General features: G+C 48.7%; 44 protein-coding genes (2 of these 44 running past the window's edge). 27 read left to right on the top strand and 17 right to left on the bottom strand.

What is annotated here, in order from left to right; genetic code table 11:
- The 4 genes from Enr17x_RS22170 to Enr17x_RS22155 form a co-directional block, all read right to left on the bottom strand.
- Positions 1 to 481, bottom strand: partial view of a hypothetical protein gene (locus tag Enr17x_RS22170; RefSeq protein WP_145311878.1) — the 5' end (the start) only. It extends 848 nt beyond the left edge of the window; 481 of the gene's 1,329 nt are visible here — the first part of the coding sequence; it begins with the start codon at positions 479 to 481; its stop codon lies beyond the left edge, outside the window.
- A complete protein-coding gene (locus tag Enr17x_RS22165; RefSeq protein ID WP_145311877.1) occupies positions 478 to 2,016 on the bottom strand; it encodes an ABC transporter permease in 1,539 nt (512 codons plus the stop codon). The genes Enr17x_RS22170 and Enr17x_RS22165 overlap by 4 nt, the downstream gene beginning before the upstream one ends.
- Before the next feature lie 174 nt (positions 2,017 to 2,190).
- Complete coding sequence (locus Enr17x_RS22160; protein WP_145311876.1) at positions 2,191 to 3,096, bottom strand: ABC transporter ATP-binding protein; 906 nt, start codon at positions 3,094 to 3,096, stop codon at positions 2,191 to 2,193.
- Positions 3,097 to 3,531: 435 nt separating this feature from the next.
- Positions 3,532 to 4,428 (bottom strand): DUF58 domain-containing protein, encoded by an 897-nt coding sequence (locus tag Enr17x_RS22155; protein WP_145311875.1) that lies wholly within the window; start codon positions 4,426 to 4,428, stop codon positions 3,532 to 3,534.
- A gap of 528 nt (positions 4,429 to 4,956) precedes the next feature.
- Between Enr17x_RS22155 and Enr17x_RS22150 the strand changes: the two genes are divergently transcribed.
- From Enr17x_RS22150 to Enr17x_RS22135, 5 genes are all read left to right on the top strand, one after another.
- A complete protein-coding gene (locus Enr17x_RS22150) occupies positions 4,957 to 6,594 on the top strand; it encodes a hypothetical protein (RefSeq protein WP_145311874.1) in 1,638 nt (545 codons plus the stop codon).
- A 455-nt stretch (positions 6,595 to 7,049) separates the two neighbouring features.
- On the top strand, positions 7,050 to 8,969 hold the full coding sequence (gene dnaG, locus Enr17x_RS22145) for a DNA primase (RefSeq protein WP_198000737.1): 1,920 nt from the start codon (positions 7,050 to 7,052) through the stop codon (positions 8,967 to 8,969).
- A 23-nt stretch (positions 8,970 to 8,992) separates the two neighbouring features.
- Entirely contained in the window at positions 8,993 to 10,681 is a 1,689-nt protein-coding gene (gene rpoD / locus Enr17x_RS30325) for an RNA polymerase sigma factor RpoD (protein WP_145311872.1), read from the top strand.
- Positions 10,656 to 10,820 (top strand): hypothetical protein, encoded by a 165-nt coding sequence (locus Enr17x_RS29735; RefSeq protein ID WP_198000736.1) that lies wholly within the window; start codon positions 10,656 to 10,658, stop codon positions 10,818 to 10,820. Before rpoD ends, Enr17x_RS29735 begins: the two co-directional genes overlap by 26 nt.
- A gap of 68 nt (positions 10,821 to 10,888) precedes the next feature.
- The gene (locus tag Enr17x_RS22135; RefSeq protein ID WP_145311871.1) at positions 10,889 to 11,599 is read left to right on the top strand and encodes a zinc ribbon domain-containing protein; all 711 of its coding nucleotides are present in this window, start codon (positions 10,889 to 10,891) and stop codon (positions 11,597 to 11,599) included.
- Between the two features lie 6 nt (positions 11,600 to 11,605).
- Here Enr17x_RS22135 and Enr17x_RS22130 read toward each other — a convergent pair whose 3' ends face one another.
- Positions 11,606 to 12,550 (bottom strand): prenyltransferase/squalene oxidase repeat-containing protein, encoded by a 945-nt coding sequence (locus tag Enr17x_RS22130; protein WP_145311870.1) that lies wholly within the window; start codon positions 12,548 to 12,550, stop codon positions 11,606 to 11,608.
- A gap of 821 nt (positions 12,551 to 13,371) precedes the next feature.
- On the opposite strand from Enr17x_RS22130, the gene Enr17x_RS22125 reads away from it, so the two are divergent.
- Together Enr17x_RS22125 and Enr17x_RS22120 are read left to right on the top strand one after the other, a co-directional pair.
- Positions 13,372 to 17,208, top strand: coding sequence for a beta strand repeat-containing protein (locus Enr17x_RS22125; RefSeq protein WP_198000735.1), 3,837 nt, complete (start codon positions 13,372 to 13,374; stop codon positions 17,206 to 17,208).
- A gap of 73 nt (positions 17,209 to 17,281) precedes the next feature.
- A complete protein-coding gene (locus tag Enr17x_RS22120) occupies positions 17,282 to 18,589 on the top strand; it encodes a BBP7 family outer membrane beta-barrel protein (protein WP_145311868.1) in 1,308 nt (435 codons plus the stop codon).
- Between the two features lie 14 nt (positions 18,590 to 18,603).
- Here Enr17x_RS22120 and Enr17x_RS22115 read toward each other — a convergent pair whose 3' ends face one another.
- Both Enr17x_RS22115 and Enr17x_RS22110 read right to left on the bottom strand, forming a co-directional pair.
- The gene (locus Enr17x_RS22115) at positions 18,604 to 19,533 is read right to left on the bottom strand and encodes a DUF6807 domain-containing protein (RefSeq protein WP_145311867.1); all 930 of its coding nucleotides are present in this window, start codon (positions 19,531 to 19,533) and stop codon (positions 18,604 to 18,606) included.
- Positions 19,534 to 19,637: 104 nt separating this feature from the next.
- Positions 19,638 to 21,032 (bottom strand): GntP family permease, encoded by a 1,395-nt coding sequence (locus tag Enr17x_RS22110; protein ID WP_145311866.1) that lies wholly within the window; start codon positions 21,030 to 21,032, stop codon positions 19,638 to 19,640.
- A 216-nt stretch (positions 21,033 to 21,248) separates the two neighbouring features.
- On the opposite strand from Enr17x_RS22110, the gene Enr17x_RS22105 reads away from it, so the two are divergent.
- The gene (locus tag Enr17x_RS22105; protein WP_145311865.1) at positions 21,249 to 22,706 is read left to right on the top strand and encodes a pectate lyase; all 1,458 of its coding nucleotides are present in this window, start codon (positions 21,249 to 21,251) and stop codon (positions 22,704 to 22,706) included.
- Between the two features lie 9 nt (positions 22,707 to 22,715).
- Here the strand turns inward: Enr17x_RS22105 and Enr17x_RS22100 are convergent, their stop codons facing one another.
- Positions 22,716 to 23,531, bottom strand: a complete 816-nt coding sequence (locus tag Enr17x_RS22100; protein ID WP_145311864.1) for a sugar phosphate isomerase/epimerase family protein — start codon at positions 23,529 to 23,531, stop codon at positions 22,716 to 22,718.
- Positions 23,532 to 23,826: 295 nt separating this feature from the next.
- Between Enr17x_RS22100 and Enr17x_RS22095 the strand changes: the two genes are divergently transcribed.
- The 4 genes from Enr17x_RS22095 to Enr17x_RS22080 all read left to right on the top strand — a co-directional run bounded on the left by Enr17x_RS22095 (position 23,827) and on the right by Enr17x_RS22080 (position 28,862).
- Positions 23,827 to 25,383 (top strand): hypothetical protein, encoded by a 1,557-nt coding sequence (locus tag Enr17x_RS22095; RefSeq protein WP_145311863.1) that lies wholly within the window; start codon positions 23,827 to 23,829, stop codon positions 25,381 to 25,383.
- 92 nt (positions 25,384 to 25,475) lie between these two features.
- Complete coding sequence (locus Enr17x_RS22090) at positions 25,476 to 26,381, top strand: sugar phosphate isomerase/epimerase family protein (protein ID WP_145311862.1); 906 nt, start codon at positions 25,476 to 25,478, stop codon at positions 26,379 to 26,381.
- A 147-nt stretch (positions 26,382 to 26,528) separates the two neighbouring features.
- Positions 26,529 to 27,830, top strand: a complete 1,302-nt coding sequence (locus Enr17x_RS22085) for a Gfo/Idh/MocA family protein (protein WP_145311861.1) — start codon at positions 26,529 to 26,531, stop codon at positions 27,828 to 27,830.
- 135 nt (positions 27,831 to 27,965) lie between these two features.
- Positions 27,966 to 28,862 carry a hypothetical protein gene (locus Enr17x_RS22080; protein WP_145311860.1) on the top strand — a complete coding sequence of 299 codons (897 nt, stop codon included), beginning with the start codon at positions 27,966 to 27,968 and terminating at the stop codon, positions 28,860 to 28,862.
- A gap of 20 nt (positions 28,863 to 28,882) precedes the next feature.
- On the opposite strand, the gene Enr17x_RS22075 is transcribed toward Enr17x_RS22080, so the two are convergent.
- Positions 28,883 to 30,331 (bottom strand): COG1361 family protein, encoded by a 1,449-nt coding sequence (locus tag Enr17x_RS22075; protein WP_145311859.1) that lies wholly within the window; start codon positions 30,329 to 30,331, stop codon positions 28,883 to 28,885.
- Positions 30,332 to 30,790: 459 nt separating this feature from the next.
- Here Enr17x_RS22075 and Enr17x_RS22070 point away from each other — a divergent pair, with 459 nt between their 5' ends.
- From Enr17x_RS22070 to Enr17x_RS22050, 5 genes are all read left to right on the top strand, one after another.
- Positions 30,791 to 31,870 (top strand): ATP-grasp domain-containing protein, encoded by a 1,080-nt coding sequence (locus Enr17x_RS22070; RefSeq protein WP_145311858.1) that lies wholly within the window; start codon positions 30,791 to 30,793, stop codon positions 31,868 to 31,870.
- Between the two features lie 2 nt (positions 31,871 to 31,872).
- Complete coding sequence (locus Enr17x_RS22065) at positions 31,873 to 32,892, top strand: hydantoinase/oxoprolinase family protein (protein WP_145311857.1); 1,020 nt, start codon at positions 31,873 to 31,875, stop codon at positions 32,890 to 32,892.
- A 348-nt stretch (positions 32,893 to 33,240) separates the two neighbouring features.
- A complete protein-coding gene (glmS, locus tag Enr17x_RS22060; protein ID WP_145311856.1) occupies positions 33,241 to 35,103 on the top strand; it encodes a glutamine--fructose-6-phosphate transaminase (isomerizing) in 1,863 nt (620 codons plus the stop codon).
- A 330-nt stretch (positions 35,104 to 35,433) separates the two neighbouring features.
- Positions 35,434 to 36,369: a 4-hydroxy-3-methylbut-2-enyl diphosphate reductase gene (ispH, locus tag Enr17x_RS22055; protein WP_145311855.1), complete on the top strand. Its 936-nt coding sequence runs from the start codon at positions 35,434 to 35,436 to the stop codon at positions 36,367 to 36,369.
- A gap of 142 nt (positions 36,370 to 36,511) precedes the next feature.
- The gene (locus tag Enr17x_RS22050) at positions 36,512 to 37,348 is read left to right on the top strand and encodes a DUF3467 domain-containing protein (RefSeq protein WP_198000734.1); all 837 of its coding nucleotides are present in this window, start codon (positions 36,512 to 36,514) and stop codon (positions 37,346 to 37,348) included.
- 13 nt (positions 37,349 to 37,361) lie between these two features.
- Here the strand turns inward: Enr17x_RS22050 and Enr17x_RS22045 are convergent, their stop codons facing one another.
- Both Enr17x_RS22045 and Enr17x_RS22040 read right to left on the bottom strand, forming a co-directional pair.
- A complete protein-coding gene (locus tag Enr17x_RS22045) occupies positions 37,362 to 37,874 on the bottom strand; it encodes a DinB family protein (protein WP_145311854.1) in 513 nt (170 codons plus the stop codon).
- Positions 37,875 to 38,061: 187 nt separating this feature from the next.
- A complete protein-coding gene (locus Enr17x_RS22040; protein WP_145311853.1) occupies positions 38,062 to 39,165 on the bottom strand; it encodes a glycosyltransferase in 1,104 nt (367 codons plus the stop codon).
- A 449-nt stretch (positions 39,166 to 39,614) separates the two neighbouring features.
- Here Enr17x_RS22040 and Enr17x_RS22035 point away from each other — a divergent pair, with 449 nt between their 5' ends.
- The 6 genes from Enr17x_RS22035 to deoC all read left to right on the top strand — a co-directional run bounded on the left by Enr17x_RS22035 (position 39,615) and on the right by deoC (position 45,727).
- Entirely contained in the window at positions 39,615 to 40,922 is a 1,308-nt protein-coding gene (locus Enr17x_RS22035) for a CpaF family protein (protein WP_145311852.1), read from the top strand.
- 68 nt (positions 40,923 to 40,990) lie between these two features.
- The gene (locus Enr17x_RS22030) at positions 40,991 to 41,962 is read left to right on the top strand and encodes a type II secretion system F family protein (RefSeq protein ID WP_145311851.1); all 972 of its coding nucleotides are present in this window, start codon (positions 40,991 to 40,993) and stop codon (positions 41,960 to 41,962) included.
- A gap of 88 nt (positions 41,963 to 42,050) precedes the next feature.
- The gene (locus Enr17x_RS22025; protein ID WP_145311850.1) at positions 42,051 to 42,977 is read left to right on the top strand and encodes a type II secretion system F family protein; all 927 of its coding nucleotides are present in this window, start codon (positions 42,051 to 42,053) and stop codon (positions 42,975 to 42,977) included.
- A gap of 551 nt (positions 42,978 to 43,528) precedes the next feature.
- Positions 43,529 to 43,921 (top strand): hypothetical protein, encoded by a 393-nt coding sequence (locus Enr17x_RS22020; RefSeq protein ID WP_145311849.1) that lies wholly within the window; start codon positions 43,529 to 43,531, stop codon positions 43,919 to 43,921.
- A 175-nt stretch (positions 43,922 to 44,096) separates the two neighbouring features.
- Positions 44,097 to 45,020, top strand: a complete 924-nt coding sequence (locus Enr17x_RS22015; protein WP_145314098.1) for a sugar phosphate isomerase/epimerase family protein — start codon at positions 44,097 to 44,099, stop codon at positions 45,018 to 45,020.
- Between the two features lie 5 nt (positions 45,021 to 45,025).
- Positions 45,026 to 45,727: a deoxyribose-phosphate aldolase gene (gene deoC, locus Enr17x_RS22010; protein ID WP_145311848.1), complete on the top strand. Its 702-nt coding sequence runs from the start codon at positions 45,026 to 45,028 to the stop codon at positions 45,725 to 45,727.
- Positions 45,728 to 45,754: 27 nt separating this feature from the next.
- Here deoC and Enr17x_RS29730 read toward each other — a convergent pair whose 3' ends face one another.
- From Enr17x_RS29730 to Enr17x_RS22000, 4 genes are all read right to left on the bottom strand, one after another.
- Entirely contained in the window at positions 45,755 to 45,913 is a 159-nt protein-coding gene (locus tag Enr17x_RS29730; RefSeq protein ID WP_198000733.1) for a hypothetical protein, read from the bottom strand.
- Positions 45,914 to 46,062: 149 nt separating this feature from the next.
- Entirely contained in the window at positions 46,063 to 47,025 is a 963-nt protein-coding gene (locus tag Enr17x_RS22005) for a DUF1559 family PulG-like putative transporter (protein ID WP_145311847.1), read from the bottom strand.
- A gap of 551 nt (positions 47,026 to 47,576) precedes the next feature.
- Positions 47,577 to 47,747, bottom strand: coding sequence for a hypothetical protein (locus Enr17x_RS29725; protein WP_198000732.1), 171 nt, complete (start codon positions 47,745 to 47,747; stop codon positions 47,577 to 47,579).
- Between the two features lie 170 nt (positions 47,748 to 47,917).
- The gene (locus tag Enr17x_RS22000; protein WP_145311846.1) at positions 47,918 to 48,883 is read right to left on the bottom strand and encodes a DUF1559 family PulG-like putative transporter; all 966 of its coding nucleotides are present in this window, start codon (positions 48,881 to 48,883) and stop codon (positions 47,918 to 47,920) included.
- Between the two features lie 682 nt (positions 48,884 to 49,565).
- On the opposite strand from Enr17x_RS22000, the gene Enr17x_RS21995 reads away from it, so the two are divergent.
- The 4 genes from Enr17x_RS21995 to Enr17x_RS21980 all read left to right on the top strand — a co-directional run bounded on the left by Enr17x_RS21995 (position 49,566) and on the right by Enr17x_RS21980 (position 54,074).
- Positions 49,566 to 49,790: a FeoA family protein gene (locus tag Enr17x_RS21995; RefSeq protein ID WP_145311845.1), complete on the top strand. Its 225-nt coding sequence runs from the start codon at positions 49,566 to 49,568 to the stop codon at positions 49,788 to 49,790.
- Between the two features lie 78 nt (positions 49,791 to 49,868).
- Positions 49,869 to 52,169: a ferrous iron transport protein B gene (feoB, locus tag Enr17x_RS21990; RefSeq protein ID WP_145311844.1), complete on the top strand. Its 2,301-nt coding sequence runs from the start codon at positions 49,869 to 49,871 to the stop codon at positions 52,167 to 52,169.
- Positions 52,170 to 52,244: 75 nt separating this feature from the next.
- A complete protein-coding gene (locus tag Enr17x_RS21985) occupies positions 52,245 to 52,433 on the top strand; it encodes a hypothetical protein (protein WP_145311843.1) in 189 nt (62 codons plus the stop codon).
- 702 nt (positions 52,434 to 53,135) lie between these two features.
- Positions 53,136 to 54,074: an SPFH domain-containing protein gene (locus Enr17x_RS21980; RefSeq protein WP_145311842.1), complete on the top strand. Its 939-nt coding sequence runs from the start codon at positions 53,136 to 53,138 to the stop codon at positions 54,072 to 54,074.
- A gap of 21 nt (positions 54,075 to 54,095) precedes the next feature.
- On the opposite strand, the gene Enr17x_RS21975 is transcribed toward Enr17x_RS21980, so the two are convergent.
- Positions 54,096 to 56,429 carry an aminotransferase class III-fold pyridoxal phosphate-dependent enzyme gene (locus Enr17x_RS21975; RefSeq protein WP_145311841.1) on the bottom strand — a complete coding sequence of 778 codons (2,334 nt, stop codon included), beginning with the start codon at positions 56,427 to 56,429 and terminating at the stop codon, positions 54,096 to 54,098.
- 591 nt (positions 56,430 to 57,020) lie between these two features.
- Positions 57,021 to 57,671, bottom strand: partial view of a hypothetical protein gene (locus tag Enr17x_RS21970; protein WP_145311840.1) — the 3' end only. 1,047 nt of this gene lie beyond the right edge of the window; the window shows 651 of its 1,698 coding nt (coding positions 1,048-1,698); the start codon falls outside the window, past its right edge — the gene reads right to left on this strand; the stop codon is at positions 57,021 to 57,023.

Here is a 57,671-nt window from a genome sequence, read left to right as displayed (position 1 = left end):
AGTCGAGTTCTGGGAATCGTTCATTACGTGTGACGCCTTCGTTGAGGAATTTGATCCCTTCTTTGACCCAGAAATAGCGGTCTTCGACGGCGTCCCATTCTGCTGATACGTTATATGCCAGATTCCAGCCCTGGAAGTCCCAGACTTTCATATAGTGAGGCTGCAAGAGGATGATTGAATCTACGGTAGAACGCAGCTTGGCCCATTCTTTCTTTTCCTGATAATCCTTGGCATCCAGCCAGAGCATGTTAGTGGCAATGCCCCGAAGTCCCAGCAGGACAAAGTTCATTGATGCACTGGATGGGTCCACATCGCCGAGGGTACTTTCCCCCAGCTCATGTTCGACACGTAGTTTGGCAAGTTCGCCGCCAGAACCCTCTTCCCCAGTAGAAGGCATTCCCAGCCAGATCACAGGGATCAGCAGAATGATAATGGCAATGACATAAGCGAGCTTACGATGTTTGGAAGTGAGTTTGTTCATTTCGCCTCCAATTCGCGAAGTTTCAAGCTATAAAACGAAATAAGTAAGCAAGGAAGAATATAGGCTGCGGTCGTGACGATGCCGGGCAGCAGAGCTGCACTCCAGGAAACATCGAACCCTTTGATCACATATTCCCGCATGTTTGAGAAAATTCCGAAATTAGGGATGACCTGCTGGCAGAGCCAGAGGAAGTTAATAATACCACCGTCCACAAACTCGATCATAGTTCTTACGGGACCAGCAGGGAGTTCTGTTTGAGAATTCATATGAGTTAATAAGCGATACCAGGCTTCGATCGCGCCGGAGGCTTCCATCTGGCCACTTAAAATTTCGTTCATGTACTCTTTAGACATGAATCCGACGGTCACAATGGTCAGGGTTGTCAGGATGGCAACGGGGCCTTTGACAAAGCAACTGATGGTCACGCCGAGCATGATCACCAGCACCATCGGCAACCAGATCCCCAGGACCGCTTTGGAATAGCCTACCAGGAAGGCGCGGTCTGGTGTTCGTACAAAGAGGTCAGGCCGGGCCATACCCAGTAATTGCCCTGCTTCCAGACACCTGACTTCCACGGTCAGATCACCATTGTCATCCACCAGGTCGTCAAAAATGTCGTACTCGACGTCTTTGCCTTCATTGTTTTTTTCAACGATCGTACGATCAATCAAGATCTGATTGTCAGAATATTCTTTATTGATCATCGGGTCATATTTGACGCGCAGATCTTTGTCGGGGTTTACAAAGGTGAGTTCATAGAGAATTCCCCCCTGTTCCATATTCCCTTTATGGGTTCGAAATGCCTCGAACGATGACTGCAGATTCAGTTGATCGTCGATGGCATCACTTTCGTCGATCCCCTTGAATTTGTAGATGGCACTGGCCTTGGTGGCACCTTCGATGTAGCTGCGGTACATCCAGATATCTCCGACATTGATCCCGGATGTGGTGGGGGCACCTTCACGGTCGGTGAAGGAGATTGCACCATAAATGGGAACTTTGGAGACCAGATTTTCCTGGGCAGATTCTGGAACCTGTCGAATGATCCAGACATATCCAATGGCACCCATCACAACCAGAATGGATGTGCCTAGCAGGGTGAAGCCGAGCATTCTGCCGATCACGATTTCAATGCGGTAGACGGGCTTTGTGACAACGGTATGAATGGTTCTGAGCCGAATGTCTTCAGGCAGGGACCAGCAGGAGAGCAGCAGCATAATCGGAAGTACAAGCCAGCTGGTGGCCTTTAATACGAAATCGATGTAGGACTGGACCTGCAGGTCAGGTCGATCGGCGGCTCCGGAAAGAAACCAGCCGGCAAACATGAACAGTGCGGCAAAAATAATGAAGACAAACAGAATTTTCTGCCGTAATGATTCACGAATCGTCAACACAGCGAGAGACCAGATGCGGCGGCAGGAAATGTGGACGATCTGGACGAAAAAGTCCAGGACTCCCCAGAAAACATCGACAAACCCTTTGCCGCCACGCGTGATCAGACTCACGGCGAGACAGACAAAAAGGGCAATGAACATTGAGCTCCCGAACACGATCAGAAAGTGTTTCAGGGCATCAGCCAGGTCATAGGGTATCGGATCAAAGGACATAATGATTTACTTCTGTGAATAACATCTCATCGGAAATGATGCTCTGACTTCAGTCAGTCAATCAGAGCCAGAGTCAATGATCTTGAATAATAAATAATGTGTTTACTCTGAAGCTTTTTTCTCTTCCGATTCGGGAACGAATCGCTGCCCCGGACGCTCTTTACTTTCCTGCACTGTTTTCAGGAACAGAGATTCGAGAGTCGCGGTCGGATGGTCGACCGAGTCGACTTTACCATTGTGTTTGGCAACGACCTGTTCAATTTCCTTGATTGCTTCTTCACTCAGGCGCGAGGTGAGGATTTGTGTTTCTTCCTGTTCTTTCAGCAGGTCTTCCACGCGTCCCATGACTTTCAATTCACCACCATAGAGAATGGCGATCCGGTCGCAGACATCCTGCACGTCTGCCAACAGGTGGCTACACATTAAGACTGTTTTCCCTTGTTCTTTCAGTTCCAGGATCATGCGTTTCATGTCGTCGGTACCAAGTGGGTCGAGACCACTTGTGGGTTCGTCCAGCATGACCAGGTCCGGGTTGTTGATAAGTGCCTGTGCCAGACCGATACGGCGAGTCATCCCTTTTGAATATTCTTTCAGCTGACGTCGTTTGGCGTGACCCAGGCCGACTTTTTCAATCAGCTCGGCTGCTCGCTCGCGGCGTTCCTTGGCCGACATTTTGAAGAGCCGTCCGTAAAAATCGAGTGTTTCTTCCGCGTTCAAAAAGCGATACAGATAGGATTCTTCAGGCAGGTAACCGATGCGTTCGTTCTTTTCGACATTGGTTGCGGGTTCTCCGAGGACTTTAATTTCGCCTTCAGAGGGAAACAGCAGCCCCAGCAGGAGCTTCAGGGTCGTTGTTTTTCCTGAACCGTTGGGACCCAGAAGACCAAAGATCTCCCCTTTTTTCACTTCGAGGCTCAATGAGTTAAGGGCCCGAACTTTTTTGCGGCCCCAGAAATCACGATAGATCTTTGTCAGGTTGCTGACCTGAATGACTGACTCGTTGTCCATTGGCGGTTCTTCGCTCCACTGTTAGTTAGATTATGACCAGTAATAAGAACAGATTCTTAGTCCTAAAAAGAACCAACGAAACTAACGCTAGAATATCTGCGGGTTTACTTACGAAGTGTGACAGTCCTCTGTTGGTAAAAAATTCAATTTCCGGTTCAGAAAATCAAAAAACAGAGAATGCAGCAGATCATCGACTGGCCAGCATCCATGACAGGGGCCCGAAACTCAGGAATCCATTCAAAGTACAATGATCCAAAGTGATTAACACTCTAAAATCGGCAGACAGCTCTTGCAAGCTAATAGACCTGCATAGTGCGTTAAGATTTCAAGAACGCTGTCCCTAAAACCTGTATTTAGTGTTGAACCCGTATAACTTAACCTGAGGTTGGGAGTGTTTCAGTGACATATGATAATGGTTTGTGTTCATTCGGATAGCTAGAAGCGGGCTTTTCTCTGCGATAAATATTCGATCAATGCTTTATCGAACGGCATGCTGGTATCGAGGGGAACATAATCGACGCCCATTGCCTGCAGCTTTTCCTGATAGGTTTCTCTCAATTCCTTTACGGCTTCAAGATAGTCGGCTTTCATGCCTTCGGCATCCAGAACCATAGAGTCTCCCTGTTCGGGTTCTTTCAGATCGACCATGCCTTCGAACGGAAAATAGACTTCGGCTTCATCCAGCACATGAAACAGGATGACATCATGACCTGCATAACGCAGTCGTTGCAGGCTGTCCAGAACACCTTTCTGGTCGGTGAGCAAATCGGAGAAGATCATCAGCAGGCTGCGATGTTTGATCATCGAAGCGATCTGCTGAATATTTTGCGAGACTTCTGTCGTTCCACTGGGCTTTGAATTTGCCAGCATCGCCAGGATATTTCCCAACTGTCCTCTTTTACTCCGCGCGGGAAGAAAATTTTTAATGCGGTCGCCGAACGTAATCAATCCAACGGGATCCTGTTGATGGATCATCATATAGGCGAGTGAAGCTGCCAGACAAATTCCATAATCGAATTTGGAAAGCTTTTGCCGGTAGGTATAAGCCATGCTCTCGGATAAATCGAGAACAAGATAGCCGGTCAGATTGGTCTCAGCCTGATACTTTTTGATATAAAAACGGTCAGTTTTGGCATAAACCTGCCAGTCAATATCCCGGGGGTCATCTCCCTGCGAATATCGTCTGTGCTCGCTGAATTCGACGCTAAACCCATGATAGGGGCTGGCATGCAGGCCGCTCAGGAAGCCTTCGACAATGAATTTGGCCCTTAAGTCAAGGCGCGCAACTGTCTGTATCACTTCAGGTTTGAGATATTGTTCCACATTGGCCATCAGTCATGATCTCCTCTCCTCATGAAGGGCCCACTATAGCAGGATCGCGTTGGGGAATCACACCGGTTTTCAATTTTGATTCTCAGATTCCTCAGGTTCGGTTAAACCTGTTATGCGGGCTGGCAATGATCATGGTCTATACTCTTGAACATTTTGATTCTCTCGGATAATCTAAGAATATAAGGGGTAGAGAATAATCAAAATCTTAAACTTGCATTAAAAGTAAGAGAGAGTAGGTTTATCATATGTAGTAATACAGGTTAGGTCACTTTTTTGTTTAACGAAGTCAGGTGAAAATCCTGATGATCAAAAATAGATAAAACCATAAAACGCTGCTGCTTTTGCCCGGTTGCTATGTTAGTCTGGCGAAGTGCGGTAGCGCATGTTTAAAATTCGATTAATCGATTCCCAGACAAAATGCTTCTGATTTTATCTCAATGCAAATTCTATTCATGTTGCAGAAGCATTTATGATTTTTATATCTAACTATCATCAACGTCATTATTTATCCAATTACAGGGATTTCTTATGTCAAATGACATAACTCCGGATGAAAACAATAGTAACCCAAACGAAGTACCGTGCCCGCTTTGTAATGAGATGGTGCGAATTGGTCTGGTGCGTTGCTGGAACTGTGGTTCCTTCATGCGCGAAGACATTGCGGAAGCATATCGCAAGATGCAGGAAAATCCGGCTCCAATGATCTTCAGCCAGCTTCCCGATGAGGAAGATTCAGCCGAAGGGGATTCTCAGCTTTCAACCGCCACGATGACCGCGACGTCGAATCGGGATGATGATGACTTTGAACTGGATCAAAGTATTGCGGTAACCGAATATGAAGCCTCGGATGATGATTTTCAGTTAACCGGCGATATGCAGTCCGGCGAGGAAGATCAGTCAACAATACCTCTGGCAAAAGAACAATCGGCCGAGGAAGCTGGTGCGGAAGCGGCAAACAAGGAAGAGGCGGACGCTACTGCTCAAGAAACGGTAGAAAAGAAAGCTCCTGAAGCCCCTGCAGAAGATCATTCCGTCGCGACAGGCGGAGATGTCCTGTTGAATGTGGCAATGGAAGAGGAGCGCGAAGAGAAAAAGCGTCGTAAAGGGGGGCGTCGCAGACGCCGCTCTGGAAAAATCGAAGGTGGTATTGTGGTGTATTGCCCCAATGGCCATCGGATTCGCGTACGAGAAGAGTATCGAGGTTCTGCCGGGAAATGTCCTGCGTGTAATGTCGTATATCTTGTCCCGTTAGCAGCCAAAAAACAAGAAAATGAAGAGGCCGTTACATCAGAAGAGGCTGCTGCCGGTGGTGCTGAGGCGGATGCGTCAGCAGGTTTGAGTGCAGGTGAGAATACCAGTTGGTTCAAAGACATCAAACTGCATGCCGTTGATCCGACGAAGCTGAAATTGAAGCCCAACAGCCTGGAAAAGGCGTTTACGACGATTGACCTGGTTATTACTCCAGACAAAATGCTGATGTTGGGGGTGATCAAACCCGCTCGACCGGGAAAAAAGACCAAGGAGAAACAGGATCTAGCCCGGACCGAAATCGCACAGCATCTGTGCGAAGATAAAGACCAAGCGGAAATTCCAGCTCACAGTGTGCAAATCATCAACGGCGATCAGGTGCCGACGTTACGCGTAGCCTTTCCCACGATGTATGACCACGAATCGGTGTTTGCGGGCGTACCCGTGTTTGGGAAAGGACGAATTGCCATTGCCTTACCCAAACAGGAAGACTCAAAAGAAAATCAATATCTGACCTTCTCGCTGACCGAGTATCGGAAGTTTGCCGAGGCGCTTTCTAATATCTATGGCATGAATGATCTGGGACAGGATTCGGGAATTCCGATGACAGATCAGATTAACACGGTGACCTGTCATTACAGCGAAGAAACATTTGAGGCACTCGACAACGAGAGTCTTGAATTTTATGAAGCAGACCCCGAGATCGAATTAACGCTCGTCGGGAGGCAGTGCCAGGGGTGCCAGTTGATCGTGAGCGAAGATTCGCGAAAGAAAGAGCGGATCGGCGGCAAGACCGGCAAGGGGATTGCCAAAGCGAAGTGCCCCAAATGCAGTGAAAAATTCGGCAACATCTCTCTGTGGCAGATTGCCAAAGCCGAAGCAGAAACTGCTCCTGCGGAAGAACCGCCTGCGGAATAATCTTCGTATTGTTCAGCAGTCGACTCGTGTTTCAGAGAAGGTCATTACTGAAGCTGCGCCGATTTCTTTCTGAAGTAATGGCAGCCATTGTATCTATGGTTAGAATGCCTATAATTCATATAAACCAACTGTCTAGCTTGTTGTCGCGACGTCCTCCGGGTTACGTTGACGTTTCTGATTAAGCAAGTAACACAAGTAGGGTTTTGTTTTTGGTTTTACCAGTACTTGAAGGCTTAGGTATTTTTGTAACATTATACAAAATTTAAGCTTAAGCGATGTCATGAATCGGGAATCCTGAAATGGATTTTCTTGACCAACCCAAAGTATGGTGTAAAATTGAAGTATGCAAAGCTGAGCAGGGAAGCACTCTTGGTTGAGTAACATATGTCCACTTTTCAACACTTGACGAAAAGTAGGACTGAGGGGCTGCTTGTTAAACTGTTCAGGAGAATCTGGTGTCGCCAGGATTTGATCAAAACTTCAAAGAACTGGTCCGCCAGAGAACGAACATCGTAGAGCTGGTTTCCGAATCCGTTCAACTGGTTCAAAACGGCCGCGACTTCAAATGCATCTGCCCCTTTCATAATGACCACAATCCCTCTCTGGTGGTGTACCCTGATCGTGGTACCTGGCGCTGCTGGGTCTGTAATACAGGTGGAGACTGTTTTTCCTGGGTGGAAAAATATGATGACGTCAGTTTCTTTGAAGCGCTCAAAATTCTGGCTGAGAAAGCCAATCTGGAGCTTCCCAAACTATCGCCGGGAGCGAATCAGGCGGCACGGTCAAATCAACTTGAAAAAGCCTCATTATTCGATGTGATGAAGTGGGCCGAGGCGCAATTTCATCATTGTCTGCTGGAGACACCCGAGGGAGAATTTGCGCGCCGGTATTTGATGGAAGAGCGTGGCTACACAGAAGAAACCATCAAACAGTTTCGTCTGGGCTTTCATCCTGATAACTGGCAATGGCTGGTGAATCGGGCACAAGGTATCTATGCGGCTCCATTATTAGCCGAAGCCCGATTAATTTTCAAAAAAGAGAATCATACACGATATTCCGATTATTTCGTCAATCGGGTGATGTTTCCGGTTCGCGACGAACGGAAACGCGTTGTTGCTTTTGGGGGACGTATTCTCCCGGGGAGCGGTTCCGAGGGTCTGGCGAAGTATTTTAATAGTCCCGAGAGTATTATCTTTACTAAGAGTAAGCTGTTATTCGGTTTGGATGAGGCGCGACAGAGAATTCGCGAAACAGAAACCGTTGTTGTGGTGGAAGGGTACACCGATTGCATAACCGCTCACCAGTTTGGTGTGTCGAATGTGGTGGCTACTCTGGGAACGGCACTGACCGAAACTCATGTTTCCTATCTGAAGCGACTGGCTCGTAAAGTTGTTCTGGTGTTTGACGGCGACAACGCAGGTCAACAGGCGGCAGAACGATCTTTAACGAAATTTATCTCACAAGAAGTCGATTTAAAAATATTAACATTGCCAGCGGGGAAAGATCCGGCTGATTTTCTGGAAGAACAGGGGGCTGAGCGTTTGAAGCAGCTGATTGAACAAGCCCCTGAAGCATGGAATTTTAAATTGAATGTTTGTGTCCAGAAATTTGGACTGGAGTCAATTGATGGCCAACACCGAATTTTAGAAGAAATGCTTGAGCTTTTGGCGGCAAGCCCTAACCTAACCGGCAAAATTCGTGAAGACATCATATTAAGAAAGTTAGCAGATCGACTGGGTTTACACGAAGCAGTTGTCCGAAAACGACTGAGTGAAGTCAAACAAAAAACAAGCCCAGGCATAGATTCGAGTCTCTCCTCCAGCAATTCCCACTCGATTCCGAATACGTACCCTTCTTCTGGCGATGTCCAGGAAATAGACAATCCAACGAAAGACAATCAACTTGAGAGCGAACTTCTTGAAATTATCTTTGTGTATCCGGAATGCGTCCCACAAATTCAACAACATATTTCCCCTGCCAACTTGAAGAATCCTCAGTTACGGTTTCTCTATCAGTTAAGCATCGATTTAACTGAGGAGGGAGTTGTACCGGAACTGAATCGAATTCTGGATCGAATTGATGATCCCGAATTAAAGCAGCTGGTCGTCAAAATTGACGCGCATGCTCAAGAAAAAGCGATTCATTCAAAACTTCATACCAGTTCGGCCTCTCTTGAGGGAATTCCTCATTTTTTGAAGCATTCCATCAAGAATCTGAAATGGCGGGAAGAACGTGAACACCACGAACGAACCAAGGGACTTCTGTTTCAGAAGGCCCAGGCACAAAGTCTGAATTCCGATGCGAAAGAACTGTTGAAAAAAGCATCTGAATTCCACCAGAAACGAAACCAGAAAAACTCACTTGAGCCCCATTAACTTGCTAGATTGGGAGAAGCAACGTGCACCGACTCGACGCCCGATTGAATGAACTAATTGAAAATGGTAAGAAGCAGGGATATCTGACTTATGATCAGGTCAGCGCTTATCTTCCCGATGAAGCCGTGAACCCTGAAAAGCTGGATAACCTCCTGCTGACCATTGAGGAGATTGAATTAGATATCATTCCCGATCAGGTCATCACTGTGTTACAGCCGGAGAAGGCCAAAGGAGGCCGGTCTCGTACGGTGGATGATACCTCCCGTCGGATTGATGACCCCGTGCGTATGTATCTGACGCAGATGGGAGAAATCCCACTGTTGACGCGCGATGAGGAAATTCGTCTTGCGAAAAAGATCGAAATTACCCGTCGTCGTTTCCGTCGCGAGTTGCTCAGCAGTGACTATGCCATGAGGCAGGCGATCGAGATTCTGGACAAAGTTCATAAAACTGAACTGCCCTTCGACAGAACGATCAAAGTTTCTGTTACCGAAGGACTGGAAAAGAACCAGATTCTTGGCCGGATGCCCCATAACCTGAAGACTCTGGAATTTCTCGGTCAAAAAAATGCGGGTGACTTTGAGCGATTTGTGAATCCTGAATTGACCAAAACGGAACGCCGTGAAGCCTATGCCTCTCTGCAAAAGCGTCGTCGCAAGATGGCAACTCTGATTGAAGAGTTGAGTCTGCGGACGCAACGCCTTCAGATTGGCATGAAACGTCTGGAGCAGATTTCGCATCGGATGACGGAACTGGAAGATCAGATTCGTGACATGAATGATCTGAGAGCCAAAGACAGTAAGGATGATCGTGGGAATCTGGATCGGGAACTTCAAGATCTGGTTTCGATGACCATGGAGACTCCTGAAACACTTCGGGAACGAATCAAAGCCGTCAAACAACGGTATCTCGATTACGAAACCGCGATGCGGGAGCTTTCGGGCGGAAACCTGCGTCTGGTTGTTTCGATTGCCAAAAAATATCGGAATCGTGGCTTAAGCTTCCTGGACCTGATTCAGGAAGGCAACACCGGTTTGATGCGAGCCGTCGATAAATATGAATACCGTCGCGGTTATAAATTCTCGACATATGCAACCTGGTGGATTCGTCAGGCTATCACTCGTGCGATTGCTGATCAGGCACGCACAATTCGAATTCCGGTTCACATGATCGAGACGATGTCCAAATTGCGAAAAGTCAGCAAGCAGTTGTTACAGGAAAATGGACGCGAGCCGACCATGGAAGAGACTGCCGAAGTCGCCGGCATCAGTCTGGAAGAAACGCGTCGTGTGCTGAAAATTTCCCGGCATCCCATCAGCCTGGATCGTCCTGTGGGTGAAAGTGAAGACAGTTACTTCGGTGACTTTATTGAGGATTCCGATTCGGATAGTCCCGTTAACACTGCCAGCCAGGAAATGTTGAAAGACAAAATTGACCATGTATTGAAGACACTGACTTATCGAGAGCGTGAAATTATCAAGCTGCGATTTGGTCTAGGCGATGGATATACTTACACACTCGAAGAAGTCGGCCGGATTTTCAAAGTGACACGCGAGCGTGTTCGGCAGATCGAAGCCAAGGCCGTTAGAAAGCTGCAACATCCTGTCCGCAGTAAGCAGCTGCAGGGCTTTATTGAAGGCCTGGCCCCGGATTGGGGGCAAGCGGAGTCCTCCGAAGAAGAAGTGGATGCCACGGCTTCTGCCAGCATCTGAGAATCAAACGCCGATCATTTTTGATCGGCGTTTTTTTTTGAATGGAGAGACGTTCATTGCCGCCGATTCCCAAAGCTGCCGGGAAGATCCGTTCAATTTCCTGCGTGAGTCTGGCTATTTGCTGGAAAAAACTTTATAACAAAGCAAGTGCACTGAGGTCCGCCGCATAGCACCTCACAAAAATAAGCGTTTCTGGAGTTCTTTAACATGTCGACTACTGCAGCCAGTTTAAAAGCTTTACATCATTTATATCTGAGACTATATGATGTGGACCAGAAATTAGAGCAGGGTCCCAAGCGAATTAAACTGAAGGAGCAGTTTGCTTTAATTCAGGAAGAAAAGCTGAAGGAAGTTCAGGACCAGGTACTGCAGTTAAAAAAACAGGTGCAGCAGAAAAACCTGGATTTGCAGTCTAACGAAGCTAAGATCCTGGATTTGAAGGGCAAGCTGAATTCCGCTTCCTCGAATAAAGAATTTGATATCATTAAAGGTCAAATTGCAGCCGACGAGATGGCCAATAGCGTTCTGGAAGATGAAATTCTGGAATTGATGGACAAAATCGATAAGAAAGAAGAGGAAGTTCAGTCCTGGGTGAAGCAAAAAGACGCCGCACATGCAGAAGCGAAAAAAACGGCCCAGGATTTTGAATCTGCCCGCAATCGATTAAATGAAGAAATTGAGGAATGCAAAGCGACAATTGCTGATGCAGAGCAGATTATTCCTGAGAGCCTCAAAGTCATGTTCGCGCGGCTCGTGCGTTCACATGGTGCTGGCGCTCTGGCACCTGTTGAGGGGCGGTTTTGTTCTGCCTGTAATGTGATGATCGAGCCGCAATTGCGTGTGGAATTGAATTCCGGGCGACTGGTTTTCTGTAAGTCGTGTGGGCGCTTGCTTTATCTGGAAGATACTCCCGAGTAATTGGAGTCACTTCTCCGGACAGCTTGCGAGTAAAGCCAGGACTCCCAGGCCGTAAAAGGTATACTCCACATCTGCCTGTTCATCCCAACTGGCGCCGCGGAAGCCTCCGATGGGGAACTCCAGCCATTCGGTCATGAATTTCAGGGTCTGGTCGTGCTCAATCAGCGAAAACAGCTCCAGATCCAGTGCCGTCAGTAGTCCCGTAAACGTGGACAGGCCATCGGCAAAAGGAATTCGTGTATTTGCCTGATAGCCCCCTTCCGAGCTTTTAACCTGCTTGAGAAAGTCGCTTACATCGCTTTTCAGCTCTTCATCCATGGCGTTCAAGATGATCAGTGTGGCGACTGCTGCTGCTGTCGGGTTCGTTCCGCTACGTTTCATGGGGGAAATTTCGACGAAACCTCCATCATCACGCTGACGGTCATAGAGAAACTGAATCAAATCATTTGGATCGGGAACATCCAGGCCAATGAGCTGATAAATTAATACGACGAGGAAACTGTGGTAAGTGCTTCCCAGGGCGCCCTGTTCTGACTTGGCATAGCCGCCGTCAGTGGTTCTCAGACGTTCCAGATTGAGTGAAATTCGGGTATTCCAATTGTCAGGGGCTGTTGCCAGCAGGTCTTCACCGCCTGATGCCTGTACGATCAAGGCACAATAAAGCCAACTCAGCAGGTCAATGGTTGATAGTTTTTCAAGCACGAATTGCTTCAGAAATCGGCTGATGTTGTCCGCATCCTGCTTTTCAAGACCTCCTAAGATGCCCAGGCTTCGAACGGCAAACCCGGTATAATAGAGATCCGAGTCTCCTTCTCTGCCGGTAAACCCCCCATCTGGCTGTTGTTGTGACAGGATAAATGAGCGATGTTTTTCTAACTCTGCGTGAGGCAGTGTTTCGAGACCGGCTGCCAGTTTCAAGGCCAGATTAACTAAATAGGGTTCATTACTCATTTATGATGTATGCCATTTCCCCTTTTTTTAGGGGTCAGAAAGGATGCGAACTGTTTTTTTTCGCTGACTATTTTGAAAATTGTCAAAAAATTCTCAACTGAAATGTCAAATTCGTCTTTCGTCGGATTTGAAATTAGAATATGTTCCCGCCCAACATCTCTTAAACTCAAAGAATCAATCTCTCTCAGGACGGTCAAGAAGGTAAACCATTCGGAATTACTTTCCTGTTTCATCCAAAACGGGACAGCCTTATCACAAGGACGTCTCATGATTCTTCCGAGTCACAATTCACATTAAATACAACCAGTTAACTTATCAAATACCAGTAGCACGTTTCCGTTAAAAACCTCATTTTTCCCGGTTCGTGTCACAACATATCCTTTAAGTTCGACCAGTTTCTATCTTTCGATAGAAGTGTAATGATCTAAACAACCTCTCTCATGATGATTACCAGCCGGTCGTACTGAAACAATTCCTTTAAACAATTGATTTTTTCAAGTCATTCATAACAGACCTGTTTCCCTGTAAGAGGGTTGCGTTCTGCCTTTGGTGGAATGGTCTGTGTTTGAGTGCTTGCGTGTTGTGTCAAAGCAACTTGATAGTTCAAGTCCAGTGAGTTTTTCGGGACTTGTTCCTGAATTCAGAAGATTACTTGTTGAGATAATCTCATGGATTTTCCTGAAAATATTGTCATAGATCAAAACAATTTCATGACAGATCAAAATACAACAGAGCGGGACGATAACGCCAAATTGCACTCAGAGTGCATTGTCGAGGTGAAACAGATGCCTGTGTTGACATCAAGCTATTCTGGACGGTTTATGAAAATTGCATTTCGCCTGATCGCCGGCGTAATCGTTCTGGCGATCTCCGCCATGTCAGGAACATTATTGGCCCAAGAAGAAGTCGAATTTCAAACGATCATTGCTGATGGGACAGAGACCGAAGGCAGTCTCGAAGGAATACAATCTGTCATTCCCGGGAATGGCATGGGAACCCTGTTTCGTGCCGGTCATCAGGCAGGTAAGACCGTAGGTCTGGATGAATCGATTTCTTACCTGGAAGCGATGCCTTATCTGTTTACCTGGACCAAAAATCCGGACGATGCCGGCATGCTGTTTGGAAACTTTCAACTGTTCCGGACCAATCGTGGTCACTTGGGGGGAAGTGCTGGTTTTGGTTATCGCTTTTTTAATTACGACACAGATCGGATCTTCGGTTCGAGTGTTTACTACGGCCGGGATGATTCTTCGACAAAAATCTTCCAGCAATTGGTTCTCAACGTGGAAACGATGGGACGTTACTGGGATGCGAACGGAAACTTTTATCTGCCGTTCGGTACGCGTCAAAAAGAGTTAAACCTGGAGTTCAACGAAGGCAGTCAACGATTTTCAGGTTTCAATGTTCTGTATGACCAGACACGAACCCTGGGAACAGCCATGCGTGGTTTTGATGCGGAAATTGGGGTCCCGATCTGGGGGCAACTGGCACAAAAGCATGAAGCAAGAATTTATGCCGGAACCTATCATTTTGCCGCGACGGGCAGTGAAGATGTCTGGGGTTGGAGCGGTCGTATCCAGGCTAATCCATTACCGAATGTTTTGACAGAGTTGAGCATTACGAATGATGCAACATTCAATACGAATGTTTTCTTCAATATCACCTGGAACTTTGCAGGACGTCCAGAGTGGAACAAGATGGAAAAATCGACCCAGATGTATCGTATGGCTGAACGGGTCCGGAAAAAATACAATGTTGTGGTTGAAAAACGTGACGTAGTCGATTCCGGGCTTATCGCCGTTAATCCTGCAACCGGTCTACCTTGGACGGTCTCACACGTCGATTCGCTGGCGGCAGCGGGGGGCGACGGTATGGTGCTGACTCCTTTCCAGACCATCGCCGAAGCACAGGCAGGACCTGATACCGACATCATCTTTACCCACGCCGGAAGTGAATTCAATAACGGGCCTCCCATCACGCTTGCCGCCGGAGATCGAGTGTTAGGTGAAGGTCAGGGAATTGATCACTTCATCGATATCCAGGGATTTGGTTCCCGACTATTGCCTAACTCACCCTCGTTTGGTAATCCGCTCCGACCCAACAGTCTGGTACGTCCTACCTTTAATAATACGGTCGGTGATGGTGTGATTCTGGCATCGAACAGCGAGTTTTCCGGTTTTATCATGAACACACCCACAGGCCGCGGTGTTGTGGGAATTGGTATTTCCGAGGCGGATGTCAATTTTGTTGATATCAACAATGCTGTCGGTGAAGGCATCTTCCTGAGCAGTACTACAGGCAGTTTGTCCTTCAACACAACCAATGTGACCAACACAGCCGGGAATGCATTTGTCGTAGACGGCGGAGACCCCCTCGTCAGATATGATGGAGGTACCATCACCAATACTGGTGCAGGTCGTGCTGTCTTGATTCAGAACACAACCGGAAGCTCTGTGAATATGACAGGCTCGACGATTGTTGATACAAACAGTCAAGGTGTTTTAATTAACAATATCGCAGGTGGTGCTGTTCTGGATAACGTAACAATTACAGGCAGTACAAATGAAGGTATTCACGTCACTGGGGGTACTGGTAATGCGATTGTGACCTTTAGAAATACCGGACAGGCTGCCACGACCATTGATTCAGCTACAGATGCCAGTATTTTCGTCGAAGATTTTCAGGGTGTGTTCCAGATGGAGGATATCAGTATTCTGAATCGTAATGGAACCGGTCTGTTGGTCAACAATTTGTCAGGAAATATGGCAGTTGTTGGAAACACTTCGATCTCGAATGGTGTTTCTCTTGCAACAGAGCACGGTATCGACATCAATAGTACAAGCGGAAATATCATCTTTGAAGGTTCTCTTGATGTTATTGGGAGTACGGGTGAAGGTATCTCGTTCAATGCTGGCGGGAATACCGGTTCATTTAATGTCGAAGGTACCACAACGGTTTCGGGAACTGCACTTGAAGCATTCATTGTGATGGATGACAGTCCCATCATCCGCATGGGAAGTACAAATCTATCGAATAGTAGTACTACGAGTTCTGTCTTGTTGATCGATAATGCGGGACAGGGTGGCACTGCGCCTACGGTGACCTTTGGTAATACAACAGTTACAGGAACCGCCTTGGCGACAGTCCCCACCGTTCACATTCTGAATACGACTCCGGTGATCAACTTTTCTTCTCTTGGTGTAACGGCAAACAGCATTCCATTTGTAACTCAGACACCTCCTGAGGTTGGGGCTGCCGTCTTTGTAGAAAACAATGTTGGTAATGTGAACTTTGGTAATTTGAATATCACAGCAGCAAACAACCTGGCTTTCATTGCTAACGCCAATACAGGAACACTGAGTTCTACAAGTGGTGTGATCGATGTGACGGGGGCGTCAGCCATCGATATTCAAGATTCGAATATCTCGATGGTGCTCACCACTGTGAACGCCGGCCCTTCCACGGGGCCTGACTTGAATGTGACGAATAACTTCTATTCAAATAGTGCCGGTATTCGATTGGTACGAACTCCCGGCCTGTTTTCGATCACCGGAGATGGTACAACCATTGATTCCGGGGGAACGATCACCTCAACCACTCATGGGGTCTGGGCCGAAGACATCGACCGTGTCGCCATTGATGGCCTGGAAATTATCACCCCCACGGTTTCTGGTATCGAGTGGCATGAAACCACTGTTGACGACGAAACGCGTATGACACTGACACGCGTACGAGTCGAAGATTCTGCAGGGGCTGGTGTCAGAATTGTCAATGGTCGTACGTTCGAGATGACCGAATCGGAGTTGCTGGATAATGGTACTACTGGCACCGAATATTCTCTTGAATATACAGCAAATATCGAACTGACGAATACAGACGATGACGCCTTTAATATTACGCTGCAGAACAACACAATCACGGATGATAGTGCCGATGCAATTCACATTCAATCCGGTGGTTTGCTTGATGATTCACTGCTAGATGTCTTGCTGGAAGGCAACTCTATTACAAACAGTGCATCTAACTCAGCAGGTCTGGATGTAAGATGGGAAGGACCGATGAATATTACTGTCGCCAATGCGAACAATTTCATTGGGACCGGAGCTACCAATAATCAAGGGATCAATATCGATGCCACCAGCACTGAGCTGACAGATCTGTTGACACTCCAGGTATTCAATAATAATAACTTCACTATTACAGGTGACGATAGTGAAGGGATTCAAGTTCAAACAGAGGGACCATCTAATATCCTGATTACAAACAATGTTGATCAGGGATTTGTGTTGTCCGGTGAAGATTCAACAGGCTTGCGTTTTCTGGATTTGGCGGCAAACTCGAATGTTACAATCGATACCAACTTTATCACAATGTCAGGGATTGCCAGCAATGCAATCTTCTTTGACCTGATTGATGCGACTGATTCTTCAGTGATCATCGATAACAACGCGATGTCGTTGTTTGATGGTGGAGTTGATGATAACGAAACCGCAGTAGGCTTCAATGCCATGATCAATGGTCCTCTGACACTCGGGACCGGTGTGAATAATTTTGTGTTCGTGACTTCTGTCGGGAACAACAACAGCTTCATCCTGTTCAATCCTGGCGGAGGTACATTTGATGGTCAGATCAGTCTGAACGGATTCCTGCTTCCGTAACAATAAAAGAGAATGTCTCGTTTTAAATAACACTGTAGTGTGTTTTGATCCAAATATTTCAAGGTTTTAATCGATGAGTCGCACATCCTGGAAAGTAATGTTGATTACTCCATTCAGACTAAGTGCACTACTGGTGTTGCTGAGTTCTGCCGTTCTACCGGTGGGGCAGAAACAATCAGCAGCAGCCGATGATGGCACGACGGAAACTGTCATGCACGGTGATGCGGATATGATGGACGAAGAAGCTGTGGGTGACGCGGGATTTTTCTCTGGTGTCAACACATATTCCAGATCGATCGTTCGTCAGTTACCTGTCGATCGCGGGTGGACTTACGATTCACCGATTGATAAATCCATCAAGAATCTATTCAAGACATCCCGATTACGTATTGATTATCTACATTGGTCTATGGAAGGCCCAGAAGATGTATTGTTGAGTGCACCGATTTTGGGAGTGGCGGATCCTACAGAACCGGAAGCCGTTTTTGATCGCTCGACCGGTATCGGAAGAGGGAATGGAGTGGCTCTGGAATATAATGACAACTCTATGGATACAAACGGGATGCGGGGCGTCCTCGAATTTCCCTTGCCAGAAGGTAGCCTGGAGTGGAATGTCTGGGGCCTGTTTAAAAATGAATCTCATCGTCCCACGGACTCCATCTATGCCACACAAGACAATTTGATCCCCGGAGATAATCTGGTGGTCGTGACAAACTTTAATGTGAATGGCGAACTGGCATCCAACACAAACGTGTATGACACGAGTTATACCGTCGATCTGAACACCGAAATGGTGGGGACCGGAGTCAATTATGTTCTGGATTCTTACTTGCCCGGAGAAGGGTTTCGCATGCGGCCTTTGTTTGGTTTCCGTGTTATCAGCTTGCGGGAAAATATGAATCAGGTGGGTGTTGATTCCGGTGGTGGAATTGGAACACCTCGTACCACAACCATCTATTCCAAAGTGGAGAATAGGGTGTTTGGTCCCAGCATTGGTGCACGGGCCGAATTCAGACATAGTCGATTCTCAATCGGAGCAGAACCGAAATTTACCTTTGGTTTCAACCGAAATACGAACCAGGTCAGAACAAATCAGTTGTTCGAAGCCACCGATCCCACCTTCGTTTCCGTACAGAAAAATAATGAATTTTCACCCACATTCCAGCTTTCACTTTATGCAAAACTGAATGTGAATGATCACTTGCGTTGTTTTATCGGTTATGACTATCTGTTTATCGGACAGATCTCACGTGCCTTCAATATCATTGATTATAATGAAGATCGTGCGGCAACGAATCCTGCAGTAGGAACAAAAGTCCGGCAGGAGAACTCTGGGTTCACAACCGATGGTTTGACAGCAGGGATTGAACTGGTCTGGTAAAGCCCGGTTGCTGCTTACGCGACCCTCGTTACCGTGGCACTGGTGTGCCGCTGGCTCGGCTTCTTGATTTGAAATGGCTGACTTTGAGCAAACGCTTTATAGATTTTGTCGGTCTGAGCGTGATTGATTTCACCCGCGTGTGCCTGCAACAGGAAGCGAAATGTGAGCGGCGCCTTACGAGTTGTTTCGAGCGGGCCGTGCATGCAGGGAGAAGCTCCCATCCAGCCATCTTCGCGTATGTGCCACGAGACAGATTTTTCCGGCCCGGCTACAGGATTGGACGGATGGTAAAAGTAGGTGATGCCTTCTGTGATATTGGGTGCGACAGGGCCTGAATAATCCATCCACTCTGCTGGCTTGCCGAAGATGTTTTTCTCGCCGACCTGTTGTCTACTATTGGTGATCGTTCCCGCTCCAAAAAAACTGGAAATGGATTTCGCGACACGGACGGCCAGAAATCCAAAATTGGTTTTCTGAAACTCGAGTGATTCAGAAATCGGGTAAAAAGTGGATTGTAGTTCCAGAAACAACTCGTCTTTCTCGTTAGTTCTGATCGCCGAAATCGATTCCTGGCGTAATAACGGCTGAGGATTATGGCCGTCCATCCAATCCAGTTCCACAGCCAGAATCGCTTCGTCTTCTCGTTCATCGATCGAGAGCCAGCGTTTCTGGATAATCTGGGCCCCGGTATTTTCTGCCCAGAAATTGATGCCCAGAACCTGATGATGGGCAAACCAAATAGAGCGATGGTGATCATGGTTGGGAGCACCCGGATGTCCGATGCGGGTCAAGGGGATCTCGGAGGGACCTGTCAGTGGGTAAAAGAAGGGCCGTGAGTATTTGGGATCGTGGTGCCAGCGCAGTCGTTCTTTGCCTTTCACACGAAAGGAAAACTGAAAATCGGGCTGGGGAATGATTTGACAATCAGGAAACAGTTGACTCATACCAGGATTCCCTGTCTTCAGAACTGTGAGATACGGATGAGGAAATACACACTCCAGACTACGCACTACTACAGGCAGTGTAAAGATTTAGTCTGGAAAAGGCATTACGTCATCGGCCAGACAATGGAGAGCAAGACAGTGGTTCCCAGGCTGGTAAAACCTAACACAATCAGTAGCGGTGTCCAAGATTTGAGTGCCTCTTCTTCGGTGAGGCCACTCATCTTACAGAAGATCCAGAAGCCACTGTCGTTCATCCAGGAACCGATGAGTGAACCTGCTCCAATAGCCGTAGCGAGGTAGACCGGATCAAATCCGAGCATTTCGGTATTCACGTTCATTGTTGCCAGCATAGCAGATGTGGTAATCATGGCGACGGTACTGGAACCCTGCGCGATTTTCAGCAGAGCAGCGATTCCGAATCCCAGAAACAGAAAACTGAGTCCGGTAGCGTCTCCTTCCGCACTGCCGAACTTCGCTTGAATGGCTGGGCCGATTTGAGCCACTGTCAACATTTTTCCAAACGCGCCACCGCCTGCGGTGATCAGAATAATCACGCCACCACTCATCAACGCATTTTCCACGCTGGCTCCTAATTTGAGCAGTGTCAGATTTCGCTGTCGGAACAGGATCACGAGGGCGATTGCCGTTGCCACCAGGAGAGCAAAGTTGGCGTCGCCAATCACGGAGGTGAACGGACTGATTTTTTCCAGCAGGCTTTGCGGGCCGGTGCCACTGGCGATCATGGAATTCACAAGTGTGTTGGCAGTAATCATCAACACAGGTAATACGATGGGACTGAGCGAGACCATGAGCGAAGGCAATTCATGTTCTTCGAGAGGATCGGGGTCTTTATGTTCGGCGATGTCGCGCATCGGAATATTCATCAGGCGATTGGCAAACATTGCATAGAGAATACCTGCAAACGCAGCAGGCAGTGCGACGAGCACACCGACAAAAATCATTTTTCCCAGATCAACCCCAAGATTATCAGCCATGGAGAGCGGACCGGGGGTCGGGGGGACCAGGGTATGTGTGATTGCGCCTCCCGCAGCGATCGCCATGATATACATCAGATAGTTACGCTTGGTGCTGCGATACAGCGAACGAGCCAGGGGGATTAACAGATAGAAGACGGTATCAAAAAAGACAGGGACGGCCAGGACGAAGCCACTTCCCATCAGCGCCAGCGACGCATTTTTTTCGCCGAGCGCATTCAGGAACGTTCGAACGATCCGGTCGGCAGCTCCACTGTCCATCATACATTTTCCGATGATCGCTGCGAGCGCGATCACAATACCAATACCGGAGACAGAATCGCCGAACGCAATGGCAACGCGTTTAATGCGATTAATGCCATCCGCTGATTCGGGCCCCAGCAGGCTGACTGCCATTGCCGCTGTGATCAATGCCAGAAATGCATTGATCTTCAGAAAGATAATCATGCCGATGACAATGGCGATGCCAATGCCTAGAATCAAAAAAGGATAGTCTTCCAACATAAGCGCTGCTCCGGAATAATCTTAGAGGAATATCTCAAGTGGGTATGAGCATTACATAGATTTGCTCGCGACGCAAGCGAATGCCTGATAGAAAAAGTGCCTTCTCCTATTATGAATGAGATTAAGTAATAGTTGCTTTCCCTCAATGCCTGCTTTTTGTACGATGAAGAGGTTTTGCTTTTCCTGCGTATCCTGCATTAGAAGGAATCTCCGGCAATGACTGTCTCTTTTGCTCGTCCGAGAATCTGTGGTTTGTTTTTGCTTTTTGCTCTTTTGTTGTGGGGGCATCCTGAACAAGGCCTTTCGGCGGAGATTACCTCTGCCGATGCGAAACAGGCATTGAAAAAAGCCACACACTATTTCACGAGTGATGTTGCCACCGAGGGCGGTTATCTCTGGCGGTACAGTGAAGATTTATCGCTGCGTGAAGGGGAAGGGCGTGCCACTGATTCGATGGTCTGGGTGCAACCGCCGGGAACGCCGACTGTCGGCCAGGCATTTTTGACCGCATATCAGAAAACCGGTGAACCTTATTTACTTGCTGCCGCCAAAGGAGCCGCCAGTGCTCTGGTGAAAGGTCAGTTGAAATCAGGCGGCTGGTCTTACACGATTGATTTCAAAAAGCGAGAGAATGCCCAGTATCGGATTGATGGAGGCGGCCCCAAAGCACGCAACGTAACCACGTTTGACGATAATACATCACAGTCTGCATTGCACTTTTTAATTTTACTGGATCAAGAACTGAAATTTCAGGATCAGGCGATTCACGGTGCTGTGACCTATGCGCTCGATGCTTTTCTGAAAGCGCAATATCCAAATGGTGGTTGGCCTCAACGTTATTCCAGTTTCCCTGATCCCAAAGATTTCCCGGTAATAAAAGCGAACTATCCGGAAAGCTGGTCGCGCACGTTTCCGAAAAAGAAGTATCAGACATATTACACGTTCAACGATAATGCAATTGCAGATCTGGTCGATCTGATGTTTTTGGCGCATCATGTTTACAAAAAAGATCGCTACCGCGACGCTGCTTTGAAGGCAGGCGACTTTATTCTGCTGGCGCAAATGCCGGAACCGCAGCCAGCCTGGGCACAGCAGTATAATCGGGAAATGCAACCAGCCTGGGCACGGAAATTTGAACCGCCGGCGGTTACCGGAGGCGAGTCGCAGGGAATCATCCGGACATTGATGCAGATTTATATTTATTCCGGCGAGAAAAAATACCTGGCACCGATTCCGTCTGCACTGGCGTATTTGAAAAAGTCGGAATTGCCGGGTGGAAAGCTGGCGCGGTTTTACGAACTGAAAACGAATCGCCCGTTGTACTTCACCAAACAATATCAGTTGACCTACAGTTCGGACGATATGCCAACACACTACAGTTTCATTATCAAATCCAGCGTCAATTCGCTCGAGAGTCGCTATCGGAGTCTTATGCAGGCCTCTCCGGAGCGATTGGCGTCGATGAGATTTCCCACACGCCGCGTGCGACTGACGCCATCACTAACGGCGAAAGCGAAGTCCGCGATTGATTCACTGAATGCACGCGGGGCCTGGATCAAGCAGGGTGACATTCGCACTGCAAAGCAGGAGAATGTACCCGTGATTGATACGCGCGTCTTTGTGCAGAATCTGACCAATCTCGCTAACTATATCGCTGCCCAAAAACAAGATTGAATGTGAAACTCACGTGTTTTCCGCAATGGTCTGCATGCGTTCCAGTCCCAGTTTAGCGACATCAAGCGGTTCCTGTTTCCAGAGATCTTCGCGGAACAGTTCGAGTGACAGCCAACTTTGATAGCCGATCTGTTTCAAGAGCTGGCAATAGCGTGTCAGATCGAGATGTCCGTCTCCGGGTAAAACGCGGTCGGGGTCCATCTGCTCTTCGCGGGGGATGGTATCGACGGCGTCGTTGAAGTGAGAGATGGCGATCTGTTCGGGCTTGAGTTGTGCGATCGTTTCCATGGATCCGCCACCACGAAAGACATGAAACGGATCAAGTACCAGCGTCGCTTCAGGGTGACCGGATTTCTCCACGATTAGCAACGCGTCTTCAATTTTAGTGACCGCTTCGACGAATCCCAGAAATTCCACCGCCGGTTTTGCGCCCGCTTCAATGCCGGCTTCGAGTAGTTCTCGATAGCGCTGTGCCCCAAGATCATAATCCGGTTTTTCGCGATGCGGACAGGCGATTACATATTCCGCCTCCAGTTGCGCAGCCAGCTTGATCCTTTCCAGGCAGGTATTGAAAACCGCTGGATACTCTTCAGGGGAAGCAGACCACCAGTCGCGGAGCATTATCATCGTAGGAATCGCCAGGCCGGATTCCTGAATGGCTGCGGAAACGGCTTCTAATGTGCCGCCTTCGGCCTGGAATGCTTCGATTTCATCAAACCAGAGTTCAATACCCTGATAGCCGGCTTCGGCTGCGATCCGGATTTTGTCAAGCAGAGGAGTTGTACGAATTGTACTGGCATTCAGGCTGTAACGAAATGAACTCATAGAGATGATCCCTCAGAGGAAAAAGGAGCAGAAACAGTCATAGATTCAGGTTAATTTTGGCGTAAGAGCGAGAGTGGGCGGTTTTTCCAGACCCACTGTCAGCAGTGGCAACCTTAAAGAGGTTGCTTTGATCATTTTGCGATAAATGGCGGCAATGATCAACTCAGTCAAGAATCGAATCAGAGTACTCGACTCTGCAAGAGAAATCGGTCACAATGGGAAAGACGACATAAGCCAGATTTTAGGATCAAGTGAATTCCCAAAACGAAGATTTCAATACGAGAAGATGTTTCCCATGATTGACTGTTGTCATCATCGAATGATTTACTGGATGGCTGGAATCGGTTTTCTGGTGGCTGGTTGTGGATCCAATGCTCCCGCACCTCAGGTGTCTGAGGAATCAGAGGTTGTGATCAGTGAGGCAGCGCCCGTTGAGACAGCTTCAACAGCGGTTTCACAAAAACCTGTAACAAAGCAAGCGACTTCAACAACAGAACCAGTGGCCGATACGGTATCCAATCACAAACCAAAACCAGCGAAAGCGTCTGTTGCGAAAACGCCGAAAACGATTTATCGTCCCAGTGATCAGAGGCCCGTGCATAATAATCAGCGGTTAGCCTTACTGGGGATCCACTGTTATGAGTCGCCGCGGCTGAAACTGTATACTGACATTGATCCCAAAATTGCAAAGACGCTTCCGGCGGTCGTCGATCAGGCGTATCTGGCACTGGTCGATTACTTTGGTCCCTTGCCCCCGAATCGAGAGGGGACTGAGTTTCAGGTGACCGGTTATATCATGCAGAATCGGGAACTATTTAAAAAAGCGGGCGTGATTTTAGACGCGTTACCCGAGATCATCAATGGCCGCCATCTGAGGGCGCAGTTCTGGATGGATTCGCAGAGTGAGAATTATTATCTGCGCCACTTAATGCTGCACGAATACACGCACTGCTATAGCATGATTATGGAAGATATTGGCGCACCGGTCTGGTATCTGGAAGGAATTGCAGAATCGATGGCCACGCATTCGATTGGCAAGGATGGCAAGATTCAGTTCAATGTGATGCCTTATAATAAAAATGACTTCGGCGGCCTGGGGCGGATTTCACTTATCCAGGAAGCGGTGCAAGAAGAACCACCCAAGTCAATGCGGGACGTGATGCAATTCCAATCCAATGATTTTGTGGGTAACAACGATGCGTATGCGTGGTCGTGGGCGCTGTGTCAATTCTTTGACAAGCATCCCGAATATTCAAAATCATTTCGTGAACTCTCCCGGCATATGCAGGGGACCGAGTTTTCCGGCATGGTTGCCCGCATGATCAACGGAAATTATTCTGATCTGAACGCAGCCTGGTTGCTCTTTGTTAAAAACCTGCAGCCCGGTTACGATTTTGAACGTGCCACGCTGACAATTGCTCCCGGCTTGCCGCTATCCCCGGAGACGTCTCGAGACGCGACGATTCAAAGTAATCGTGGCTGGCAGTCGAGCCTGATTGAAGTTGGGCAGGGCCAGACGTATGAAGTGACGGCAGACGGTATTTTTACTTTAGCACAGCAGCCGAAACCCTGGGAAAGTACCGCAGACGGAATTAGTTTCCGTTATTTCAAGCAACAACCTCTGGGGCGGTTGTTGATGTTGATTAAGCCGTCTGAGGATGCAGACAGCATGCATCCGATTTTGCAGGAATATCCGCTGGGAGCAAAAGCAACCTGGATGGCACCGGTGACAGGAACTCTGTATTTTCGGTTGAACGATGCATGGGATGAACTGGCGGATAATACAGGGCAAGTGACTGTCAAAGTCACTCGAAAACAGAATCCGGTAACGCCAACAGGCTCAGAAAACTAGCTGGATTTGCGATGCAGATGGGGTCAGGGTATTCTGGATACATGAGCATGTATTGATCAAAGGTCAGGGGAATTAAGAACAGGAACAGCCATATGCCGGATCAAGGTCAGAGATTTATTGATTTACAGAATCAGAGTTCGCGCCGGACCTTTCTGCAACAGGCGTCTGCGTCGCTGGTGGCAGGCAGTCTGCTTTCACCGCTGACGGCGAGTGCATCGGGAACATCAAAGGCCAAGCCACTTTCCAAAATTAAAAAAGCGGTCAAGTATCAGATGATTACGGAAAAGGTTCCGGTGCTTGACAAATTTAAAATGCTCAAGGATGCAGGCTTCGCAGGCACGGAAATTCATTATCGCACCAAGGTTGATCCGAAAGAAGTTCGTAAAGCCAGTGATGCGACGGGAGTGCAAGTGCATGGCTTTTTAAACAGCAGTCGCGATGAATTGAAAGATTCCATTGATCAGGCAAAATATTATGGCGGCACCAGCGTTCTGGTGGTCGCAGGCCGCGTCGATCAGGACAATCCATATGATGTCGTCTATCAACAGCAGCAGGCCAAGCTCCGCAAAAATCTGCCTTATGCAGAGAAGCAGGGAATCAAACTACTGGTCGAAAATGTGTGGAATAATTTTCTGTTGAGCCCGCTTGAGATGGCGCGGTTTATTGATGAACTGGAGAGCCCGGCGGCGGGGGTTTATTTTGATGTTGGAAATGTGGTCCGTTTCGGCTGGCCCGATCAGTGGATTCGCATTCTGGGACCGCGGATTGTGAAACTCGACATTAAAGAATACAGTCGCAAAAAACAGAAGGACGAAGGCCTCTGGAAAGGCTTCCAGGTCGAAATTACAGAAGGTGACTGTAACTGGCCGGAAGTGCGTAAAGCGTTACAGGACATCGGCTATACGCAAGGCTGGGCGACTGCAGAAGTCAAAGGGGGCGACCGTCAAAGATTACAGGATATTTCGGAACGCATGGATCGTGCGCTTGATCTTGCCTGAACCAGCGTTGATAATAAATTAAGATCATTAAGAAGTGGAGCTTCTGATGATTGTCCTCAAACATCCTACCTGTAGCGAACTTGATTGAACAAGCTCGCCTGATCCAGAGACATAGTATCTGATTAATTCTGAATGAAAGGTTTTCTCATGCCCGAAAACGCCTCTGAACAACAGCCGTCTCAAGGACGTCGCAAATTTATGAAACAATCTCTGGCGACGCTCGCGACTTCCGGGCTCGTGGTGAACCCTGCGTTAACCTCAGGCGCGTTCGCTGCCAGTACCGAATTGATCAAGGTCGGTCTGGTAGGTTGTGGCGGGCGGGGAACCGGTGCCGCCGCTCAAACTTTGCGGGCTGACCCCAATGTGGAGCTGGTTGCGCTGGCAGACGCGTTTGGTGATCAACTGGAGCAGAGCTATCAGAATCTGAAGAAGACTGAAGTTCAAGACCGTGTGAAGGTCGATGCCGATCATAAATTTGTGGGCTTCGACGCGTATCAGAGGCTGATCGATTCTGGCGTGGATCTGGTCTTGCTGGCAACACCCCCGCATTTCCGCCCGCAACACTTGAAGGCCTGTATTGATGCCAACAAACATGTCTTTTGTGAAAAACCAGTCGCCGTGGATGGGCCTGGAATTCGCTCCGTTTTGAAAACCACCAAAGAAGCCAAACAGAAGAATCTGACGATTGTTTCCGGCTTATGCTGGCGGTATGAAACCGGTATGCAGGAAATGGTCGACAAAATTCATAGTGGCGGTATTGGCGATATTATCTCGCTACAAAGTGTTCGCTTCCTGGGGGGCGTCGCTAAAATGGCGAAACGCAAACCGGAATGGTCGGACATGGAATACCAGATGCGGAACTGGTATTACCATACCTGGCTGTCCGGCGATTTCAACACCGAACAATTCGTGCATGAATTGGATAAACAATCCTGGGTGATGGGTGAGTATCCCGTTCGTTGCTACAGCACCGGCGGTCGTCAAACGCGCATCGCCCCTGAGTATGGTCACATTTATGATCACTTCAGCACGGTCTACGAATATGCGAATGGCGTCAAGTTTCTGGCGACCACGCGGCATCAGCCTGGCTGCAGCTCGATGTTTGTGGATACGGTCTCAGGGACGGATGGGACAGCGACTTTGATGAAATATCAGATCGAAGGCAAAAATCCCTGGAAGGGGGCTCGCCGTCGTACCAATATGCATCAGTTGGAACACAACGAAATGTATAAGGCATTACGCAATGGTGATGTTATTAACAACGGCGAATACATGGCAAATAGCTCGATGATGGGAATCATCGCCCGCATGTCGGCTTATACAGGTAAGACTCTCACCTGGGAACAGGCGATGAATTCGAAAGAAGATCTCTCTCCCGAGAAATACGACATGGCGATGTCGTTGCCCGAACCGAAAGTGGCGATGCCCGGCATCACTCCGTTTGTGTAAGCGGGTTGGAAAAGAAAAAATTGGATAGAAAAAACAACCGGCGTGTTTCATGCATTCCGGTTGTTTTTCTTTGCGCATTTGAACATGATTGAAACAATCACTGATAATCAAAACTAATTTGTATCGGAGGAAGTGATGAAGTCGCTCGCTTATTCGCTTTTGCTGTTGGGAGTTGTGGTTGGTGCCAGCTTGATGCAGGTGGAGTCTCGTCTATGGGCAGCTGAAAAATTGGCAGAGAAGACGAAACCCAAACTGACTCTCTCGCGCGAAAAGAACATGCTGACGATTCACGGCGATCATATTCCCGGCGGAACCATTCCGATTAATTATCTGGAAGCGTACTGCCGTGCAAATTCAACCGATGCGGACTGGGGTAAGCATACGGTCGTGAAACATGAAACGCAGACTCTGTCCATGAATGACGATCAGACGGTACTCAAACTGAAGTGTACCGTTGCGGATGGTGTCACGGTGCATCACACGATCACTGCGAAGGATGACGAGGTTGATTTTCATCTCGTGGCTCACAATCCCACCAAGCGTCGTTCAGAAGTCCATTGGGCGCAGCCTTGTATTCGTGTGGGTGATTTCACTGGCCTGGGTAAGGCGACAACGGACGACAAGTATGCTTATGTCAAAAAGTCATTCATCTTTCTGGATGGGAAACTGGCGATGATGCCCACCCGGAACTGGGCGATGAAAGCACGTTACATTCCGGGGCAGGTCTGGTGTCCGAAGAATGTCCCCCGGACGGATGTGAATCCCAGACCGCTCAGTAAGGAAGTTCCCAGCAATGGATTGATCGGTTGTTATAGTGCTGATAAAAGCTTGATCTTTGCGACAGCGTTTGAGCCGTATCAGGAACTGTTTCAAGGCGTGATTCGTTGTCTGCATGCTGATTTTCGGCTCGGCGGTTTACAGCCGGGAGAAACAAAAACCATTCGAGGCAAGATTTATATTGTGCCCGCAGATAGGGACGCGCTGCTGAAACGGTATGAGCAAGATTTTCCAGAACATGTGAAAAAGCATTGAGGAAACGGTTTTGATATGTCTTAGCGATTGACGGTGGTGATTTCGCTGACACTGGTATCGAGTTTATCGGTGTCGGCGCCCGAGATCGTGACGACGAATTCTTCATCGCCCGAACCGATGGCTTTGACCAGAATGGTATACCGCAGGAAGGCGTCTGCCGGCAGTTCCTGGATGGGGGAGACGGTTAAAATATTCTGATTCACCTGGGGGCGAACGCTGAGTTTCTGATTTCCCTGGTAGGCTTCGACAGAAACGACGCGGAACATGCGTGGGATTTTCGCCTGCAGTGAAATATCTTTCGCTGGTTGCAGTCCCCGGTTTTCGATGCTGACTTCATAGGTCGTCTCTTCGCCGCGGGCGATGGGGTCTTTCGTATCGCGGACCTGAACATCAAGGACGCCAGTTGCTGGCGTGACTTTCAAACAGGCGGAGACCAGTTCATTGGGGAGTTCGGGGCTGGTCACATTCACCCTTAAACAGGCATGTTCGGCGGCGACTTCACACTCGAATTCGACCTGCAGCTGAACGCCTTCCCCCTTGCGGACGGTATCCAGTTCCCATTTCAACTTCCCGGTTTCGCGTTCTGAACCGATGGAGGCTTCGCGGGGAATCAACACGGGATCGTAGGAGATGGTGACCTGGATGTCGTTTAAATCGACGTCAGAGACGTTTGACAGTTTGACGATATACTCGGCACGGCTGCCAATGGTTCTCACTGAAGGGCCAATGACAGACAGGTCCAGTTGTTTCTTCTCATATTCCACACAGACTGATTTCCAGACGAGTTCTTCGCCGTCTGCAATCGCTCGGAATCGGCAGCAGTGATTGCCGAGCGTATCGCTGTAGAGTGTGAGAGAAATTTCCTTGGACTCGCCCGGCTGCAGCGTTCCCAGGCGTTGTCCGATTTTCTTTTCACGTCTTCCGGGAAAAAGCAGTGCCGTATCGAATTCGCATTGCATGAGCACGTTTCTGACTGAGCGATCACTGACGTTTTTGATGATCAGGTAGAACGTGGCTCCGCTACCCAGTTGTCGTTTGGGAATGACTTCGACGCTCATTTCCAATGGACCAGATGCGGAAGGGGGAGTCATCATCGGGCCGGACGGGCGCTTCGGGACTGACTTCGGCTGCATGCGACTTTGCACGTCGGGCACCTTTAGACGTGGTTGCGGCTTGATCTCTTCGGGCAGATCTTGCGGCTGTGGCAGCTGTTTGCGGTCTAAGGATTCCGGGACAGCAAATAGATCTTCTTGAGGTTGGGAGGTTGCCGGTTGTCTTTGTGGAATGGTTTTCGGGGCAACGCGTTGCGTTTCTCGCGGTTTTGACTGCGGAGTCTGTGTGTTCGTCGGGCTCTGCAAAGATTGATTCTGAGGATTCAATGGCGGTGGGTCGGTCAGTTTCCAGGTCGAACGCGAACCGGGCGCAAGGGCAGAGCAAGCTGTGACTGCCAGGGTCAGCAGTAACAACATGACTGAAACAGATCTTGAAAATGGCCGAATCCCACTGCCCGGCATGGATTATCCTCTATCATAAAAAGAAACAAACTCTCACTTAATTTTATCACGCAAACTTGAGTGCTACAGGAAAAGAAAACATCAAATTTTTAAATAGTAAGAGCGGTAGCCTGAATTCAATGCGCGTGTTTTTATAGGTTTGTCGTTGTTTCACAAACGATCAAAATCGATCAATTACAGGGCCTGAATCTCTGTAATAATCGCTACTGTTTTGTTTAAACAGGCTCTATACAGAAAACGTGCCGAATTCAGCGAGTTGTGGTGTTGTATCAATTAACAAACCGCAGGGGAGTCTCTAGACTGAGTTGTCTGAAATCATTGTCAGGGGGGCGATGATCATGCCGAATATAATACCCGTCATTGCGACTCCAGAGCGGAATATGGTTCTGAAAATGCGATGAATAAGGAACGATATTGAACGTATTTGTATCGGAATATCTCTGTAGCGGAGCCTGTGATCTCTCTCAGGAGGATGCGTCCCTGTTAACCGAAGGGACTGCAATGCTGGACGCCGTCGTGACCGATCTACTGGCGATTCCAGACTGTACTGTGACGGTGTGTGTGCAGGAGTCTCTGCCATTAGTGAGTGATGTCTTTCAGCAGGCAGAACATTCACAGCGTTTACAGATTGTTCGCGTCACAAAGCCGGAGCAAGAACAGGCAGACTTTGACCGTGCCTGTCAGAATGCGGATGTGGTCTGGGTGATTGCGCCGGAATTTGATTCATTGCTAGTCTCACGAACCGAGCGGGCGTTGCAGTCAGATGCACGCGTTGTGGGGCCGGATTTAGATGCGATTCAGTTGACCGCCGACAAGTGGAGACTATTTGAGTTTCTGAGTGAACGGGAGCTGCCCACAATTCCGACGGTGTTGATGCAGGACGAACTGACCGCGTCTGAAGCTGCTTTTCCCTGTCTGATCAAACATCGATTTGGCGCAGGCGGGCAGGGTTTGGAGTTTCTGACGAAAGCTGAGGACTGGTTGAAGAGACGCCCTGCCTTTGGAGAACAGCGTTCTGACTATATCATGCAGCCGTTTCTTGCCGGCAGATCGTTTTCTACGGTGGTTCTGGCAGATATAGCGCGGAGAGAGATTTTTCCACCTGGCGAACAGCGGATCAACTGGGAGCCGAACTTTGCATACCAGGGAGGCGCGATTCCAGTAAAGCTGGAGCCTGATGTTGTCGATTCGATTCACAAACTGATTTCTCGCGTCTGCGAACAGCTGCCGGGACTTGTGGGATATGTGGGCTTTGATATTCTGTTACCTGACGCTGATCCAAAGAAGCCGTTGATTGTGGAGATCAACCCGCGACTGACGACCAGCTATGTGGGCTATCGTCAATTGACTCTGGATAATCTGGCGGAGCGGATCGTCCACGGAAACGCCGGTTTTCCCTCACTGAAGTGGGAGTTGGAACGTGATATTCAGTTTCTGCCGGATGGCAGTGTGTTCTTGAACCAATCGCGAAGTCTGAAAGAAAAGAAACATTAACCATGTATGTGATTGGTCTGGATATTGGCGGTGCAAATCTCAAGTCGGCGGACTGTGATGGGCGTGCGAACGCGGTTTCATTTGAACTCTGGAAGACACCGGAACTGTTACTGCAGGCAGTCCAGGAGTTGTTGTCTGTGTATCAGAGCCCTGATCTGGTGGCGGTGACGATGACGGGGGAGCTGGCAGACTGTTTTTCAACCAAGGCGGCTGGGGTGGAACAGATTCTGGTGGCCGTGCAACGGGCAGTGGTTCCGGCACCTGTTGTTGTCTGGCAGACCGGGGCCGAATTCTTGACGACCGATCTTGCTCGCGAATTTCCCTTACTGGTTGCGGCTGCGAACTGGCATGCACTGGCGACCTGGCTGGGGCGGATGATTCCGGATGAGAACGGGATTCTGATCGACATCGGTTCGACGACCACGGATATTATTCCACTGGAAAATGGATTTCCTGTGCCGGATGGGCTGACCGACGTTGAACGGTTGCTCTCAGGCGAACTGGTTTATACGGGGGGACGGAGGACTCCACTGGCAATGATCGCACAGAGGGTTCCACTGCGCGGGCAAGAGTGTCCATTGGCGGCAGAATGTTTTGGGACCTCGTTGGACCTCTATCTGATGCTGGAATCGCTGGAAGAGAACCCGGAAGATGTAGATACCGCCAATGGGAAGCCTGCGCTGCGGGAAGATGCCTATGACCGAATCGCCCGCTCTGTCTGTTGTGATACAACGGAAATAACGGAAGAGGAGGCGGTAACCATTGCTGAGTTCCTGGCGAATCAGCAGCAGACACAGATTTCAGAGGCCATCGATCAGGTTCTGGAACGAATGGCCGCGCCGCCGACGGCGGTTTTAATCAGTGGAAGTGCCGTTTTTCTGGCAAAGAAAGTGGTACAGGCGCACTCGAAATTGAGCCAGATTTCGGTCACAAATGTCGCAGAAATCTTTGATGGGGCGATTTCTGAATCTGCGTGTGCGTACGCCGTGGCACGTCTCGCGGCAGAACGGATTCGATTCTGACGTTCTCCGGAAGTCTCTCGGACGTGAATTTGCGAAACCAACGTTAATATCTTAGGTTAGTAAGTTAAGTAAATAGATTGACTTACGTCTTTTTGAGTAGTGCCGTTATTAGCACAGTGTTCACATGAATTATCGTTAAGAGTGGTTGACTCATTTTTCCTACTTGTGGTATGGTTCCGGGCCTGTGAGCACTGATTGGCGTTCGATTTGAGCCCACCCCTATTCCCCTCTGCGATTTCTTTGTCTGCCTTAACTTCAAGGATGAAGGGCGTCCCAATTTCCTTTGGGGATTTGACTGCAAAATACAAGCAAAATTACTTCCCTCATTCAGCGACGGAGCGCGAAAATATGTGTGGAATTGTCGGATATATCGGACATCGTGAAGCCGGGCCGTTGTTGATCAAAGGTCTGCAGAAACTGGAATACCGTGGTTACGACAGTGCCGGGGTTGCCATTCATGATGGATCGTCGATACACATTCGTAAGAAAAAAGGCCGTGTCGCTGAGATGGCCGCACAATACAAGGCGAATCCTGCTGAGGGAACCCTGGGGATCGGGCATACGCGGTGGGCGACTCATGGGGAAACCAACGATCAAAACTCCCACCCCCATGTCGGCGGTAATGGTGATGTGGTGCTGGTACACAACGGAGTGATTGAAAATTACAGCTCACTTCGTGCACAACTACAGGGGCTGGGTTATGTCTTTCGTACAACGACGGACACCGAAACCGTGGCCCATCTGTTATCGCATCATCTGGAAGAGCAGATCAAGCTGGGGTCCGAGCCGGGTGAACTCCCTACGTATTTGAAAGCAGTCGAGAATACACTGACCAAATTAAAAGGGACTTACGGGCTGGTGATTCTGTTTCAGGATCTGCCCGATGTGATGATTGCGGCCCGTCTGGGAAGTCCCCTGGTGATTGGTGTCGGTAAAGACGAATATTTTATCGCCAGTGATGCCACTCCGCTGGCGGGATATACGGATGAAGTGATTTATCTGTCTGATCATGAACTGGCGGTTCTCACGCGAGATGAAGTCGAAATCTTTCATCGGGATGAAGGTCAACAGAAGCTTTCGATTCAAACACTGGATCAGGTCAGCGTCGATTCTGATCTGGGGGATTACGAACATTACATGCTGAAAGAAATCTTCGAGCAGCCCCAGACGCTGGAAAATGCAATGCGGGGCCGAATTGACGAAGATGAAGCGACGGCGAAATTTGGCGGATTGAATCTGACTGCTCAGCAGCTACGAAAAATTGACCGTGTCGTTTTAACGGCCTGCGGTACCAGTTGGCATTCGGGGCTGGTGGGTGAATATCTGTTGGAAGAATTCGCGCGGATTCCCACGGAAGTGGAGTATGCCAGCGAACTGCGTTATCGAAATCCGCCGATTTCCAACAGTACAATGATTTTCGCGATCACCCAGAGTGGTGAGACAGCAGATACATTGGCTGCGATGCGGGAGTGCAAACGCAAAGGGCATCCCACGCTGGCGATTTGTAATGTAGTCGGTTCCACCATTGCCCGTGAAGCGGATGGCGGTATCTATCTGCACGCCGGACCCGAAGTGGGAGTGGCTTCAACGAAAGCATTCACATCCCAGGTGATGGTGTTGATTCAACTGGCACTGTTTCTGGGACGGATGCGACATCTGTCTTATCCGGCAGGGCGGCGGATTATCGATTCGCTGCATAAGATTCCGGACCAGATCCGCAAGTGTCTCGAGTGTAATGAGCTGGTCAAAGATATTGCGATGAAGTATTGCAATTTCAATAACTTCCTCTATCTGGGACGGCTGTATAATTTCCCCGCCGCTCTGGAAGGTGCGTTGAAGCTGAAAGAGATCAGCTATATTCATGCGGAAGGATATCCGGCGGCCGAGATGAAACATGGGCCGATTGCACTGGTGGATGAAGAGACGCCGAGCGTATTTGTGGTTCCTCGTGGCCAGATCTATCCCAAAGTGATGAGTAACCTGGAAGAGGTCAAAGCACGCAAAGGACCGGTGATCGCGATTGCCTGTGAAGGGGACAAAAAAATTGCGGACATCGCCGACGATGTGATCTACGTTCCTGATGTGGATGATTTTCTACAGCCTCTGGTGACGGCGATTCCGTTGCAGTTACTGTCGTATCACATCGCCGTTCAACGGGGGTGTAACGTGGATCGTCCTCGCAATCTGGCGAAGAGTGTGACAGTCGAATAGTCCATCACAGAGAAACTTACACTGTCGGGCTATGGTGTCTCACGTTTCGGCAGGGCAGACCTGATCCTCTCAATCTGTGGAAATCGCTGGGAATTTCGATAAAAGTCTCGAAATCGTGCCGTTCCTTGTCGGAAAGTCGGAAAATTGAACTTTCCGGATTTGGTTTCGTTCCGTATTCGGCATAGAATACTTTCTGAGGCAGCGCTTGTGGCAGTTTGCGCGCAGGTGGTTGTGTGCCTTTGATTCGATATCTTGAAATATCAGGTTCTCCTGATGTATCCCCACGGCAGGAACAGAGGATTTTGTTTCTGTTGAACTGGAAAAAATCTAATGAAAGTAATTCTGGCAAATCCCCGCGGTTTTTGTGCGGGTGTGAATATGGCGATTGAGTGTCTGGAAGAAGTCATTCAAATTTTTGGCAGTTCCATTTATGTTTATCACGAAATTGTGCATAACAAATATGTGGTCAATCGTTTTACTGAGATGGGAGTCACGTTTGTTGATGCGGTGAGCGAAGTTCCGGAAAATTCGATTCTGGTCTTCAGTGCGCATGGTGTTTCTCCGCAGATTCGTCAACAGGCCCGCGAACGAAACATTCGCACGATCGATGCCACTTGCCCACTGGTAACCAAAGTGCATACCGAAGCGATCAAATATGCAGAGGCAGGATACAATATCATTTTGATCGGTCATGAAGGGCACGATGAAGTGATTGGCACGATGGGGGAAGCCCCGGAAAGTATCACATTGATTGAGACTCCCGAAGAAGTCGCTGCTCTGGAGTTTCCGCAAGAGGCAAAGCTGGCCTATCTGACGCAAACGACATTGAGTGTGGATGAAGCAGGGCAGGTGATTCAAAGTCTTAAGGCGAAATATCCTCAGATTGAAAGCCCTCCCAAAGAAGATATCTGTTATGCAACGACGAATCGGCAGGCCGCAGTTTCCGAGCTCGTGGTACAGGCCGATCTGGTGCTGGTACTCGGCAGTCAGAACAGTTCCAACAGTAAGCGGTTGATGGAGATTGGTAAGTCGGCTAATAAGCCCTCCTATCTGGTTGATGGTGTGCATGAGCTGTTGCCGGAATGGCTTGATGGCTGTGAGACAGTGTTGATTACAGCCGGTGCGAGTGCTCCGGAAGTGGTCGTGGATGAAATGATTCAATATCTGCAAGATCAGTATCAGGCTGAAGTGGAGAACGCGGTGGTTCGTAAAGAGTCGGTTCGTTTCCCGCTTCCCAAAGAATTGCGGATACTTCAATCGAAATAAACGCGGGTCCTGGCAAGGATCCTTGGCAGAAGTTTACGTAGAGTCTCGAAGAAGTACATAATAAATGATGATGTAAATCGCGGTCGAACCGACTGTGAATATGAAGTGACCTGAGAATTCTGAAAGAAATGAAACAGCCAACATGAGCGACGATTTGACACCAGCAGAGAATAACGATGGCAGTTCCGATGAAAACAATCAGGAGCGACATACACAGGAAATCAGACACTCTCAAGTCAGTGCGCGCGTGCCGGAAGGCGTTTCGCGCGGTGTCTTCAGTACCGGGGCCGTCGTGTTGCAGGGCGGACACGAGTTTATTCTCGATTTCCTGCTACGAATTTCGACTCCCCAGCAGGTTGTTGCACGTGTGGTTCTGCCGCTCGGCGTAGTGCCCCAGATGATTCGTGCATTGAGAGACAATTTGAATAATTATGAAAAACGCTTTGGAACGCCCACGATTCCCACGCCGCTGCCTCCGCAGGTAACCAGTTCTGCTGATTCGATCAATGTCGGGCCCGGGATGGAAACGCCGGCTTCCAAAGAGCCAACGCCGCCCGTTTCTGATGCGGTTTCCGGCGCTTCGGCGAGTGGCATGGGGGCTGTTGGTGAAACGATGACGCCAGAATCGGGCGAGGAACAACAATCGAATCCGGCAACAGTCAATAAACCTGTTGAAGCGGGACAGAAACCGCCTTCTGCAGAAGAATTGTATGATGAATTGAAACTGCCTGATGAAATGTTGAGTGGAGATTATGCGAATGCCGTTCGGATCGGGCATTCAGCGACCGAATTTTCCTTTGATTTCATCACGACGTTTTTTCCACGCTCCTGTGTATCCGCACGTGTGCACATGGCGGCACCCAATATTCCCCGCCTGCTCGATTCGTTGACTCATTCGTTTGAGCAGTTTCAGAGAAAAGTGGCCCAGCAGCAAAAACGCCAGCCACCACAACAGGGCGATCAGCCGGGCAATTTATAGTCCCGCTTGCCTTTCACAATTCCTGTTGTTCATCACCCGAAGGGCCGTACAATCCGGGTACGGGGATGTCGTTGAGACGCAAATAACTGCAAAGATATGCGCGGTGGTGGATTGTATGGTTGAGCACCCAGGTACGAATCACTGCCAGTTTGGGCATCGTAAATAACGGTTCTCCGGCATTGAGAAGTGACCAGGGTTTTCCAAATTCCTCATCGGGCGTTTGTTGAATCAACTGTTTGGATTCCTCCACATACTTATCGAACTGGTCAAGAATCTCCTGCGTGGTATTCAATTGCGGTGGCTTATATGCCTCACAGTCTTTTGGATTAATGTCAAACGAATCGTGAGCAAGAATGCTCGCAGTCCAACTTGCAATTTCTGTCAGGTGTTTCGCAACCCAGCCGATGGTGTTCGATTTGGAGTGAGCCTTCCAGTCCAGTTTGTCATCGGGAATGCGTTCGAGCACTTTGCGGGTGCCTGCCATTTCGATTTCAAATTCGGGCAGAATTGATTCGGCAATTGTCATGAGGGGATCCTGTATTTTATAGATTGGGAGTAAATTAAGAGAAACAGTTGCTCACAAACAGAAGCAAACTTGAATCCGCTTGCGATGCGTAGCAGGCCTATTTTAGTGATACTCTCAATTAGAAGTCCAGAGGCGATTTTTTTTCGGCTCGGAACTTCATTCGAATTTCACTGAGAATTCAAGTGCATCACACTTCATCGCTGACTGGTTTTTGTTTTGCGAAAACAAAATAGCGGCAGAGAATAAAGTTGAAGGCCATGCCTGTCAGAATGCCGATGAATGCGGCGAGGAGCGTTCGTTGATCAAAATAATCGAACGTACGGCAGAGTGTCTCTGCGGTCAGCCCATTGAAGAAAGCACCAGTTAGACAACTGCCGCAGTACTGAAGGTATTGCTTCAAAATTGGCGAGTGTTTTGCGTAAGAAAACGTGATGTTTCGATTGAGCAGGAAATTCGTGCTCATGGAAATCCAGATGGCAACTCCGATGGCGACTGGCCTGATCAGCCAGTGTAACAGTACCGAAAGTGATGCTAAATTGATGAAAACGCCTGAGAGACCGATGATGGCGAATTGAACGAAGTATGCATAGTTTCTATATTTAAATTCTGCCAAACGCTTGAGGTGTCTCAGATAACTCAGTTGCTCTTTGAACGAAAGTTTGCTGGTTCCCAGTGTACGGTCGGCAAAATGAATGGGAACTTCCACAACACGACGACAGCGACACTTCACTAATAATTCCAGGCCGATTTTATATCCCACCGGATTGAGGATCTCGCGTACTTTCAAAAAATGGTGACGCGAGATTCCAAAGAATCCAGCCATCGGGTCTTTGACGTTTGTGAAAGGACGTGCCAGCCAGGTGGCGATGCGGGAGTTCAGTTTTCGAAACCAGCCCCATTTTTCTTCAGTCGAACCACCGTTGATATAGCGACTGCCAATGACAAAATCGGCACCTTGATTTTTTAAAGCAGCATAGAGATCGGGAATGGTTTCCGGGGGATGCGACAGGTCGGCATCCATGACCAGCAGAAATTCACCCGCTGCCGAGTCCATGCCGGCGATGACGGCAGTAGAGAGCCCCCGTTCCTGTTTGCGGGTGATTAAGTGAATTGGAAATGATTCCGACAATGTCTGGCAGACGGCAATAGTATCGTCGGGGCTGTTGTCATCGACCACGATAATTTCAGCTGTGATGTCAGAACCCACAAGAACCTGACTGATGCGGGGGATCAGGTTCTTAAGATTTTCGGCTTCACAATAAGTAGGGACAATAATTGATAATTTCGGCAATGTTCTGACTTTTCAGGCTTGTAACGGTTGTTTGGTCTGGTGCCTCTGCTGCGAACTTTCAGAGGATGCATGCTTCAGGTGAGGTAAGACCGATTTTCCACTCTCTGCTAAGTCAAAATCCACTGTACTGTGTTAAGAAACGCCTGGTTTTCTCATTCCAGAACATGTCTGGGATGGTGACAGGTTCAATCATTGAGTTCCCTAGATTGGTTATGATCCTCAGAGTCGTCGTGATCGGCGCGATGGTGGAGGTTTCGCTGGTTTCCTGATGCTGTTTTTTTGCATCATTTTTACTCTTCAGGCGACTTGCAACTGATTTGTGAACTAGATTTATAGTGAAAAAACCTGGTTTGAATTTTCTGGAAGAGAAGCGACGCGTCTGGAGTGAATTGAAGACGGTCACGACAGGTTTTCAAAATCGTACAACAAGTTAAAGGAGTTATGAGCACATGGCTGGCCCTGGCCTTTCCAATCCTGATCCCAATATGGCATTTGATGACCTGAAGCGACTCATTCATGGCAAGCTGGTTGAAAAACTGGATTTGTCCAGGGTGGGTGATTTGGAAGGTGATTCACTGCGGCGTGAAATCCGTCTGGTGATTGAGCATTTATGTGATACGGAAAATCCTCTGCTGAACCGTTCGGAACGGGAACGATTGATCGAGGAAATTCTGGATGAAACATTCGGCTTCGGGCCGTTAGAGCTGTTGCTTAAAGATCAGGATATCGCTGATATCATGATCAACGGCCCCAAGCATGTATTTGTTGAAAAGAACGGGCGGATTGAACGTTCGCCTGTGATGTTTCGAGACAATCAGCATTTGTTGCAGATTCTGGACCGGATTGTGTCCAAAGTAGGGCGTCGTGTCGATGAAACGTCTCCGCTGGTCGACGCACGCTTGCCCGATGGTTCACGTTTGAACGCGGTCATTCCGCCACTGGCTCTGGACGGGCCATCGCTTACGATTCGTAAATTCGGTTCGAATCCACTGGGGCTGGAAGACCTGTTGCGGTTTGGTGCATTTACACCGGAAATTGCCATGTTGCTCGAAGGTTCAATCAAGGCACGCATCAATACCATTATCAGTGGCGGTACCGGTTCTGGTAAAACAACACTGTTGAATACACTTTCCGGCTTCATTCAAACCGATCATCGTGTGATCACAATTGAAGATGCAGCGGAATTGCAGCTGCAGCAGGAACACGTACTGCGACTGGAAACGCGACCGCCGAATATTGAAGGGCGAGGAGCGATTAACGCCACCGACCTGGTGAAGAACGCGTTGCGTATGCGGCCTGACCGGATCATCATCGGGGAATGTCGTGGTGGCGAGTCTTTAGACATGTTACAGGCGATGAATACAGGTCACGAAGGTTCGTTGACGACGATTCACGCCAACTCACCGCGCGACGCCGTTTCCCGTCTGGAAACGATGATCACCATGGGCGGGGTGGAATTGCCTCTGAAAGCGTTGCGGCATCAGTTCGCTTCTGCCGTGGATTTGATTATTCAGGTAAACCGCTTACAGGGGGGGCCTCGTAAAGTGACGCATATCACAGAGGTGCTGAATATGGAACAGGATACCGTGATCATGCAGGATATTTTTCTGTTTGTACAAGATGGAATTGATGCCGACGGCAGGGCCTACGGTCACTTTGAAGCGACCGGTGTGCGTCCTGCGTTTATGGATCGTCTGGAAGCATCGGGCGTTCGACTACCCTCAAACCTGTTTGCAAATCGGGTCTTGCAGGGCTAAGAAACACTGTTGAATTAAAACCAATGAATCAAAAGCAATTGATTTTTAAACGATAAAGGTAATTAGAGATGGATCAAACACTCATCATCTCAATCGCTGCATTTTTCGGTATGATGGCGCTTGTCGGCGGCATCATATTCGTCTTCAGAGACTTTTCTTCCAGTAAAGCCGAAGATCGCCTTGCGGTGATTACGGGGAAAAAGAAGGCGGACGAAGAATCGGCATCGCTCTTGAAAGAGGAATTTGTCAAGGGAGGCTTGAATAGCCTTTCGGATCAGGTGGCACACTTTTTTGAGAAGTTTGGAAATCTCAAGCTGCTGCTGGAACAGGCCGAGGCGCCGTTTAAAGCAGATACGTTTTTATTAATGTCCGGTGTCTCTGCTGCGGCAGGTTTTGCGCTGGCGTGGTTTACGAATGCGCCAGTGCCTTTCTGCCCGGTGGCTGCTTTAGCTACAGGATCACTGCCGTTTATGTGGTTGCTGTTTTGCCGGAATCGACGGTTCAAGAAATTTGCACTGCAACTTCCGGATGCATTGGAACTGGTGGGGCGTGCTTTGCGTTCCGGGCACAGTCTGGCGTCGGGCTTAAGTGTTGTGGTGCAGGAAATGCCAGCGCCGATTTCCACGGAATTCGCACTGGCGTATGAAGAACAGAATCTGGGTGTGCCGATTGATGAAGCACTAAAGAGCATGCTGAAACGAATGCCGAACCTGGACTTGAAGTTTTTCGTGACGGCGGTGGTCATTCAGAGACAGGCAGGGGGGGACCTTGCCGAAATCCTGGACAAAATTGGTCACATTATCCGTCAGCGATTCAAAATTATGGGGCAGGTTCAGGCTTTGACGGGGGAAGGCCGTATCAGTGGCGTCGTGTTGATGGCTTTACCGATTGCGCTGTTTTTTGCTGTCTATTATCTGAACCCGGATTACGTGATGTTGCTGTTTACGGATGAACTGGGGCGAAAAATGATTGCCGGCGGGATCGTGCTGCAGGTTCTCGGTGCCCTGTGGATCAAGAAAATTATCAATATCAAAATTTGAGTCTCAGACCATTTCAAGCACTTGATAACGTATTCGTATTTGAAAGTTTTATGGCCGCTTTGACTGGCTGCATGTGGGAGAGTGAATCATGGATTTTGTTCAATTATTACCGTGGGCTATCTTTGGGATGGTGATCGTGGGGGTGATTGCTTTGATCAGCAAGCTCAGTTCTGATCAATCGCGGGCAACAGCGCGGTTGGATGAGCTTCGCAATCCCCATTTGCGAAATAATCCTGAGGAAGCGGCCAGTGCCAGCACACTTCTGGAGAAGGCGGCACCGACGCTCTCCAAGGCATTGGCGCCAAAATCTGAACTGGAAGAAAACCAGTTGAAAGTCAAATTAGCCAACGCCGGGTACAATGGAGAAAATGCGCCCTCCATCTTCCTTTCGTTAAAAGTTGCCATCGGTATTCTGGGGGTTGTCCTGGGATCAGGTATCGGATTTTATAAATACGGTCTGACACAGAACGGCTGGACATCTATGATTATCGCCGGTGGAATCGGTTTTTATCTGCCTTCCATAGTTTTGGCTCTGTTGTGCAAAGGACGTATCGAACGGATCTTTCTTTCGTTGCCGGATGCATTGGACTTATTAGTGGTTTGTGTGGAAGCAGGGCTGGGACTTGATGCGGCAATGCGTCGTGTTTCCGAAGAACTCGAAGAAACATCGCCTGATGTGTGTAGTGAATTTGCCTTGTGTAATCTGCAGTTACAGATGGGGCGACCGCGGCGTGAAGTACTGCATGACCTGGGAATCCGGAGTGGTGTCGACGATATGCGGGCTCTGGCTGCGATTCTGATTCAGGCGGATAAGTTTGGTTCTTCCATTGCGCAGGCGCTGCGAGTGCAGTCTGACAGTATGCGTGTCAAACGGAGCCAGATGGCAGAAGAGCAGGCAGCGATGACAGCAGTGAAAATGATCTTTCCACTCGTACTGTTTATCTTTCCCGGGATTTTTGTCGTGCTGGTTGGTCCAGCTGCGATCATGATGATTAACGGTTTGTTATCAAGCTAAACAACAAATCGAAATTCCCATTCCCTTTCAGGATGCAAAATGTAAACACCTTTGATCAAATTCTTTATCAAAGGTGTTTTACTTTCTTTACAGTTCCCCGATTTATTCTGGACACTACCTATCGTGCTAAAAGAATTTTTCAGCAGACAGGGAAATAGGTCGCTGTGAAAGTCGCATTTCAGTTCTTTTTACCGAATTCTTTCTCTTTGATTCGTTAATCCAGTCCTATAAACGAATTTGGCATTTCTTTTGCGACATTAAAAAAGGAATCGGATGATGCAGTGGGAGAGAGTACACCTTAAGCAAGTCGTATCCTCCTCAGTACATCCACAGGATTGCTGTTTTGCAACCCCAGTCAAGGCAGCCCACCTTTTATGATAACTTCATTAAATTGTAAAACAGATTGAGACAGCCAACCCGCCTCGATGGTTCATCTGACTGTAAAAGAAATTTGTTTTACTTGCGTATATTCGACGTCAAACCAAAATAGTGTGGCCAGTTAAGTAGATTGTATATTCCCGATGCCTGCGCCTCCCTCATGGCTCAATTCGATGGCAAATCAAGTTGCATCCCTCATGTATGATGTCGATGTTCTTTCGCCTATTGGATGCCATTTCTTTTTTAATGACAGTCGCAACGAATGGGAAGTGACTCTGTTTGCTTCCAATACTGAGATTGTCGGCGGCGAATGGGACGGGGTTCTGGCACCTTCCAAGTTCTGTTTCAATATCCTCAAAGTAGGACAAATTTTCGGAGAAATCCAGGCGATGCACTGGCAGGCATTGCCCGTCGATTTTGATGACCAACTGGGCCCACATGTTTCCATTGAAGGAACCTATGAAGGGCATCAGGTCTGGGTACGGGTACTGGCGGAATCTCCCGAAGAGTTTGAGCCAGGCCGCCGCGTGAAGGCTTATGAGTTCGATTTGAAAGAAATCTGGTAGTCACGCCGACACGGTTTCACTTCTCCTCCTGCCGTTTCTGATGGCATTCTTGCTGTTTCCCGATGATGTGCTTCGCTAAAGTAGATCTATTCCCGCGTCTCGATTATCATGCGACGTGAGATGGATGGTCTGCATAAGAACCGCTTTGGCTGATTCAGTAACGGAGAACGATGCGATGCAACTGGGGTTTGTGACGGCGATTTTACCTGATTACGATCTACGGCAGGTTTTTCAGGCGGCTGCAGAAATTGGTTATGACTGCGTGGAAGTCATGTGCTGGCCTCAGGGAAAAGATGCCCGCCGCTATGCCGGGATTACGCACATCTCTGCAGAAGACTTTTCTGACTCCGATGTGACGACGATTCAGCAGATGGCGGATGAGTTTGGTATATCTATCAGTGCCCTGGGATATTATCCCAATCCGCTCACACCCGACTTGGAAGAAGCACAGAAGTATGTAGAACATATTCAGAAGGTGATTGCGGCTGCCAACAAGCTGGGCATCAATCGGATGAATACCTTCATCGGCCGCGACTGGAAGAAGTCGGTCGATGAGAACTGGCCTCGCTTTCTGCAAACCTGGCCCGAGATTATCAAGTTCGCGGAACAGCAACAGGTGCGTGTGGGGATTGAGAATTGCCCGATGTCATTTACAGAAGATGAATGGCCGGGCGGAAAAAATCTGGCGATCAGCCCTGCGATCTGGAAGCGGATGTATGCCGACATTCCCAGTGACTATTTCGGTTTGAATTATGATCCTTCGCACCTGGTATTCATGCACATGGATTATCTGGCGCCGATCCGTGATTTTGCCGATCGTATTTTTCATGTGCATGCCAAGGATGTGCGGGTGGATCAACATCGGCTGGATCAGGTAGGAATTTTGGCGCATCCACTGGAATATCACACGCCGAAACTTCCCGGACTGGGACAGGTGGAGTGGGGCAGCTTTTTCTCTCAATTAAATGAGATCGGCTATCAGGGGCCTGTCTGCGTAGAAGTGGAAGATCGTGCCTATGAAGATTCCACCGAATCCTCTCTCGCCGCCTTACGACAGTGCCACACTTACTTGAGGAACTTTATTCCGGAAAGAAAATAGCAGTCATGGAATTCCAGTATCACGATATCGCGGGGATGATTGATCATTCGTTATTGAAGCCGACGCTGACCACAGAAGAACTGGAAGCGGGTTGTCAACTGGCGTTGACCTATGAAGTGGCCAGTGTGTGTATCATGCCCTTTTATCTAAAACGCTGTGCAGAACTTCTAAAGGGGTCGACTGTCAAAGCCAGCACGACGATCGGGTTCCCGCATGGCGGTCATACGACGTATGTCAAACAAATTGAAGCAGAGCTGGCGATTGCCGATGGCTGCGAAGAGCTGGATATGGTGGTGAATATTTCGCGTGTGTTAAGCGGCGAATGGAAATACGTGGCTGATGAAATCGCAGCGGTTACTAAGATCGCCCATCAGGCCGGCCCAAAAATTAAAGTGATCTTTGAAAACTGTTACTTGGACCAGGTTCAGAAAATCGAACTCTGCCGAATCTGCGGAGAACTGGGCGTCGACTGGGTGAAAACATCAACGGGCTATGGCACCGGTGGTGCGACAATTGAGGACCTGAAGCTGATGCGGGCAGAAAGTCCCCCCGAAGTGCAGGTAAAAGCAGCGGGGGGAGTGCGGACATTCGACAAACTGCTGGAAGTGCGAGCGTTGGGCGTCAGCCGAGTGGGAGCGAGTGCCACCCGCGAGATTTTAGATCATTGTCGCGAGCGGCTGGAACTCCCTGCAATTACGTGTGAGTAGCCGTAGAAATTTTGGTTTTCTGACGAGCTACTGATCTAAATTCTTCATGTCTTCGGCTTCTTGTTCCGGATCAATTTCAGTATCTACCTTCTCTTCTTCCTGGGGTGGTGGTTCCTCTCCCCCACAGCCAAGTTGGAAAGGAGTCAGGCAGAGCAAAAACAAGATTGAAAATAAGTATCGTTTCATAGCGCGTTTCTACACCTTTGATGATTTTCGCTGCGACGTTTTTTTACCGAACGCAGTCGTGGCCTAAAGAAAGAGACAAGAGAAAAAGAAAGAACCTCGCCACTATGATTAAGTGGCGAGGGTTAATTCATATGACAAATAAGACTGGCTTACCATTCTCCCAGAACATTACCGTCCTGCGGATGCCCCAGATCTCTCCAGATCTGATTATCAATGTTATCGGAAGCAAATCGGACGGCCCCATCGGCAACGAGGACATGCACGCCGCCTGTGTGTTTACTGCGTGCTGCCAGCAGGGCTCCCGTTGTGCTTGAGCCGGCACCACAGTCAGGCATGCCTTTATTATTCGGATTATAAACGGTCCCGAAGTAATGAGACTCGTATTTTTGCCCATAAAACCAGGAATAGCCTTGTCGATAGCTACTTGTATAAGGTGCTTTCGTCAGACAGCTGGCGGGGCAGATGCCAATGTCTTGAGAAGCGCTGGTAGAAGGGTCTCGAATAGGTTGATCATCACAGAAAGGAGCGTTGGCGAATGTCTCAGAGACCATGATCGTGTTTGAAGTGCCGTCTTCCACATCACGAATTTTCATACGGCTAATGACACTAAACATAGATTCCGTTTCGTCTCTCCCTGAATGCCAGTCAGTACCACGGCAGGCGAGATAGTTTGTTGGAGCATAATCAGATCTCGGCTGGCGGGATGAATCGCTGGGGCAGCGGAATGCCGGGATTTTTTCTCTCCTGACGCTATTATTCGAGCCACCAGTACCGGGAGCTCGTTCGAAGTTAATTTGATTGTAAAGCGGCGCCTGATCAACGAAGGGAAGGATGCGGGCCATCCAGGTGATTTGACTGGTGGACCATGAATCAAGCCCACTGTAAAAGTCACGAACATCCCCTGGAGGGAATGTTTGAAAATTATCGTGGTAGTTGTGCAGCGCCAGGCCAATCTGCTTGAGATTGTTTTTGCACTGTGAACGTCGAGCGGCTTCGCGTGCCTGTTGAACTGCCGGCAATAGTAAGGCAATTAAGATAGCGATGATAGCAATCACTACCAGCAGTTCGATCAGAGTGAAGCCACGTTTCCTTGTAAGCAGCATTTTTCCCATTACTTGAACTCCTGAAAATAAATAAACGGACAATCAAATTAATGTAGTAAAACACAGCCGCAGAATTCAAATTCGGGCTGAATAGAATATTTCTTAGATTGGATTTTCAGTTAGTATTGGAACTGGCTTCAGTTTGTGTGTGACCACAAATAGCAAGAATCTGTCGAAAAGGTGAAGCCAGGTGAATCTCAAATGTAGAATACATGAAATTACTAATAGTTTAGATTAGTTTACTATAACTGGTTTACCAAATAATTCCAGTAAGAATTCAAAAAAAGGATTTGTTGATGTGACTTGAGCATAACGTGTTTGAGGTAAAACACTCAAGGTGCGTCATTTATGAATGGATAGACGTCCTGCGAAAGGGAAGTAGTAACGCTATGTTGAAAGAGAGTGCCAGGATTAAGAAGTCACGATAGAGAAAGAGAATCGGAGACTGGCAAAGCGTTTGCATTTCAGGCTGAAGTGAAGGCCCTACAGGAAATAGAACAGCCAGGATAAATCCTGGCTGTTCTAATCAATGATCTATTTCAGTAATCGGTATTATTTGATTACCTGTTGTTTTGCTTTGTCTGTTTCTCTGCAGCTGCTTCTGTGGCGGGGTCAAGTTCTTCCACTGGATCCTCTTTAGTTTCCGGAGTCATCGGGGCTGATTCTCCACAGCCAAATTGAAAGGGAGTCATACATGCCAGAAGCAGTAATGAGCGATAAAAACTTTTCATATCTCTTTGTTCCAATAATTGAGAGAATTCACCGTGGCTCAAGTGATTACGTTTAAACGCGACCACAGCTCGAAATTATAGAAATAATGTTGAATTTAAAAACCTCGCCACTTGATTCAATTAACAAGTGACGAGGAAATTAATCAGCATTTCAAAATCATGAATGAATCTTACCATTCACCCAGAACATTACCATCATTGTAATTACCCAGATTCCGCCAGATGGAGAGGTCAATATTCTCCGAAGCAAACCGGACTGACCCGTCGCCTAACAGAGTGTGAACTCCGCCGACGTGCTTACTGCGGGCAGATAAGAGTGCATTCGTAGAACTTGATCCCGCGCCACAGTCTGGAGTTTTTGAATTGGGTGTATAAATCGTACAATAATAGTGAGATTGGTATTGTTGTGCCCACATCCAGGAATAACCCTGCTGCGCACCAGATGTGTTATTTCCATAAACAGTGGCACAAACAGCAGAACAGCTGTTACTGGATGGCACTTCGCTACACATGGGGGCACTCGCAAAGGTTTCCGAAACCATCATGGTATTAGTTGTTCCATCTTCGATATCACGAATCCGAACAAGACCATTCATTCTGAATACCGAATTGATATCGGTGGTTGATCCTGTTGCGTTGGTTGTTAGAGCATCGGCTGTGACACCAAGACCTCGGCAGGCCATGTAGTTGGTTGGACCATAATTGCCGTCTGGTTGACGCGAGGAATCACTGGGGCAGCGTACAACGGTCAGTTTTTCTTTACGCAGATTACTGTTCGGGGCGGCACTGACGCCGTGTTCCATTTCAAAGTTGATTTGATTGTAGAGTGGTGCCTGATCCAGGAATGGCAGAATACGAGGGATCCAGCCCAGCTGACTGGTAACCCAGGATTGAACGCCAGAGCCATAAGTTCTTCTAACATCTCCAGGCGGAAATGCTCTGAAGTTATCATGGTAATTGTGGAGAGCCAGGCCAATCTGCTTGAGATTGTTTTTACATTGAGAACGACGGGCTGCTTCACGTGCCTGTTGAACTGCCGGCAATAAGAGGGCGATTAAGATGGCAATGATCGCAATCACAACCAATAGTTCAATCAGCGTGAACCCACGCTTTGTTCTGAGCAGCATTTTTTCCATTACTTGAACTCCTGAAAATAAGAAATCAAACATAAAAACGAGAATAACGTTTTGAAAGAAAGGTACCGGAAATCTGTGATGCAATCACAGTTCAGGCTTTAGAACTCTGTTTTCTTCGCAGGGAATTTGAGCTGGGAGAGTAAACATAGGCTGCTTAGACCAAGTCTAGAAAAGACTTCGATCAGAAAAGAACTTTGAGCCAGCAAAAAGTCGCACTTGAGTAGACAGAAATAATTGTAGTTTGAATGTCTTTACTTCTAGGCTTCATTTTAAATGGATGTGGGGGATGAAGCAATAAATTCATGATTAATTCTGAATAACATAATGGTTTTTATGTACTTGCGTATCAAGTGTTTATGTGGATGTTGATGTTCAATACTAGGATGTGTTTGTGAGGGTTCAATCTCTTTCAGGCAAGATTCAGATTGCCTGAGGAATTGTGTGATAACGTTACTAAACGAAAGTGTGTATATGTACCCTTTCTGTGGGAGGGATGATCTCAAGCCCCTCTCACCAGGTTTACTTTTCATTTTCAGAGTAATGGGTTACCCTCCAGGGAACCTCGCAAAACCTGCAGAGGAATGAGTTGAAACTGAGTCTCAATTTCCTTATAATGGGCTGTTTTGCTGATAGAATGAAATGCACGCCGCTAGGTTTCTCTTGTGTTGAGATCGTTTAAGTCATGACGTTGAACCAGATCATAAAAGGCCAGATCGCGCGGATTACACACATCAATGGTGAAGATGCGATTTCCATCCGGTTAATGGAAATGGGGCTGATTGACGGAGAACAGATTCAATTGCTGGGCAAAGCACCCTTAGGCGACCCTTTGGAATTTGCGATCCGAGGCTACCGCTTATCACTGCGACTGAATGAAGCGAAGTGTGTTGAAGTTGAAATTGTCTAACGCCGGTCTCCTCTCAACGAGAGGGACAGCCTGGTATTCCTTCCGAATGAAAGCGCTGCTTTCAGATTTTCTAATTCCATGATCAACACCCCCACCGTGCAACACACTCCCGTACAACAAAAAAAAATGACGATTGCCATCATTGGCAACCCGAATACCGGGAAGAGCACACTGTTTAATCTGCTTTCCGGCGGGCATGCTCACATCGGGAATTTTCCCGGAGTGACTGTGGAAAAAAAAGTGGGCAGCGTGACGTGGGAAGGCCGTCAGATTGACTTGGTCGACTTACCGGGAACGTATAGTCTGGCACCGCGTTCCATTGATGAAATGCTGGCGGTGGACATCTTACTGGGGCGGCAAAAAGGAGTGCCGCGGCCCGATGCCATTATCTGTATTGCTGATGCATCCAATCTGGAACGCAATCTGTATCTATTCAGTCAGGTTCTTGACTTGTCAATTCCCGTGGTGCTGGTTCTCAATATGTGTGATCTGGCACGTTCACGGGGAATCGAGATTGATGCACAGGCATTATCCCAAAAACTGAAAGTGCCTGTTGTTTGCACAGAGGCTCATCATGCCAAAGGTGTGAATGAGCTGAAAGCCGCCATTCTGGAAATTGGAACGGGATCAACCCATGAGCCGTTGGCGCTGTTTCCGGAAGATTTTTATGCCGAGCGGAAATTGATTCGCGAGAAGATTCAGACCAATCAGGAAGACAGTCCTCCCGATTTTCTGGTGGAGCGGTTGCTGCTCGATGTGGGCGGCTATGTGGAATCGTATTTCGAGCACCACACACATAATGGCTTGATGGAAGATCTTAACCAGTCGCGATCGCGATTGAAAGAGGCGGGTTATGCCGTTCCGGCGATGGAGGCCCGCATGCGTTATGGCTGGGCCCGGGAAATGTTAAAAGATGTATTACAGCATCCGCCGGAGCAGCGGGAAACCGCTTCGGATAAAATTGATCGCTGGTTGACGCACCGCGTCTTTGGTTTCCTGTTTTTCTTCGTGCTGATGTTTTTTGTCTTTCAGTCTGTCTTTACGTGGGCGGGGCCTGCGATGGATTTGATTGAAACGGGACAGGGATTGATCGAAGGAGTTGTGGAAACTGTGATTTCCCCCGGTCCATTGCGAAGTCTGGTGGTTGATGGTGTGATTGCCGGCGTGGGGGGCGTGTTAATCTTTCTACCTCAGATTGTGATTTTGTATTTCTTTATCGCCGTGTTAGAAGACAGCGGCTATATGGCACGGGCGGCGTTTATTATGGACCGCCTGATGCGAAGTCTGGGGTTAAGCGGTAAGTCCTTCATTCCTCTAATGTCGTCTTTTGCCTGTGCGGTGCCGGGGATCATGGCGACGCGCGTGATCGAGAACCGGCACGAGCGTTTGACGACGATTCTCGTCGCGCCGTTGATGAGCTGCTCGGCCCGCTGGCCTGTGTATACGCTGTTTATCGCTGCTTTTATTCCGAATATTGCCTATTTCACGATTGCAGGCAGTCCTGTGGTCACACTTCAGGGAATGGTTTTGTTTGCGATGTCATCGATTGGGGCGTTGATTGCGATTCCTGTTGCCTGGTTTTTGAAGCGGATCTGCTTTAAAGGCGATGTGGCACCGTTTGTGATGGAATTGCCGGGTTACAAATGGCCTTCGCCGCGAAATGTGATCTATCGTGTTTATAATCGTGCCAAGTCGTTTGTGGTCAAAGCGGGGACATTGATTTTCGCGACCTCGATCCTCATCTGGGCCGCCGGTTATTTTCCCGGTGATCACAGTGAGCAGTTTGAAATTCAGAACAAGATTGAGGCGATGGATGCTTCTCTGGCAGAGCTCGACGAACAGATTGCTGCCACAGAGGCAGACGCATCAGCAGCGAAGAAGGAATTAGAAAGTCAGCAAGAGGTATTGGCTGCAGAACAGGCCGCGTTGTTTGAGAAGCAGAATCATGTCAGCAGTCAACTGGTAGAAAACAGTTTTCTGGGCCGCGCGGGGCATTGGATTGAACCGGCGGTGAAACCTCTGGGCTGGGACTGGAAAATTGGTGTGGGCGTGATTGCCTCGTTCCCGGCGCGGGAAGTGATCATTTCGACGTTAGGCACGATTTACAGTCTGGGCGGTGATGTCGGAGAAGAGGACGAAAGTCTGATCGGATCGATTCGTTCGGCAACCTGGCCTGATGGCAGTAAGGTATTTAATGTACCCGTGGCGATTTCGATCATGGTGTTCTTTGCATTATGTGCCCAGTGTGCAGCGACGCTGATGGTGATGCGGCGTGAAACGAACAGCTGGTTCTGGCCGGTGGTGTCGTTTACTTATATGACGACGCTGGCTTACGTCGGGGCTTTGATTTCCTATCAGGTGGGGATGCTATTTATTTAGCGAAATGCATGTTGATTTCGTAAGAATATTGACGACGTTGACGGAAGTGTTTTCTTTTTCAGATGAGGCCGTGAGATGAATCAGGTTGACTGGCAATTTATTGCAACCCTGCTTTGCATTGCGGCGGCGGTCTACTTTCTGGCGCGCCGTATCGTCGGCTTTTTTAAGCAGCGACCCGGGTGTGGATCTTGCAACGGTTGTGATACCGGAGCCGCGAAGACTCCCAATTTTATTTCGCTGGACCAGCTGAACAGCCCGAAGTAATTCTAGGCAAGTCGCTTGCTTTTTTCTTTCTCAAAAACGGTGGCGCTGAATCTGCGCTTCAGTGGCCGTTGATATCAGTTAGAATCTGTCTGATGGAGTTCTCGCCTTTTCGCTTTACTGTAAGGCCGGTAGTCAAGAAACGTTTCCGATTTCCTGATAGCCGTCGCTATTTGAGTCTTTCTGATGGAATTGTATATGTTGTCTGACATTATCTGGAATGGCGTGAAGCAGTCAACGAAAGAACGCATGCGAACGCCAGGTGAAGGTGGTGAGATGCCCAGTGATACCGGAGCCATCGCATGCGAAGTGTCTGCGAAGCGGTTTGATACAAGTGAACTTACGCTTGGAGTGAGTAGGAGCAAAAAGTGGTCAACATCGGTTTCATTCATAAAAATAAGAGATTTCATAATGGGGCAGAAATCCTCAGGAGAGGATTCATTCAACGGAACACGGAGTCCGACTCGCGCGCGACGCAGAGCAGGGATGTTAGGAAAGCGCAGCAGAGGGTCAAGATGAAAAAATTCTCAGTAGATTCAGTGAATGGGAGACATTTTGAGAGCCACGCCTGAGTCAATCCCGTTTCTTATTTCAGGGTTTTTTGATTTTCCGGGATTATTGGAAAAATCTTTGATCTGAGAGAAACGGGACTGCGTTTCTCTCAGTAACGATATGAAGTCAATGCACGAACCAGGGAGAAAAGAGATGACAGACGAGAAAATCTATAATCCAATGCCGGGTTGGTTTCCCCTGGCGATGTGTCTGGGGGGCTTGGTGTGTGGGGTCGTCCTGTTTGCGACAGGGGCGATCAATGAAAGTGGCCCCGTGGTTATTTTGGGAGTGCTTCTGGTTCCCGCCAGTTTCATCGGCCTGTTTGGCTGCATGGCGATTGCTCCGAATCAGGCGCGGGTGCTCTTGTTGTTTGGTGAGTACAAGGGTTCGGTAATGCAATCCGGTTTTTTCTGGGTGAATCCTTTCTTCTCCAAAAAGAAAATTTCATTACGTATTCGTAATTTTGAAACCGGGGCGGTGACCACACCCGAACAGAAGGACGCGGCAGGAAATGTAATTCTTGCGAAAAGCCGTTCGACAGGTAAGCCCTCCAAGGTGAATGACCGTGATGGGAATCCGGTTGATATTTCCACGGTCGTTGTCTGGCGTGTGGTGAATACGGCTGAAGCGATGTTCGAAGTGGATGACTTTGAAGATTTTGTCGCCGTTCAAAGTGAAGCCGCGCTGCGAAATCTTGCCAGCCGTCATCCTTATGACAGCGAAGATCATGAAATCTCGTTACGCGGCAATACTACGGAAGTCTGTGATCAGTTGAAGGTTGATATTCAGGAACGCCTGGATAAAGCGGGCGTGGAAGTAATTGAAGCGCGGATCAGTCATCTGGCCTACTCGCCGGAAATCGCGGCTGCGATGTTACAGCGACAACAGGCACAGGCGGTCGTCGCGGCCCGGACGAAAATCGTAGAGGGAGCGGTCGGGATGGTGGAAATGGCGCTGGATCATCTGGCGGAACGAAATGTGGTCGAACTGGATAAAAATTATCGGGCAGGCCTGGTTTCCAATTTACTGGTCGTGTTGTGTAGCGACCGGCATACGCAACCCGTGGTGAACACGGGAAGTTCACAAAGTTAAACCGTTTCTGGAAATGGAAGGCTACGATTTGGGGCTGGGCGTCAGCCGGGCGAAACCGGAATGTCTTACGGGTGTTTTGAGGAGTGCGGAGAGATCGTCTTTCTTTAAAGCGTCCGCGAGTTCTGCAAAGACATAGTTGGCGGCGTTGAAGTAAGCATCAATATGTTTTTGTTCGTGGGCGAGTGTGGGATAAAAGCCGCTACCAGTCAGAAAACCGTGCTCCAGCATGCGAATGGTAAACAGTGTGCCTAACTCTGCGGCCTGCGGGTGATCGAATTGATGATGGAGCAGCACGGAGTGTCCGACGGCTTTCACAGGTAGATCATGTTTTTGGCCCAGTTCCAGCCAACCGGCGCGGAATGCTTCGCCAATCCGTTGGATATGTTCACGGACGTTGACGGATTGCATTTTTTTGATGGTTGCCAGAGCGGCTGTTGGGCCGACGCCTTCGGTCCAGTAGGTGCTGGAGATGAATGAGGTTTCGGCTGCATCCATCACGGATCGATTGCCGATAATGGCGGCGACGGGATGACCATTCCCCAAAGCTTTGGCGAAGACGGCAATGTCAGGTTTAATACCGTAATGCAAGTGGGCACCACCGAGAGCGAGTCGCCAGCCGGTGGTGATTTCATCAATTACCAGTACGGCCCCGCATTCGTCACAGAGCTCGCGGACAGCTTCGAGGAAGCCGGGATCCGGATGAATATAGCGGGTTGGTTCCATGACGATTGCCGCCAGGTGAGAGCCGCGCTGTTTGATGATTTGACGCAGCCCATCAATGTCATTGTACGTAAAGGGGTGGGTGGTTTCAGAAAGGCCGAGTGGAACTCCCGCTGGTTCAAGGCCGGGCAGTAAATGCTTATCCAGAGACGTTCCATCGGTTGATTTGCGAGGCAGATTTGTTGCCAGATACCAGTCGCTCCAGCCATGATAGCCGCATAATGCAATTTCATCGCGCCCCGTGTGGGCGCGAGCGATGCGGACGGCGATCGACATGGATTCTCCGCCGGTTCGGCAAAAGCGGGCCTGGTCGGACCAGGGATGTAGCGACGTTAATAGTTCGGCCAGTTCTACTTCTTCAGGCGAATTCAGGGAGCTCATGGATCCCAACTGTACGCGACGGATGACCGCGTCGGTGACATCCGGATCGCGATATCCTAACAGGCAGGAGCCGATGCCCGAGGTGGCGAGATCGTGATAGACTTTTCCATCCAGGTCAATGACTTCGCAGCCATTTGCTTCACGGTAATAAGCGGGCCAGCAATCAGGGGCAAACATCTCGGGGCGTTTACTTAAGAGCTGCGTACCGCCAGGGATGAGCTGTTTCGCGCGGCGGTATGTTTCCTGTGTGAGATTCGTTTCGGCTTGCGTGTTGATTTCTAATAACGTGCGGGCGTTGTGGCAGAAGATGCGCTCGATGTCGGCATCAATGAAACGCATAGTATGGCAGGCCTGCTTGAGTGCGAGCAGTGATTCCAGACCGACGCGAATGGGTGAAGCGAAGGTAGAGGTTTTCCAGTCGACGTTTTGTTCGCCGAGCCAGAGAAAGCCGTCGCCGATACTGACGCAGCGCCCTTTGAACTCGCTGACGGAAAAGTCGGTTCCGAACATCAGGCGGCTGGTTCCGAATTCGCGCAGGATGGCTTCAAAGGCCTGTGGTTCGCAGACGGCCGATGTATCGAAGAAGACATTATCCAGGCTTCTGAGTGATGCAATTCCCTCAACGGTGTGGTTCCCACAAAAGCCTCGAGCCGCGTGTGCGAGGATCAGTTTCGCCTGGGGGTATTGACGGCAGTGTTGTTGGATATAAGACTGATTGACCGGATCGGCGATTGCTCGCGGACGGACGATATGCAGCATGATTGCAAAACCACGTTGATTCGCGATTTCCCAAATCCATTCCGGAATATATTCCTGAGGTTCTGCCTGAAACGTTTCTTCTCTGTCTGCAAAGATATGATAGACCTTAAAGCCGACATAGCCGCCGGCTTCGATCTGTGCTTCGATTTCATCTGGGTTATCCTGAGGAGTGACAAGCAGGAGCGCTCGCGAATCGGGCTGGTCTTTGAGTTCGTTGAGAAGAAATTGATTGGCGGCGGGGCGATTGAGATTTAATTTGGGGATCGCGAAGAACAACCCGGCAGAAGGGCGCCGGTTTCCCATCCAGAGTTCCAGGTTCTGACAATATTCGCGCCATCCGGAATCGCCTTGTTCATTTTCTGCGATTTCAGGCAGGCCGGTGATTGCAGGGTCATGCCGATAAAGATGAGCGTGTGCATCAAAGCTGTCTGGAGGAACAAACTGTTTTAACTGGTGATCAAACAGTTCCAAATCACTGGTGGCATTCTGCTGCATGTTCCGTTCCCTGGTGTGACTTCGCACTCTCTATTGGAGAAAATCTGATGAATCAATCATATCATTCAATCAGGTTCGCGATGGTCATTCAAGGCTCAAGTCGGTTTCGCTTGAGATACAGAATCTCTGTTTTCCGTGTCAAAAACAGAGAGCAGAACTGTGGTACTCTGTGGAGAAGTGAAAGCAGACAGTTGGAGGGATTCAGGATGATGATCCGAGAGGTAGTCTGGATTCGGAAGGATGAGTGTCTTCAAATGCAGAAGGGGGCCATGAAAAGGATTCATGACCCCCGCCGTTCAGGGACTAGTGGGTAAGTATTTAATAATAATACTATAATGAATTATCACAATTTGCCTGCTAAAAAGGGATTGTCTTGCTGGATGAGATTCTTACTCCAAAAAAAGAAAGAATCCGGAAAATATCACAAATGAAATCTAGGATTGGGGTAAATCACTTCATACCTGAAGAAGATGGCGGATTTTCAGATGGTGAATTATTGGAGAAGGGGGGGGAGAGATTTCAGACTGGGGCAGTTTTAGAGACTGTTGGCCGAACATTTCCGGTTAGCGAAAAGAGTGATCTGAAACTTGCTTATTCTTCCTGCATATCATCGGGATCGTGGAAATCGACAACCGATTCCCACGAACTGCCGATGCGAAGTTCATCGAAGCGGTATTTGCTGCTTTTGCCGGCGTGGATTCGAATCAGGTCATAGCTGGTAGATTCATCGAAGGGAGCCGAACGACATGTCCAAATTAAGGGTTCCTGCCCCGGGATTTCTTCCCCTTGGGCAAAAGCACGCATGAAAACCTGATCGGGAGATTTTTCACTGGCCACAATTTTCCCTACAAAGAAATAAGGCTGATCATGTTGTAGTGCCGGTGCGATCTCTTCTACTTGTCCTTGGAGACGCAGTGTCGGGTTACTGGCTGAGTTGATCCCGAAAAGAATTCGCTTGCCGCTTTCAGGTTCTGCTTCTGACATCAAGGATAAGTTACCGTATTGATGGACGGAAGACAGTTGATTGACGGATTTCTGAATAAAAAAGCTGACGTAGTAGATGGCGTCCGTATCGAGCCGTAGTGGTTTGTCCAAAGTGCGCCAGACAACGTTTCCCCCTTCCAGCTCAACACAACCCAGTTGGTTGGGAGAAAGCAGATCGGGTAAGAGTGTTTCATCGGGGACACTCCTTCCACTCGCTGGTTTCAGGCTGTTAATTCGATCACGCCAGGGGTTTTTCCA

This window comes from Gimesia fumaroli, assembly GCF_007754425.1.
In the GTDB taxonomy this organism is placed as follows: domain Bacteria; phylum Planctomycetota; class Planctomycetia; order Planctomycetales; family Planctomycetaceae; genus Gimesia; species Gimesia fumaroli.
Note: the sequence above shows the minus strand (reverse complement) of the source record. Positions and strands in the feature narration are given on the sequence as shown.

What these genes read in the sequence shown, in the direction of transcription:
- Enr17x_RS22090 (WP_145311862.1), top strand. Translation starts at nt 25,476, where the DNA reads ATGCCGGATCAAGGTCAGAGATTTATTGATTTACAGAATCAGAGTTCG.
- Enr17x_RS22050 (WP_198000734.1), top strand. Translation starts at nt 36,512, where the DNA reads ATGAGCGACGATTTGACACCAGCAGAGAATAACGATGGCAGTTCCGAT.
- feoB (WP_145311844.1), top strand. Translation starts at nt 49,869, where the DNA reads ATGATCAACACCCCCACCGTGCAACACACTCCCGTACAACAAAAAAAA.
- Enr17x_RS22045 (WP_145311854.1), bottom strand. Translation starts at nt 37,874, where the DNA reads ATGACAATTGCCGAATCAATTCTGCCCGAATTTGAAATCGAAATGGCA.
- Enr17x_RS22155 (WP_145311875.1), bottom strand. Translation starts at nt 4,428, where the DNA reads ATGGCCAATGTGGAACAATATCTCAAACCTGAAGTGATACAGACAGTT.
- Enr17x_RS22150 (WP_145311874.1), top strand. Translation starts at nt 4,957, where the DNA reads ATGTCAAATGACATAACTCCGGATGAAAACAATAGTAACCCAAACGAA.
- Enr17x_RS22035 (WP_145311852.1), top strand. Translation starts at nt 39,615, where the DNA reads ATGGCTGGCCCTGGCCTTTCCAATCCTGATCCCAATATGGCATTTGAT.
- Enr17x_RS22030 (WP_145311851.1), top strand. Translation starts at nt 40,991, where the DNA reads ATGGATCAAACACTCATCATCTCAATCGCTGCATTTTTCGGTATGATG.
- Enr17x_RS22105 (WP_145311865.1), top strand. Translation starts at nt 21,249, where the DNA reads ATGACTGTCTCTTTTGCTCGTCCGAGAATCTGTGGTTTGTTTTTGCTT.
- Enr17x_RS22165 (WP_145311877.1), bottom strand. Translation starts at nt 2,016, where the DNA reads ATGTTCATTGCCCTTTTTGTCTGTCTCGCCGTGAGTCTGATCACGCGT.
- Enr17x_RS22065 (WP_145311857.1), top strand. Translation starts at nt 31,873, where the DNA reads ATGTATGTGATTGGTCTGGATATTGGCGGTGCAAATCTCAAGTCGGCG.
- Enr17x_RS22080 (WP_145311860.1), top strand. Translation starts at nt 27,966, where the DNA reads ATGAAGTCGCTCGCTTATTCGCTTTTGCTGTTGGGAGTTGTGGTTGGT.
- Enr17x_RS22000 (WP_145311846.1), bottom strand. Translation starts at nt 48,883, where the DNA reads ATGGAAAAAATGCTGCTCAGAACAAAGCGTGGGTTCACGCTGATTGAA.
- Enr17x_RS22120 (WP_145311868.1), top strand. Translation starts at nt 17,282, where the DNA reads ATGAGTCGCACATCCTGGAAAGTAATGTTGATTACTCCATTCAGACTA.
- glmS (WP_145311856.1), top strand. Translation starts at nt 33,241, where the DNA reads ATGTGTGGAATTGTCGGATATATCGGACATCGTGAAGCCGGGCCGTTG.
- deoC (WP_145311848.1), top strand. Translation starts at nt 45,026, where the DNA reads ATGGAATTCCAGTATCACGATATCGCGGGGATGATTGATCATTCGTTA.
- Enr17x_RS22160 (WP_145311876.1), bottom strand. Translation starts at nt 3,096, where the DNA reads ATGGACAACGAGTCAGTCATTCAGGTCAGCAACCTGACAAAGATCTAT.
- ispH (WP_145311855.1), top strand. Translation starts at nt 35,434, where the DNA reads ATGAAAGTAATTCTGGCAAATCCCCGCGGTTTTTGTGCGGGTGTGAAT.
- Enr17x_RS22135 (WP_145311871.1), top strand. Translation starts at nt 10,889, where the DNA reads ATGTCGACTACTGCAGCCAGTTTAAAAGCTTTACATCATTTATATCTG.
- Enr17x_RS22125 (WP_198000735.1), top strand. Translation starts at nt 13,372, where the DNA reads ATGAAAATTGCATTTCGCCTGATCGCCGGCGTAATCGTTCTGGCGATC.
- Enr17x_RS22015 (WP_145314098.1), top strand. Translation starts at nt 44,097, where the DNA reads ATGCAACTGGGGTTTGTGACGGCGATTTTACCTGATTACGATCTACGG.
- Enr17x_RS21980 (WP_145311842.1), top strand. Translation starts at nt 53,136, where the DNA reads ATGACAGACGAGAAAATCTATAATCCAATGCCGGGTTGGTTTCCCCTG.
- Enr17x_RS22085 (WP_145311861.1), top strand. Translation starts at nt 26,529, where the DNA reads ATGCCCGAAAACGCCTCTGAACAACAGCCGTCTCAAGGACGTCGCAAA.
- Enr17x_RS22020 (WP_145311849.1), top strand. Translation starts at nt 43,529, where the DNA reads ATGGCAAATCAAGTTGCATCCCTCATGTATGATGTCGATGTTCTTTCG.
- Enr17x_RS22025 (WP_145311850.1), top strand. Translation starts at nt 42,051, where the DNA reads ATGGATTTTGTTCAATTATTACCGTGGGCTATCTTTGGGATGGTGATC.
- Enr17x_RS29725 (WP_198000732.1), bottom strand. Translation starts at nt 47,747, where the DNA reads ATGAAAAGTTTTTATCGCTCATTACTGCTTCTGGCATGTATGACTCCC.
- Enr17x_RS21995 (WP_145311845.1), top strand. Translation starts at nt 49,566, where the DNA reads ATGACGTTGAACCAGATCATAAAAGGCCAGATCGCGCGGATTACACAC.
- Enr17x_RS22115 (WP_145311867.1), bottom strand. Translation starts at nt 19,533, where the DNA reads ATGAGTCAACTGTTTCCTGATTGTCAAATCATTCCCCAGCCCGATTTT.
- Enr17x_RS21985 (WP_145311843.1), top strand. Translation starts at nt 52,245, where the DNA reads ATGAATCAGGTTGACTGGCAATTTATTGCAACCCTGCTTTGCATTGCG.
- Enr17x_RS22110 (WP_145311866.1), bottom strand. Translation starts at nt 21,032, where the DNA reads ATGTTGGAAGACTATCCTTTTTTGATTCTAGGCATTGGCATCGCCATT.
- Enr17x_RS22005 (WP_145311847.1), bottom strand. Translation starts at nt 47,025, where the DNA reads ATGGGAAAAATGCTGCTTACAAGGAAACGTGGCTTCACTCTGATCGAA.
- Enr17x_RS22075 (WP_145311859.1), bottom strand. Translation starts at nt 30,331, where the DNA reads ATGTTGTTACTGCTGACCCTGGCAGTCACAGCTTGCTCTGCCCTTGCG.
- Enr17x_RS29735 (WP_198000736.1), top strand. Translation starts at nt 10,656, where the DNA reads ATGCCACGGCTTCTGCCAGCATCTGAGAATCAAACGCCGATCATTTTT.
- Enr17x_RS21975 (WP_145311841.1), bottom strand. Translation starts at nt 56,429, where the DNA reads ATGCAGCAGAATGCCACCAGTGATTTGGAACTGTTTGATCACCAGTTA.
- Enr17x_RS22130 (WP_145311870.1), bottom strand. Translation starts at nt 12,550, where the DNA reads ATGAGTAATGAACCCTATTTAGTTAATCTGGCCTTGAAACTGGCAGCC.
- Enr17x_RS22095 (WP_145311863.1), top strand. Translation starts at nt 23,827, where the DNA reads ATGATTGACTGTTGTCATCATCGAATGATTTACTGGATGGCTGGAATC.
- Enr17x_RS29730 (WP_198000733.1), bottom strand. Translation starts at nt 45,913, where the DNA reads ATGAAACGATACTTATTTTCAATCTTGTTTTTGCTCTGCCTGACTCCT.
- Enr17x_RS22100 (WP_145311864.1), bottom strand. Translation starts at nt 23,531, where the DNA reads ATGAGTTCATTTCGTTACAGCCTGAATGCCAGTACAATTCGTACAACT.